Source organism: Mycobacterium sp. 050272, assembly GCF_039023525.1.
Lineage (GTDB): Bacteria > Actinomycetota > Actinomycetes > Mycobacteriales > Mycobacteriaceae > Mycobacterium.
This window is the reverse complement of record NZ_JBCHKV010000006.1, coordinates 1-54,530: the sequence shown is the minus strand read 5'-3', so window position 1 is coordinate 54,530 and position 54,530 is coordinate 1. Positions and strand designations below refer to the sequence as shown.

The following is a 54,530-nucleotide window of genomic DNA, read 5'->3' as shown; positions in this document are numbered from 1 at the left end:
CCGGGGAATCATGTTTTGCCACACAGTATCGATGACCCGCGAATAGCCGCGACTTGATGGTCTCGGTGGTTTGCCGCTAGACCCGGCGGGCGGAGGCGGGTGGAGTCTCCGGTACCGCGCAGACCGGTCGCGCCGGTGGTGCTCATCGGCGCGGCGACGAGATGTCAGACCCGTGAGAGAGGATGTTCGTATGGCACCCATAACTCACTCGGCGCCAGTTCGGAGGCTGGGGGCGGCGCGGGCCATCCTGTCGCTGCCGGCTCGGCCGACTCACCGGCGCGCCGCACAACTGCTCCGCAGCGACTGCAGAACCGGGACTGACGCCTCGTGGGAGCGGGCCTACACCCATCTCGGAACCCCGACGGCGCTCAACGAAGCCGCCTGGTGCCGAATGCTGCAAACGCGCCTTCCTCACAGGGTCCGCGCCCGAGAGACACATGATTGATCACGAGCCGAAGCGCGGCCAGGAATTCACCCACTTAAGCTTCCGGCGGCAGCTCCCCGACGGCACGCATGTCCTCGCGGTGATGAAGGTGACTGCGGTCCGGCGCGGAGAGGTGTTCTACACCTACGCCGATAGTCCGACCAACAAAGGCGATTGGCGGATGCCGATCGGCAATTGGATCAAGCGGTACGGAACTTCCGTGAACCCTTCCGAATAGGTTTTCGCAGCTGTCGGGGGCGAGGTTTTCGCCCGGGGTATGAGCTGCCGCCAGAGTCTGGTCCTCTTGAAGATCTCAGTCGTGCTGGTTGATGCTCACTACGTACGAAGAGGCCGAGATCAAACTATCGGGTCGGCCCTTGGATACCAGCGCCGCCGGTGCGGTCAGGTTGAAGCATGACCGGCATCGCAAGAGGGGTTTTCAACAATATGGCAAACATGACGGGCATCGGTGGAGCCCTGTTCGAGGCGCTGATCGAAGAGTGGCACAGCGAGCATGGCGAGTTCGATGATCTGACGATCGATAGCGCGGAGGATCTGCGCGAGTACATTGACCGCGCAGTCGGCCGATCAGAGCTGTTCGGGAACGTCGTATTTGCGGTTGCGACTCGGTTGGGCGACGGGAGTACTCGTGCCTTGTCGAAGTCCTTCGGGACTCGCGGTGATGCAGAACACGAGTTGGCGGTCCTGTTGGGCGACGACTATTACCGCGACCAACGCCCATTCGTCGCTACGAGCTGGGAACCGCGTTGGCTCCGGGTGGAGGCGACGACGTCACCCAGCGGCTTGCACGCGCCGGGCTGAAAGGCAGTTTGAGAGGTGGAAGCTAAAGCCATGAGTGGGAATGCGTCGGAGGTCGCCGCATCCGGTCAGGCGGATATACGCGCAGAAGGGCCTAGATACGTCGATGCGGACCTGGAGCGCGCCGTCGATTCCATCGGCGCCGGGCGGCTCCTGTTCGGCATCGCCGACGCACTCGCGAAGGCCATGAAGCACCCCGAATCTGCCGCTCGCGCTTATGGGATCCTGCTCGCCCGGTTGGAAGGTCAGACGTTGGATCAGATCGCGCGCCGCGAGGGAGTCTCGCGTGAACGTATCCGGCAGGTGGTTCGCGACATCCGTCGGATCGTTGTCGCACGACCGGGCCTGTTTGTCGGCTTCGACGCGCTGGAGCAAGCTGTCCGAAACGAAATCCGCGACGACGCAGAGCGTTTCCGCTCCTGGCTTGAGCGCAGGGGCTTCGAGTGAGAATGCCACAGCCGCCCGCCCAGATGAGCAGCGGCACCAGGCTGCACGTGATCGTGGACTGGTTTGGCTAAGCGCGCAACGGTGGTGAGTTTTCCGGAACGCGTACGGCACAGGGAGATTCGATACAGATGAGCGGAACGGTCAGTCTGACGACGACGGATCAGCAGATGAGGTTGACCGGGCGGTGGGTCGACTGCACCATCAGCCGTTGTCCTGAATCTGAACTGGGGGAGCTGGCGTCCGAAATCGGCCACCTGATTGACGTGCTGAGCTCGCTTGTCGAACGCCGGCAGTAGGCCGGGCGACACGTGCGAGTCGGGATGCCCTCAGTGCGATGGTTGAGGCCTCTGCGCTATCCCGGCGGGAAAGGGCGCATGGCGAGCGCGCTGGCGGAGGTCTTTCAGGGCCAGTTCGGTCTGCTCGATGTCGAGGTGTGGGTCGAGCCGTTCCGTCGATGTGTTGCTTGATGATGGACAGCGGCGCACCGCCGCAGGAGACGGCGAAGTAGGACGGCGACCACAGGTGGCCACGCATGCGGGCACGGACACATGCGGCCGGTGAATTCGCGCCGCACGGCGTAGGCGGTGCGACCTTTGAGACGCTGGGCCACAACGGATATCGCGAGGGTAGGCGGATAGGTGACCAGCAGATGGACGGCGAGGTCGGCGCACACCGCGCGCATGGTGTGCTCGGTGTCGGTGAGCATGGCGTCGGTGAACAGTTTGCGCCTGTATTTGGTCACGAAGACAAGGTGGGCGTGCAGCTGCGACACGCTGTGGCGGTTGTGGCGGTTGTGGCGGTAGGACGTTTGTGTCAGTGGTCACCTCTACGGTTGTGCTGTGGGTGAGTCCTACCGCATGGCACCGACACCGGCCGCAGTGCCGGTGCGCAAGCCCCGCGCGCGGAAACGCGCGAAGGACGCACCCACGCATGTGCGGTCGTGGCCGCTGCGCCCGACGGGCGCGCAGGGCCGCGAGATCGGTACCCGGTTTTTCACCGGGGTGCGGGTCTACAACGCGGTGCTGGGCGAGTTCATCGGCCGTAGCCGCGCAGTGAGGTCCGATCCGGCCTGGACGGCGGCACGCGAGTTGCCGCACCGCAGCCCCGCCGAGCGTCAGATACGGCGGACTGCCTTCCGCACCGTGGAGCAGGCACACGGTTTCACGCTCGATGCGGCGCAGTCGTTCGCGTCGTCGCTACGGAAGTCGTGGGTGCGCGAGTATCTGCCGGCGCAGGAGACCCAGAACCTGGGGGCGCGGGCGTTCGACGCGGTCCGCCAGTGGCACGTCGGCACGAAGGGCAAGCCACGCTTCAAACCCGTGAAACGCGGGTTGCATTCGTTGGCCGCCAAGGACGGCAACGGTGCGCTGCGGCCGAAGACCGATGAGGCCGGCGCGCTGGTCGGGTTGCAGTGGGGCGCCGGGTTCGTCGTTCCGATCGCACCTGCGGCCGTATCGGGGCGGCGCGGCCGTGAGCAGCAGGCCGAACTTGCCGAGATCGAGGCGTTGATCGCTGCGGGCAAGGTGCTCTCGACGCGGATCGTGCGCACGCTGATCAACGGCCGCGACACCTACCGCATGCAACTCGTCATGGACGGGCGGCCGACCCAGCGTCACCCGTTGGGTGAGGGGCGGGTGTCGTTCGACCTCGGCCCGAGCCAGATCGCCGTCGCCGTGCAACACCGCGACGGCAGCTGGTCGGGCTGGGTGGAGCCGTTGGCCGACGCGATCCGGTTGGACACGATGCGGTTGCGCCGCACCCAGCGCCATCTGGATCGCCAGCACCGTGCCGGATCACCGGACTGCTTCAACCGTGATGGCGTGCACACGACGGGCCGCTGCGTGTGGCGGCGTTCGGCCGCTGCACAGCGAACCACGGTCCGCGTGGGCGAGCTGCATCGCCGGCTGGCCGAACACCGCAAGACGCTTCATGGTGCGCTGGGCAACCGGCTGATGGGTCACGGCACCGACATCGCCTGTGAGCGCCTGGATTACGTGTCGTGGCAGAAGAACTTTCCGCGCAGTGTGCGCGACCGGGCACCCGGGTTGCTCGTAGAGATGGTGCGTCGCAAGGCTGAAAGCGCCGGCGGCCAGCCACTCTACGAGTACAACCCTCACACCACCGCCTTGTCGCAAACGTGTCTGTGCGGGACGAGAAAGAAGAAGCCGCTCTCACAACGGGTCCACCGCTGCGAATGCGGCACCAATGAAGATCGGGATCTGTTTTCGGCCTACCTGGGACTGCACGTCCACACTCAGGTCGATGGGGTCGTTCGGCTGGACTTGCCCGCGGCCCGCGAGGGCTGGGGGCGTCGTCAGGACGTCGACGAGTCGCCGAAGTCCAGCCGTAGTGCATCAGCACGTAAGCGGCGAGGCCGCAGACATCCGCTCTCGCGGAGGTCGGTGGCGCGCATCAACGCCAGGCGTAAAGCCAAAACGGTGATGCGACAGAGCCGCTCGGCGCGAACCTCCACTACCGACCAGCCCACGGCGATAGCCGCATGAACGCGCCTATCGAGACAGCCGGCCGGCACGAGGAATCCCCGCAGTTCACTGCGGGGAAGACGTCAAGATGCGGATCTTGCCTTCGCGGCGCTGATCGTGAACCGGTGCTCACGCTCGGGCATGGTGAACCCGCGCGTTGGCCCGATCGGCGGCAAGGATCAGAACGGACGATCTGGAGGTCCGCGACGATCAGAATCTGCTCGCCGCCGGCGCCTGTCGCTGGGTTCAGCATGGGCCGGCTTGCGGGGTCCGGACGCTGTCCCTCAACTGGGCTTGTCGAGCAAGCCTCCTGTGCGGAAGGGTGCGACGCGGGCGAGAAATTCCTCACGTCGGGCTGCGCCTTGCGGCGTTTCCTCGCGGAGTTCTTCGAGGTCGCCGCGGGAGAGGATGACGGTGTCGTGGCTGTCGCAGATGGCTTCGTAAAGGCCTGTGGCCTCGGTGTCGAGTACGTCGCGATCGTGGTCGGCGTGGAAGATGTCCCTGGAGGCGTCGTCCATGAGCGCGAGGATCGTTGCGGTGAGCCGGGTAGCTGAGCTGCCGTCCGTTCGGTAGATGGCACCGTCGGCGGACGGGACGGGGAAGGTGTTTCCCGCGCTGTCGCGGAAGAACGGCCTGCGGTCCTCGATGGCCAGCTCCTCGATGCGTCCCCGCGCCGGCATGCGGGTGCCCAGCGTGGCGTAGGTGGTGCCGTCGGCGGCGCTGATCGCCCACACCGTGGGATTGAGCGGATCGCGCCACCACTGGTATGGCTGCTGATCCATGGTGTGGGTGACCCAGTGATAGCCGATCTCGTTCGAGTACGCGGGTTCGACGGCGGTGAGGCGGTGGCACCATTCGTGCGCCAGGCGTGAGCAGTGGTCGCGGTCAATGGTGAGTAGTTCGTGGGTGATGGCTGGATGTACAACCTCGAAGCCGCGGGCGGTGTCGACGGCGCGGACCGCGAGGTCTTTATCGTCGACGCGGTGGCGGAGGGCGTGGCGGATGACATCGGGTGACACCGGCGCGGGCGGCCGTGGACTGAGGACAGCAGTCGCGGCGTGCTGCAGGCCGGGGCGGTTCGGGAGCTGGTCTTGGCCGGAGGGCCAAATGCCGAACGCGGCCGCCAGGGCGCGGTCGGTGGCGTCGGCGATCTCGGCGAGCGCGCGATCGGCTGGGGAGCCGTCGTGGGGGCGGCAGCGTTCGAAGTGGTCGGCGGTGAAGTCGGCCGCGCGGGGCCGGATCTGGGCGACTGGGGTACCGGGGCGCCAGCGGTTCATGGCGTCGATGTCGGTCAGTCCGTAGGACCACCATGGCAGGTCGACCTGCAGGAGGGCGGTGAGGTCGAGCCAGCCGATTTCCCATGGATACCAGTCGGTGCCGGCGTGGTCGGCGACGACGATCCGTGGCTGGCTGGGAGGGTGCAGGTTGGTGGCGCTTTTCGCCAGAGTGACTGCGGACAGGTGGGGGCGCAGCGACAGCAGATGGACGACCGCGACGTCGTCGATGCGCTGGAAGTCCTTGGCGTAGGCGACACCGACCCGGCCGCGGCGATCGCCGGGTTCCCAGGTGTGCAGGACATAGGTGAGGCCGCGGGTCTCGATGACCTCGCTCTCAATGAATTCGGCCGGAGGAATGTCATCGGCAAGTGGGCACAGGCGTGGAATGCGGTGACGCAGGGGCGGTTTGGTGTCCCAGACGTGGCGGTAGATCGCTGCGGGTGTCCAGAAGTTGCGGTTGCCGCGCTGCTGGGCAGGCTCGGGGAAACCGGAGTGATCGGTGAGGTAGCGGCGTACCGAGGCGGGTTGGATGTCGAGGAGCTCGGCGACGCGGTCGATGCCGAGTGCCGGCTGAAACCACGCGGAGCCCTGCTGCCACAAATTCATGAATCCATAGTAACCATAGAATCCATAGTTAGTGTAGACCGCGCGGCGGGCAGAACGCGGCGTCGTAGATCAAACACGTGTTCTATGGTTGTGACGTGACGGTGTCCAGCGTTCTGCAGATCGACCCCGCAGTGCGCCCGTACAGGGTGGCTGTGGCGTGCGCGCGGGTCTCGGCGGGGTGGCCGTCACCGGCCGACGACTACATGGACGGTCACATCGACTTGTCGCAGCATCTGATCCCGCGCCCGTCGTCGACATTCCTGATTCGTGTCTCGGGTTGGTCGATGCGCGATGCCGGGATCGCCGACGGCGACGAACTCATCGTGGACCGAGCCATCGAGGCCCGCGACGGCCAGATCGTGGTTGCCGTCGTCGACGACGAATTTGTGGTCAAGACGCTGCGCCTTCGGCCACCACCTCCGCGGCTGGTCGCCGCACACCCCGACTTCCCCGACATTCTGCTCCCGGGCCGCGATGTCCAGGTATGGGGCACGGTGACCTACGTCTTGCATCATGCGCCCTGACCCCACCTCACAAACGACGGTGCCGGCCGGATATGTCGTGGCGTTGGTCGACGTCCGGTGCATGTATGTCTCGTGTGAGCGGGTGTTCGATCCACGGCTGCGAGGCCGCCCGGTGGTGGTGCTGTCCAACAATGACGGATGCGTGGTTGCGAGGTCGCCGGAGGTGAAAAGCCTTGGCATACCAATGGGTAAACCGTGGTTTGAGGTTCGCGACGATGTTGCTCTGCTGGACGTGATCGCCAGGTCGTCGAACTACGAGCTCTACGGCGACATGTCGGCGCGGTTGATCGCGGTGCTGCGCGAGCTGGTCGCCGCGGTGCACCCATACTCGATTGACGAGGCGTTCGTCCTCTTACCGGCCGACCGGGCGTCACGCGATGCCGCCGTCATCCAGGACACGGTGCTGCGCTGGTTGGGCCTGCCGGTGACGATCGGTATCGGTCCCACCAAGACGTTGGCCAAGATTGGCTCTCACCACGCGAAGCAGGATCCCTCGGGGATCTGTGACGTCAGCGGGTTGGCGCCGGGTGATCGCAGCGAGCTGCTTGCTTGCACCGCCGCCGGCGACGTGTGGGGGATCGGTGCCCGACTGTCTGCTCGGCTGGCGGCTCTGGGGATCCGCACCGCCGCTGACGTGGCGGGTATGGATCCGGCGTGGGCCCGTCGGCTCTTCACCGTCACCGGTGAACGCACCGTGCGTGAACTGGCGGGTCTGCCGTGCATCGCGTTCTGTGATGATCCGGAAAGCCACCGCCAGCTCATCTACTCTCGGCTGTTCGGGACACCGATTGACGATCCGGCAACCATGCGGGACGCGTTGACCGACTACGCCGCGACCCTGGCCCGGCGGCTGCGACGCAAAGGGCTGCACGCCACCGTGCTCACCGTCAGCGCCTCCACCAGCGGCTACACGCGGGGCCCGGCGCATCACCCCTACGTCAGCGCCGGATTTCTCGCGCCGACCGACGCGACCGAACGTGTGATCGCAGCCGCTCACCGGCTGCTGCCCAAGCTGCGCCCCGGCGTGCGCTACGTGCGGGCCACTCTCATGCTGACCGGTCTCACCGCTGCCGGGGCGACACCCGGGCTACACGGCGACGACAAGGCACCCTCGGCATCGAACGTGGTCGACGCGATTCAGAACCGTTTCGGGCGCTCCTCGATCGGCTATGGCCGCTCAGGACTCAAACGACCGCCGCCGTGGACGATGCACCGGCGAATGCTGTCCCCCCGCTACACCACGTGTTGGGCCCAGCTGCCGACCGCCCGGTAACCGGTTTTCCTGGTCGGGCCGACACAGTGCGCCAAACATGCACGCCGCGAGTCTATTTGAGCGATACGCAAGGCCCGGGGCATTCGTTGACAGTGCGCCGGCGTTTACTGCTCGGGCTGCCGGCGCGCCTTGAGATCGGTTCGGGCGCCTTGGCCGGGTCGCTGCCAGTTGTCGATGGTGTCGAGCAGCCACCCCGGGTGGCTGTGTACCTCATGCTCGGGGAGGTCGCCGCCGGCGTCGTCGGTCAATACGCCGTCCGGGTCTGGAAGGCGGTTCTCGTGGTGATAGCGCAGCACCGTTCCGTAGGACAGTCCACGGCGGCGGGCGAATCCGCGAAGGGAGAGCAGCCTGAGCACGGTGCCAACTTTACAATACTTTTGACTATACAATTAGAACATTGTAAAGTCGGTCGTGTTGAAACCCCGAACGCCGTAGGAGCGCGAAATGGCCACAGTGAAGGCCCTGACCGACGAAGAGATCTACTACACGCTCGCCAAACTGATGACCGGTGACGACGACGTCGACGGGATCGCAATCGACGACATCGAAGCGGACGACACCGGCGTCGATGTGATCCTGACCGACGACGACGGCGAGCAGCGCCGAATCACCTTGAACATCGCAGCCCGCTAGTCCACGGTGGTCTTCAGTCGAGGCATGGCCAAAATCCCCTCGGCTGAAGACCACCGCCAAGCATCGCCGGAATGTCACACCCGCAGAGGAGCATCGAATCCATGAGCAACACACCGGATGCAGGCCCGGCACGTTATGGCTGGTGTGACACCCGCGACGCGCATGACGGACGGTACGACCACGCCAGGCAACCGACCTGCCGGAACTTCGTGTCAGACGCCGAGCACACCGCCCGACTGATGGCCGAGGCTCGCGAACACGATCGCCTCGTACGGCATCGCTACCCCAACGGAGAGACCAACGCGGCAGCGGCGTACATCGCCGAATACCGCCCGTACTGAGACCAGAGTGACCACGCAGTGACTAAGACCGAAGCGGCAGAGATCGTGGCAAATGAGGTGCTGGTGTTCGCCCGCAAACACGGACGCACACCGAACAAGGAACTAGTCGAGGCGCGCATCTCTGAACTGCGCGGCACCGCGGCCGGTTCGCTACTCGGCCATGCGGCCGAAATCGCCCACTGGCGTACGACTCTGCGCTTTGCGCAGAGGTGGTTCTGACGGTGAGCGCGCATCCCGAAGATCCCGGTCCCATGACGCTCGACGACGTGAGCGTCATCAGCAACACCCGCGTGCGGCGCCTGCTGAAATCCGCGCTCGGACAAGGCCTGGAGATCTACATGGCGCGCAACGTCGAACGCTGCTGGACCATCAGCAAGCAGCGTTACGGATCGGCATCTCTCACCGTATACGGGGAAGCCAACAACGCCGCCCACGTCAGCTACGACTGTGGCCACGGCCGCTGGCTGGAGGACGTCACGCAAGCGCGCGCGTTGGCCATCATGCAGGAAATGGCGCTGACATGACGACGTCGGCACTGGCTCGGCCGCGCGATGTAGTCGTTCGCGCGTACACCCCGGCCGGCATCGTCCAGCACAAGAGCTCAACACAGACCGAAGGGCAGAGGTTCCGATGGTGACAAGGAAGGCTGCGCTATGGGTTATCGGCACAACCGCCCCGCTGCTTGGCAGGCTGCGGCCAATCACCAGGCGCGACCGGGCACTGACCGACGAGCTCGACAGCCACCATCTGGGGTCAGGATCGGTACGGACCGACCGGGAATTGGCAGCCGTGCTTATCGGAGCCATGGAGCACGGTGGCCTGACGGTCAGCGATGTGCTCGACAACCTGCCGATGCACGACGAGTGGACCCGAACACAGCAGGCGGAGTTCCTGCGCATCGCGGTCTCTATTCATCGCCCCCAGGAACTCGCTCGTGTCGAAGCCGCGCTACGCGACTACCAGCACCGCGGCCAGCCACCCGGACAGCCCTGACGCCCCTAAGACCGCAAGCACTGTCAGACCTGCAGAGGATGATGCGACGATGACCGATACAGAAGATGGCGCTATCGGGCTGCGCCGGGAGCCCGGCTACCGCGAGCTGGACTGCGAGGAACAGCAACGCGCGGGCAACGCTGTCGATGAGCTGTGCTCAGAAGTGGTGCCCGACAACGTGTTACCGAGAGTAGTGGTGCCGTCGGCGCTGGACGACACGACGCGGCAGGTTGTGGAGCTGCGGCGCCGTCATGGTTACCAGGTTCCTGAGTTCTTCGAGCTGAACGGTTACGCCCGTAGCCGGGTCGAACACGGTGCCGACCCCGATGTGTTCGTGTCGGACTGGCGTGTGGTGAACAGTGACGGCGAGGCGCCACCGCGTCGGCTGTGGACGACCGGAGAGTACGTCGTCTTCGCCGGCACCGCGTTTGTCGGAGTCTTCCTACTGTGCGCCGCGATCGGAACTCTGCTCGCCGTCTTGGGCTACGGGGTCGGCATCAGCGATGCCGCACTCGGGAAGCTGATCACCGGTGTTCTCCTGGGAGCGCCGGTGCTATCGGCCGCAGGCAGCGCCGCCACAGTCGTGCGGCTATATCTCGATAACCGCGCAGTGAAGAACCCACAAGTAGGCGCTGAGCGCTACGAGCTGACGCTAGATCAGATCGATGCCATGCGACGGCACGCAGTGCCGGTCGAGCCGCAGTGGCCAGAGATCAGACTGGCCGCGGTCGCCGAGCACCTCGCGAAGAGGATCGAGGCGTCCACGGCATGGACTGACACTGTGCTCGACGAGCACCGCATCGTGTTCTCGCCCGAGCGGGAGGCCGAGCAGCTCAGGGCGCACGCGATGAGGATCGCATCTATGCGCGCCCGCCTGGGTGAGGCTCCCGCCGGCGACACCAGTGACCATGAGCAGGCCCGCGCCGCCCTCCGGCTGGAGCACGAGCTGCTCGAACGGATCGTCCAGTCGCTGCACGAACGTGTAGCTGCGCTGTGGTCGTACGCCGTGAACGTCGAAGAGCTATCGAGTCAGATTGCGGCGCTCAGAGCGATCGAGAACTCGATGGCCCTGGCCCCGGAACTCGATGCGCTGGCCAGACAAACCGGCGTCGATGAGCTGGCCACCCGTCAACTGCGCACGTTGTCGGCTGACGCCGAGACCATTTCAGTGAAGATCGCCGCCATCACGGCGACACTGACCAACGTGCTAGCCCCGGTGAGCGCCAACGAGTCTCGCGACTACATCGACACCGACGATCCCCCGGCCAGTTCGGAATAGGCAGGAGGCGCAGGGCCATGCCGATGTGTGACAAACCGATGGGTGGGCACCCCTCCGACCTGAAGTCGGCCGCGGTGATTTACCGCGGATACGGAAATGACAACGCCGCAGGCGGACGCCTTGTGATGATCGAGGTTAACGGTGAGACATGCCCGCTGCCACATCAGGTCAAGCATTCCCCATCTGGGATGTCTTGGGGCTACGACGGTTCTGGTCCGGCGGACCTGGCGAGGTCGCTGCTGATCGACGCGCTCGGTGACCACGCCCGCTGCCCGGTTTGTGACGGCACTGGACAGGTCGTCTACGACGTCGAGGCTGATGCGGATGTGCCTGTCCGCGTCGCGATCGCCCGCCGGTCTGGTGAGGACAGTGCACCAGGGCGGTTCTCGGAAGTGATGGGGTGTTGCGACTGCGAGGGTGGCTGTGCGGTCCTTCCGAGCCTCTACCAGCCGTTCAAACGGGACGTGATCGCGAAGCTACCCGAGGATGGGTGGGTACTCACCCGGTCCGAAGTCCTCGAATGGATCCGGCAGCATCCAATCGTCCATTAGCGGCATCGAGCGCTGTCCTGGGGCAGATCGCGTGCTCGGATCCTCGCCGCAAAGTACGGGCGTTTGTCGGAGATGTCGACTATAGTAGACATATGTCACGACGGGATGCTCCGATCGCCACCCGGCTTCGTGCGGGAGGCGCGGCACAGCACGAATACGCCGTCCCGGATGAGGTCGACGATCCGTTTACTGGATGGACCCAAGCGCGAGTTGGCTGCTACTGGAGCCGGCCGCTGCCAGACGGCCGAATTGCGCACATGAGCACCTGGCAGCGCGGAGGTGAAGACGGATATTCGTTGACCATCAACTACCACCCAGTCGAGTACCCCGATCTGCCGGCGGCGCTGGCAGCGTTCGAACGGCTAGAGAACGAGGCCAGGGCGTCCAACCCGAAGACGGAGACACCAACCATCGCAGACGTACGAGCGCGGGTGGAAGGGCGCTGTGAATACGCCGAACTGAAGGCCGACCTAGCGGCTGCCGACGTCGACATGGAGATCGCAACGGCACGGCGCCGCAAGCTATCTGAGCGCATGGACGCACTGTGGAGCGAGGAGGCCGCGGCCGCCGGCTACGTCGGGCGGCTGGAAGGGGAGTGGAGATGAACAGGCAACAGGCCAGCGCTGTGAAATCGGGTCAGCGCGTCAGCTGGAAATGCGGACGGCTACGCCGATTCGGTCGTGTTCTCGACCAATCGCGTCACCCCGAAGCCGCCGCCGCGAACTGCATTGCCGTGAGCCACAACAATCACGACGTCTCCTGGATAGAACCACGGAGGCTGAAGCTTGAAGACGAACCACGACCGCGAGAGGCAACGAAGGTTACCCTTCACGCCGTTAGAAGTTGAGAGCCTACTAAACCTGCGAGGTTCCGAAAATGATTGAGCGCCTGTTCTATACGGGGATTAAGAAGTCGGGCACGGCGGGCAGTGGCGCCGTGGAGGATGTGACACCGGCCGCCCTGACCGAACGCCTCTATGACCTTGGATGGCGCATAGCGACGATCAAGACCTGCGACGGTGTACTCGTTGGCGAAATCACTCGGCGTCTCGACGCGCCAAGGTGCCGCACCTGGTGGGCCGAGACATGACCACCGGCACGATGCAAAGGAGATCATGATGACCGCTATCTCGAAGGCCGGTTGGTGCCAGCGGTGCGGGCAGCCCTACACGACGCCGAGCCGACCCACCTGCGAATGCGCCGGCGACCCGCCAGTGCGCTACGACGGAAGTCCCCAGCCGAACTTCCACCCAGATAAGCGGGCGCATCTGGGTCGGGTTCGAGCGCTGCGCTACGTGCCGAGCGCAACCGAAATCGCACGGCTTACTCGCTGAACATCAAGCGGTGCAGGAGGACTCGATGAGAACGCCGGCGATACAGTTCGACCTCTTCGGCGAGATTGAAGCTGCTGAAGAGGCGCGAGCCGGTGCCGCGCGTGATGCGTCCTCGGCAGCCGGTCGCTTCCTCACCGAGACACCGTGGCCGGGCCTCATCGGCTGGTGGCTGCACTCGGATGCGATCGAGCGCAAACTTGATCGCGGGGAGGCGAAGGCGAGCTTCCGTCGCGGGCCGGCCGGCAAGCCAGGTTGGGCGTGGGCGATCTGGCATGACGGCCTGAGATTCGAAGCTGGTGACACCTGGCGGGGCTGGGATCAGCGGCCACGCTGGTGCATCCCATGGCTGGAGCTGCATCGAGTCCGCGACTCGTGCCCTGAGGCAACCGCACGATTGCACCAGCTCGCTGACGGACGCGGCCACCCCAACTCGATCGGGTGGCGCTGGTGGCTTGACCCATTTGTGCTTCACCCGGACGGCTGGCATTCGAGCTACCTTGAGTGCGAGCAGCAGGCGGACTGGTATGACGGCTGCTCGCGCCCTGAGACCGCATACAGCGACCGGCTCGAAGCGTGGCGGCTTGCGCTCGGTGTGGTCGAGTCGGCCACCCTTGTGGTCGAGCAGAAGAGTTGCTGATGGCCGCCGGGTACCGACTTGCGACGCTGTCGTACCCGTGGCGCAGAATCACGGGATATGACGCGGACGCCGACCGATTTCCCGACCCGAGCGCGGTACTACCGCAGCCGTGCCGCCGAGTACCGGGAAGGCGGGGACGCTGTACAAGCCCAGCAGTGCGAGGAGTTCGCGCGGCGTTGCGACGCGCTCGCGGCGCGGCGTTCCTGATCGGCTGCTGTAGCGTCGATCATGGGTTGTCGCAGGTGCGCCCCCAGATCCCCTCGAATGGAAGCGCCTGCGACACCCGCCACGGCTCCGCCGGTAGCCCGCGGCGAGGGCCCGAGTCGGGGCGAACGTCTCATCCAGACGCGGCACACAGAAGCTTGGCCGACCGAGCGTCCGATACTGGACGACGGTCGTAGACGCCAGCCGGTTCCCGGCCAGCTCCTCCTCTTGAGACGGCACTACCGGGAACCGACGATCGAACGTATGAACCTGTCCTTCTTACGCCGGAAGCGTCAACCACTATCCATACCGTCGCAGCCACGAGCACGTCGGAAGATCAGTGTGGCTCGGCAGCGAGACGGCGTCTACGCGTTGCCCGAGGCCGACTTCGCGCCCGAGACCTCGGGGACGTCCGACATCAGCATGCCGATCGCCGTCACAGAGCTGGGAGACGACATCGTGTGGCGACCTGAAGCCGACCTATGGCCGCACCTGCACCTTGAAGGCCTCATTGGGAGCGGCAAGACGATCACTGCCCAGAACATCGCGGTGGCGGCCGCTCGTGCGCGCTGGCGAGTTCACATCCTGCGGCAGTTCGACCGCGAATACGGAGAGTTCATCGGTTGGCCCGGCGTCGAGGTGGCGACCACCCCGACCGAACACAGTGCACTGCTGCAGCGAAGCGTCGACCTGATGTATCCCCTTCCGGCGGCGCCGCTTCTGGTGGTCATCGACACCGTGAAGGGGATCGTCGACGGGATCGGAGACAGCTGCCGGGGCCCGCTGCGAAGGATTGCCTTGGATGGCCGGGTCCACCAGGCCCACCTGGTCCTGGTTGCTGACCCCACCGCGCCGGACCCCGTGCCCGAGGTGACTGAGCTGCTGTGCCGGCTGACGGTGATACCGCCTCTGGCAGCCTCTCGCCGTCCGCGGGGCGACCTGATGCGGTGGCGACCGGGGCAGCCCTCTGCAGGGTAGCTGCAGCGGTAGCTGATGGGCGTCATGGTCCTGTTGAAAACAGGTCCGGCGGGTTCAACGATCGAGAACATGGACCTGGCTGCGAGCGCTGTCGACATCGTCGACCTGGACCAGCCGGCCGTGCAAGAAATCAACGAGTGCGCATGCGGCATGCGGCGGACGGTGTTGCGGTCGTGGGAGCTTTCGCCGGCTCCCGGGCGTGCCTTAGCGCGGCTGCGCGAAGCGCATCGCGAGGAATACGAGCACTACCTTGACCAGGAGCGTGCTTCGTCGCTGGCTGTGTTCGAGGAGAAGTGGAGTGCGCACCTGGCTGGCGACCACGGTGGTCGTCATGGCTGAGGCCGGGCAGGGGGAGCTGGACCTGTGGCCGCGCACGCATGATCTGCCGCCACGGTGGGACGGACTGCCAGTGCAGTGGGGGGCCTGGTCGAGCACGGGCGAGGTGTTCATGTGCCCACCGAGGCGAGGACAGGCTGAGTCGTGCGATCGCTGCGGGTCCACGGATGCCCGGACGATCGACGTTGGTCGTGTCTGGACGGATCCGGACACCGCCCCGCCGGCGATCGGCCGGGCGCGGTTGCGAAGGGGACGCCATCCAGTGGGCGTGCTATCGGCGTTCCGGTGTCCAGGCTGCGGGCACGACAGTGTCCTCGACTCGAATGGGCAGCTGTGGAACTTGGATGGCACGGATTACACCGATGACGGGTCTTGGAATGTAAATACCTGTGGCGCAGGTGATTCAGTTAAGGCGCGAGGGGGCCGCGGTCATGGCCGATGAGGCGATTCGGTTGCCGGCCGGGGTGTGGCTGGATTCCATGCGCATCGACTGCACCAACGACGATGGCCCCGAACCAGAACTGTTGGCCGAGTGGTCATGCGTCGACGGGTGGGTGGAAATCTCCGTCCCCGTGGACCTCGGCGCACTCGGGGAGACGGTGACGGTGCGGTTCCCCGGCTGGCTGATCCCAGGCATCACTCAACCACGTTCCGTTGTGGATGTGGGATACGAACTCATCGCACGGCAAGCAACGAGCGGCAGTCGCAGACCGGATAGTCCCACGCCGGCGGCCGAGGCCAGGCTCCATGCTCGGGATCGGACAACCGACCCGAAACACGAGTCAGGAAAGGCGGTTTGATGAGCATCCACGTGCATGCGCCGGACGGCGGGAGCATTCCCGGATCGCTTTGCGAACAAGACGGCGACCTCACGACGTTTCGCCGGGACGTCACCTGTCCCGACTGTGACGACATCCTCGACGCCGACTACACCATCGGCGACTGGCCAAAGCTGACCCACGGGTTCGCCGAGCAGCTCCGCGCACAGCAGCAGCTGTGGACGAGTGCGCGATCGCCACGACGTACCCCGGTGTTGCGTCGCGGCCACAGACCGGACGTAGGCAGGAGGCGGACCTGTGCATGATCGGACCTTCGATCGAGCAGGCGGAGGTCTTACTAGACCAATTCCTCATCTGACCCCACACCTGGGGCCGAACCCATTCAAAGAGAAGGTGACATTCATGACCGCACTTTTCGACGGCTTCAGGGTCGCGTAGTCCATCACGAGGTGGTTAGGAGAGTAGAGATGAACGCAACTGAAGACGGTACCGAGCCCCTGGGTGAGGCTCCACTAGAACTATCCCGCAAATGCAGCCCGGAACTGAAGGACTTTGTGCGCCAGGCGATACCGCTGAGAATTGATGGTAGACGGGGGCAGACAGTGTGGGTACCTGCGCAGCCCACGGTCTGCCCACAGTTGGTGATCGCACCAGCGGTGGGGTGCAGCAGGGACGGTGGCAATCTGCGATTCCGGGGCACGCTTGCCTTGACGCACACGCACACCGGCGCGCAGCTCGTTGAAAGCACCTATGTGAGCGGCCTAGAGAAACTGGCCGCTGCGCTCAAACACTTCGACTGGGATTTCGACACGCGGAACCACTTCGCCAAGCCGGAGAACGCAGACCTGGCCGACGCTGTCCGCGGAGCCATCCGAGACTGGCAAATGGATGAGGGCTACAGCGGCCCAGTGTCGCTGTGGGGCGACGATGAAGACAAGCGCGCCGCACGCGAGCGTGAACCCGCGACGACGCTGCTGCGGGAGCAATTGGACTGGTGGCCAGCGCAATACAAGTCGATCCGCGAACGCGAATTGATCGCCAAGAACCGTGAGGCTTGGCATGAGGCGATCTCGTGCAGCGTCAACGGCTGGGGAATGACGTATCTGCTGGCTGTGCTGCAGCGTGTCGGCCCAAAGGTCGCCGACATCGCGGCGCGCCGTCTCGTTGCAGAGTTCGACGCGGGCGATGGTCTGGGCGAATGGGTGTTTCAGTGGAGTCAGGAACTGGATTCCGGAAGGCCTCTGACGCTTCACGGCATTCCGGACGTCGATCCGCTGGCCCAGTTCGAGGCAAGCGCATGAATGTGCCGTATCGCCTGGAAGTCGAGGCGGACAAGCATGCTGCCGGCGCTGCGCAGAACTCAAGAGCAGTGAGGGGCATCTGAGATGGATCGCAGTTATCGTGTTCGACTGCTTGATGATTCGCTAGGAGGGAAGCAGTGAGTACCGCCACGTCCATCGAATGGACCGAATCCACGTGGAACCCGACAACTGGTTGTGACCGAATTTCACCTGGGTGCGATCGCTGCTACGCGATGACGATGGCCCGTCGACTCAAGGCGATGGGATCGGCGAAGTACCAGAATGACGGCGATCCACGCACGAGCGGTCCCGGATTCGCAGTGACAATGCATCAAGAGTCGGTGCTGGATCCGATCGTCAAGTGGCCACGCAAGAGTCAAATGGTGTTCTTGGACAGCATGTCTGACGTCTTCCACGCGCGCGTGGCCGCTGACTTCCAAGGGAAGATCTTCGCCACGATGGCACTCACTCCGCAGCACAGGTACCAAGTACTAACGAAACGACCGGGCCGGATGCGCGAGCTTCTCGCTCACGGGGGCCGAGTCCACAAGGCGATGATGCAGGCACTGTGGGATCTTCGTCGAAACGGTCCGAACATCCCGGCATGGAACATCGGTTGGCTGTTCGAGCGGACCGACGGGGAATGCCCGTGGCCCCTGCCCAACGTGTGGCTAGGAACCTCGATCGAATCAGATGACTACACCGGGCGCGCCGACGATTTGCGGGAGACCCCAGCAGCGGTCCGGTTCTTGTCGCTGGAGCCATTACTGGGCCCGTTGCCCAGCTTGAAATTGAATGGGATTGACTGGGTGATTACTGGTGGTGAATCCGGCGCGGGCGCCCGCCCGATGGATCCGCAATGGGCGCGCACGATTCGAGACCACTGCCTAGCCAACGGTGTTGCCTTCTTGCATAAGCAAAACGGCGAATGGACAAGCACCAGACGTTACGGTGTCGGGGTTCTCGACGGTCCCCGGATCTACGGCTCAGCAACACAAGATGCCCCCCATGGATTCGTATTACGCGAGATCCTCCAGCGGGTCGGCAAGAAGACGGCTGGCCGCGAACTGGACGGCCGAACATGGGACCAGTTCCCGACGTCGGTAGGCGGGGGCAAGCGCCCCTCGCGATCCGTATCCACCAACGCCGCAGGGAAGAGTGGGTGAGGCATGACCGGATTCTTGGATCGGCCGAAAGGCACATTAGAGGACGCCATCGCGGGGCGCGATTTCGATGCAGTCGCGGACTGGGCCCGATATCTCGATGAATGCAACCACATCCACATGGGCTCGCTGCTCAGCGTGTGCCGGGTCGTCGAAGAGATCGGCTATGTACTGTCGGGAACCCGGCACGAGGAGACCGAAAGCGTGTGGAATGTGGCGGCGCGGATCGCCCGCGAGCGCGGCGCCGGCGCCCTGGTCGACGAGGTGCAGGCTGGGTATGAGGCCGAAATACGCCAATGCGAAGCAGGTTTCGCACATGTTGCCGCCCCTGCGGGGAGGCCCCGACCGTGACGGACCTCGTCGGTATCGTCAGCGACCATCCCACCGCGGCGCTAGCCGGTGGCGCTGCCGGTCTGTTCGCCGCCGCGGTGCTGAGAATCATCCGCCGCGTACGGCGGCTACTGGTGAGCGCCGCGGTGCTCGCGCTGGCCGGTGGCGCCGGCGCCGGCGGGACGTCTGAGCTCGTGCACGCTGTCGCTGGTTGGCGATGACCAGGGTGGACGCGGATGGATGAGCTCAAGACGTCCTACCGTGTTGTCGGCGAGGACAAGGTCGACGAATTCGCGGCGCTGTGTTGCGCCCTGCGCGTACGACCTCACCAATTGGTCAGCCTGTTAGTCGCTGAAGGCATCGCGCGGTATCGCCAGGATCCGGCCACCGAGGAATTGGTGCGGTTGGTGTGCGACGGCCGGCGCCAACATCGTCGACACCAAGAGATCCATAGGCTGAACCTACTCTTTGAGTCCAGCTGAAGCGAAAGAGGAGCAAAGGGGAGTGGCCGTAACCGAGGTTGTGGTGTTGACCGGGGCTGGGATCAGCGCCGAGTCCGGACTCCCGACGTTCAGCGGCGCCGACGGTCTCTGGGAAGGTCATCGCCGCGAGGACGTGGCGACACCGGACGGCTTCGTCGCCGACCCGGTCACCGTGCAGCGGTTCTACAACCGACTGCGCCGCCGTCTGCACGAGGTGGAACCCAACGCCGCACACCACGCGCTGGCGCACCTGCAGCGCCACCTCGGCCCGCGCATGCACCTGGTCACGCAGAACATCGACGATCTGCATCAACGTGCCTGCACCGTCGAGCTGACGGCGATGCACGGCGAGCTACGCAAGATCCGCCACGTCGACACCGGCCAGGTGCTGGAGTGGACGTACGACGTCGTCGAGACCGATACGCAGTGGCGACCACACGTGGTCTGGTTCGGCGAGCGCACGATCGGCCTGGACATGATCGTGGAAAAGCTCGCTACCGCGAGTGTTTTCGCGGCGATCGGCACCTCAGGAACGGTGTATCCGGCCAGCCAGTTCGCAGCGATCGCGAAGGCCGCCGGCGCCGAGACCTACGAGATCAACCAGGTCGCCGCCGACGGCGGGCTGTTCGATCACCACTGGATTGGCCCGGCCACACGACGAGTTCCAGAGTTCGTCGACCACCTCATTCAGCGAGCCTGACTCAGCCGCCCGCAAACGGTGGCGTGAAGTGATCGACATCGAGGCCCGACAAAGGCGATAATCACACATGTGTTCGAAGAATGGCCAGTCGCGATGCACCCTCCAACGCGTCGAGTCGTGGATCCTCCGAAACCTGTCGTGGTGGATCTGAGCCTGCTCATCACTAACCCCGATGACACGTTCCGTCGCGATGAGGTCGCGATGCGCGTGAAGAACGAAGGCCTGGTCTTTCGCGGTCAGGTTCGCGGCCGCCTGCATGCCTGGGCGCAATCGGCTGCCGGCGGATGGCTGGCGCTGGTGAGCTGCGAGGTTCCCACCGGGAACGGCCGCGGGAAGCTCGCGATGTCCCAGTGGTGTTCGGCCAGAGCGGTGCGACCAACCGGCAACGCCGACGAAACAGGGGCGCAAGTCACTGAGTCGGCGAAGTAGTGTCATTCCATACGAGCAGCAGAGGGAGGGCGGCGATGAGCATGGGATCTGACGACGAAGCGCAGTGGGTTGTGCCGGTGACCCAGCTGGCCCAGCTGTCATCGCAGCGTGCCGTGCAGTTGGTCTCGCTGCCGCCGCAGCAGGCTCGGCAGTGGCCCGGTGGATCCGGGCCCGAGACTGCGGGGCAGACTCCGCCGGCCTGACTCGGGTCGAGTGGCTATCGTCGGCGTTGGTGCTTGTCGATCCACGCCAGGCCGCCGCGGTCGAGCAGCATGCGGGCTCGGGTGACGGCGACGTAGGCGACCATGGCGTCGCCCTTGACGGTGTCCTCGCGGCTGTCGTCGGTGGGATAGTCGTCGCCGACTTTCACGGCTTCCCATTCCCGGCCCTTGCTGGCATGAGCGGTGGACACCGTGACATCGGCGATCTTTTCGTCGACCAATGCGTCGATGGCGTCGACGACGGCATCGGTTCCGTGTTCGTCGATCAGATCGACGAACGGCTTGAGATCGCGTCCCTCGGACTCTTCCTCGACATAGGTCTGTAGGTCGGCCCAGCTCGTGAACACGAATAACTCAGGGTGACTGGTGCGGCCGGACTCCTTGAGTTCGGCCGCGGCGAAGGCCAGGCGCCGGATCGTGTCACCTTTCCCAACGAGGGCGACCTTCAGCCCCTGGCCGAGCAGGTCCATGACCTCGGACATAGCTCCGGCGTTGGTGCGGCACAGCATGGCTCTGGGGGCTTCAAGGTCGGTGAGGCGCGACCGTAGCGCCGGGTTGCCGGTCAGTCGCAGCTCGGCGCCGATCCAGGCGAGCCACTTGTTGGCTTCATCAGCAATCGCGGGCCCGAACCGCCACGACTGCGACAGGAAGAGGCGGTGGTCGGCGTCCCACTGGCCGAGCGCATCGACGGCGCCGCGCCAGCCATAGAGGGACTGGTTGCTGTCGCCGACCGCTATCTGTTGCGCGTCCTGCCGCTGAACAAGTGCAGCGACAAGGGGATTGGAGTCTTGGGCTTCGTCGAGTAGCACGACATCGGTGTCGAGTCGTGGGCGGGTGAGAGCCCACATCTTCAGGTAGTGGTCGTGGTTAAACCGCAGACGCCCGTCGGGATTGCGCAGATCCGACCACGCCTTGCGTGCGTAGGGCAGGACGGAGCGGGCGAGGGCCTGGTGGTTGTCGTCGAAGACGCCGTTCTGGTGCGGTACATGGTGGTGGCCGATTTCGTCGTCGGCGGAGTAGCAGAATCGCTGGACGGTGTCGGTGGCGATGCGGGCCATCTGCGCCGGGGTAATCCGTAGGGTTACGGAGAGTTCCAGCCACGACGTGCCCAGTATTTGTGCTGCATCCCTGCTGGTTTGGCGGCCGCCCTTGAGGCGGTGTGCATATCGTTTCCCGACGACAGCGAAGGCCAATCCATGGGAGGTCTTGCAGTTGACATGCTTGGGAAAGCTTTTCTCGGCTTCCTTTTTGATGGCCTGGTTGTAGGCGATGTAGAGCATGGGGCTGTTGATCTCGGAGGCGACCATCCGCAGGGTCGAGGTCTTGCCCGTGCCGGCGCCGGCCTGGATGACCAGGTGACTGTGCGTCTTGGCGGCCTCGATGATCGCCTGCTGCTCGGGAGTCGGCTTCATCGTCGCGGACCTCTTTCTACTCCAGGTGGATGTATAGCCCAGGGCACTGACGTGTCCGGGTGGTGCGGACGGACGTGGGTCTTCACCGCCGCCGCAACGTCTACTATAGACGACATTCTGAGTGTCGGGTATAGTAGACGCATGCCTGATCATGGTGCTCCTGCCGCCGCTGGCGTCGCAGGCATGACCCCACGACGTGGGGCCGGCTTGTCACTCCCACGAGCGGGGCCGACTGGATCATCATCTCGACGACAACAGACACCAAGATCTACATGCTCCGGATCGAACCGGCACCGGCGACCCGCATGTAATCCGTCGTGCCCGAAGGCGCTATGGGCATCGTTGACAACAACGCGTCAGGCGCTAACAAAAGCCGCGAACCTAGTGCGTCACAGGCGTCTGCCCATCCGGCCGACCTACCATCGAAACCCGGGAGGGCCACCATGACGGAACAACAGCTCAGCTTCGAAGACCTGGACGCCGAAGCGTTCGACGCAGTATCCGCAGTCGCCGACGACACCCGAGGTTGGCGTGGACCCGCAGCTTGCGCCGTCGTCGGCATCACCTATCGGCAACTCGACTACTGGGCGCGCAGCGAGTTGGCCCAGCCATCTATCGCCACCGCGGCTGGATCCGGAAAAACAGCCACCCGTGAGCGCCAACCCGGCGCCGTCGACGACGAACTCGCCAAACCACGCAACCAGGTCGCCTGCAGCGTGTCGAACAACCGCCGCCGGTACACCTTCGCCCGCCGTCATCAGCAACCCGCTGGAGCCGTCCGTCCGTCGTCTCCGACTTCCCGGTTAGGGTGCCGATCATGGCTCCGCAAACACTAATATCGGCGGCGGCCGACCTCCCACCGATGCGCGACTGGGTGGCCAGCACCGGTTTTGCCGGCATCTGCGCAATCCTGGCCGCCCTGCTGATCCTGCTCACGGTGATGATCGCCGCACGTCGTGCCGACGAACGGTCCAACCACGAGACAGAACAACACCGACGCGCGGCAGCCATCGCTCAATGCTGGCAACGTCTGACTTGGGTGATCACCACCGCCGACACCGAGCCCGCCGCCACCGACCCCGCCACCGCCAACATGGGGCTAGGTCCGGAACTGGCTCAAGAACTACTCAAGGGCATTAGCCGCGACGCCAAAGAACTCGGCGACGAAACCCTGGAGAAAGCCGCCGCCGTGTACCTCAGCCAGCTCGGCCTGGTCCTCACCCAACAAGCACAACGCCTCACCGAAAGCGCAACAGCGACAAGACAATTGACTAACACGACACCAGGCGCGCATGCTGCCACCCCAGCCGACTCGCCCGACAAAGAAGAATCCGAAACCGCCGGCGGCCAAGGACGGCGCAGGCGGTGACCCGACTCCAAGAGCACATCGCTGAACTGCCGATCGAGGACTGGGCAGCGATCACAAAGCGCGTCGCCGCCGACGCCGTCGCAGCCGCCCAGCAGGCCGGAATCCAACCACCCGACGAGTTGGTAGCCGTCGCGGGAACACCGGTCGACAAACTCATCGAACGTCGCCGCACACTAGGCCCCGGAGCCGTGCGGCTCACCGTGCGCCAGAAAATCGCTGAGGCAGACCGGCTCCGCACACTGGCTCAACAACAGGCCCACAACGCGAACCTTGAAAAGGCCGACGCCCAAGCCGCCGCGTCAACAGCCCTTGCCGCCGCAGACCAATATCAGCAGACGGCCGAAGCCGCACGCCGCCTCGCACGCGAGACCGAAGTCACCGCCACGCAACGGATCCGCGAGACCGAAGACACCGCTGCACAACGGATCCGCGAGACCGAAGCCGCTGCCGCGCAACGGGAGTCTGAATGGGCAACCCAACGCCGCGAACTAGAAGCCACAACAGCACAGCTGCGCGCCGAGCTGGCCCAGGCTCGGACCGACGCCGCCGCCGAGGTCGCCGCTGCCCAGGAACAGGCCGCCGCCGCCGACACCCGCGCCCAACAGCGCGCCACCGAACGCATCGCCGAACGCGCAGCAGCAGAAGCAGCCATCGAAGAGCTGCGCGCCGAGCTGGCCCAGGCCCGGACCGACGCCGCCGCCGAGGTCGCCGCTGCCCAGGAACAGGCCGCCGCCGCCGACACCCGCGCCCAACAGCGCGCCACCGAACGCGCCGACGAGCGCGCCGCCGCGCAAGCCGAACTCGAACAGGCCCGCAACGAGATAGCCCGCATACGGGCTGACGCCGCCGCCGAGGTCGCCGCCGCACAGTCCCGTGCCGACAGTATGATCGCCGAGGCGCGGCAAGCGGCAGACGCCGAGATTGCGCAGACTCGCGCCGATGCCGAGCGTTACGTCGCCGACGCAACCCGCTACGTCGAGGAGGCTCGGCAGTACTTCGCCACCACCCAGAACCCAGATCCGGGCACTCCGTGACTTATAACACCGAAAATCCGGAGACCGTAACGGTCAAGACCTGGATAGCGCGTCGAACCGGCGGCGTGTTCGACGGCACTGTCTGGGTACCTGAAGGCGGCACCGTCGGAGGACGCGAAGGGCTAACACTGAGGCCGTACGGCGCCCCGGTAACCCGTCCTGGGCTGAAATCTCACCGTCCGTCTAGCGTTGCGTCGTGTGCGTCCGCGCGAACGGCCCATCTCAGCGAAAAACAATGTGCTGCTTGTCGACAAGGGCTGATCAGTCATGTCATGTGGCAGCTGAATGTCCTCTTGGCACAGTTGGTTTGGCGGTCGTCGCATCCTCCCGTATGGGCGCGGTCGCGCGCAGCACAATGATCAATCGGAGAAAGGGATTGGAATGCCACGTTTGATGAGTGTGGCCTTGACCGCCGATCAGGTGCGCCGTCGAGTGAAGACCCAGACACGACGTGTCAACTGGTGGATGGACAAGCGCGGCAACCGCATCCTGTACCCGGGCGACTTGCTCACGCTATGCAAGAAGGTGCGTGGGCGTCGACACGGGGAGCCCCTGGAGGTGATCGAGACTGTCGAAACACTCGACGTGCGACGGGAACCGCTGGAAGCGATCACCGCCGCAGACGTGATTGCCGAGGGCTTCCCCGACTGGACGACCGGCCGGTTCATCGACTTCTACTGCGCCACCCACCGTGGCGTGACCACAGGCCAGCACATCACGCGGATCGAATGGGGCTATCCGCGGGTATGCAGAGTGTGCGGATGCACCGACTACGACGCTTGCGAGACGATCTGCGGTCCGTGCGCCTGGCGTGTTAGCTTCGCCGACAACACCGGAATCTGCACCGGCTGCCCGGCCTGACGAGGCCCGCAGCGACCGATTCACCATGAATCGCTGGCCGAGGCGTTGGGAAAGTGGGGAATGCGCGGTGTGCCCCGAACGGATCAACGGCGAGCGGGGCGGGCGGCCAGCGGCGTGACCGCGGCCGTGAGATCGCCGCTGAAACCGCCAACATAGGCCACCTTGGCCGGGTCCATTGCCAGATCCTGAACGAGGCTGGGATCGGTGACAACAGCAACACCGACTCCGATGTTGGGCTGGTCCACCGTCATCGGCGGGCTGTCAGCCGGGAACGCGACGATCAGCTCGCGAGCGAGATAGACCAGCCGGCCGCCGTCCCGGCGCAACCAGCCCTGCGGCACCTGCGTCGGGTCGACGTCCTCAGGCAAGCTCATCCGCCACGGCACCTCCAGGCTCGCGTACCAGTAGCGGAACTCCCCGGTGTTATCCATAGCGATCGCCAACCGTGCCAACGCGGGCAGTTGGTCGGCCAACTCCGGAGGGCCGGAATGCATGGTGTGCAGCGCAAGCATGGGCACATCAAGGAACGTAGCAAGATTCCCCGCAGTCTTCACCGGGGCTGCCAGCAGCAGCTCACCGGCCCGGCAGGGGCTGGTCCTCTGGAAGACGACCACGCGGCCTTCTACGTTCAAATCATGATCACGCTCATCGCCGCCGGGCACTACCACCAGCACAGTCTGCTCGACACGTTCGCCCACTCAGCGATGTGGCGATTCGGGTCCATCGTCGTCTCCGATGCCGCGCGGTCTGCGCCATTCCTTATCCCGATCGGACTCGGCCTGCTCGCAGTGGCGTTGGTCAGAGGCCTGCGTCGGCATCGGCGCGGTTAGAACCCAAGGAGAACATCATGTCCGCACACCAGGCGGCAGTGATCGTCGACTACCAGAACGTGCACCTACGAGGTCATGAGCGATTCTGTGGTGAACGCCCGCTGCACGAGTGCCTGATTTCCCCGGGAGCGTTCGCACGACGACTGCTCGACGTGCGCGCAGCCGCCGGGCGCGGCAGGGCAGAACTCGCTGAGGTGCAGGTGTTCCGCGGGCTGCCGGAGCCTGAATACGACCTCGCCGGCTACCAGCGCAACCTCGCCCAACAACGCGAATGGGAGACCGACCCCCTTGTCACGGTGACTCACCGCCCGCTGCGTTATCGCGTGGTGCAGCAGCGCTACAGCACCGGCCCTGGCCCAGCGCTGCAATCGGACGTGGAAGCGCGCGAAAAAGGCATCGACGTTCTCTGCGCGCTCGCGGTTATCTCCGCCGCTGACAGTGATGCGATCGATCTGGTCATCATCGCCAGCCATGACAGCGACCTCGATCCAGCCGTGGCGGCCGTCCAGCGTGCACACCGCGCAGAAATAGAGGCATTCCAATGGGTCGGCGGCAGGGCACCGGACCATGGTCGCCTGCACGGCGACGGGCGCCTGTGGTGCACACGACTCGGTGAACGCGATTTCGCAGCGTGCGGTGATAACCGCGATTACAGTGCGCCACAACAGATTCGGCGGGCAGGCTGACACCGCGCCTGAATGTGGGCTTCATGGCCGCCGCGGTGCGCGGCGGTAATAGTCGGCGATGTCGCGGCCGTCCCGGGTGTGGGGGCGGACCCAGACCTCGCCGGGCCGATGCGGGGCGTGATCGGGTGGTCGCCACGCCGATGCGCCGTGGTCCCAGATATGTTCTGCCACAATGCTGCCGGAGAGAACGGGCTGTAACCAGGCGTTGACGACATCGGCGGCGGTGGCGGCGTCGCGAAGGGGTACTGGCAAGCTGGTCGAGGCTGCGGTGCGGGCGTAACCGGCGTCCCAGCCTGGGGGAATCTCGATACGGTCCGGCGGGGGCTGGTCACGCGTTGCGGCGCGGGCCGCAAGCGCAGAGCGCAGCGCGGCGGCGCTGACATCGACGGACTGTGCGTAGAGGGCCAGATCGACGAGATCTCGGTAGCGGTTGGCGGAGCGGTTCTTGTCGTCGCGGTACATCACGCCCACGACCTTGTCGGCGATCTGGCTGGCCAGGGGGAACAACGGGACTGACGGCAGGGGAGGCAGTCCTCGCATGCCGGGTACCGCGGGCTGCATCTGCTGGTGTTCGATATCGCTGACGAGAATGGTGTCGGCGGCGACGTCGAGGCCGAAGGTGGCGGCGCGATCGGTTGAAATGGTGGCGGTGATCCGGAGCTTCGTGCCGCGCACCGCGCCGGTGAACGGCTTTCCCGTGTCGACGGTGTAGATGAAGGGGTCGGCGTCGTGGGCGCCGGTGGCGGTCGACAATGCTTGCTGGACGGCCTGGGGTTCGCCGAGGTCGGGAGTGAGTGTGGTCAGGTCGAGATCGCGGGTAGCGCGGGCTCCGGGCATCCTGATGAGCATTCCGGTGCCGCCGGCAACAACCCACGGGATGCTGTCGGTGTCGGTGAACAGTCGGGCGATGAATCTCTGGATTACGAACTGTCGGATGAGTTCCTGCGACGAGTGTGTGTGGTCGGTGCGCGACTCCTGGGTGGCGCGGGTCCGCAGTGCGACCCAGAAGGCGCGTTCGGAGCGGTAGTCGGCCGACCAGCTCATCGTCGGCCGGCGAACAGCAGTTCGTTGGCTTCGGCGAGGGACTCGGGCGCGCCGACGACGGACAGTGCGTGCAGGATGGTGTCTCGGCCGTTGTTGTCCGTGAGCGGGTCGAGGGCGGCGGTGATGGCGGCCATGTCGGCAGCAGCGCTGAGCAGTGCGTCGGTGAGGATGTCGCCGAGGTGGCCGGCGTCGATGCCGTCGCTGTAGAGGTCGGCGACGGTTTGGGCGATGGTGGTCACGGGCAGGCCGGCCACAATCTGGAACGACGTGTGTTCGGTGACGCGGAAGCGGACGAGGGGGTTGTTGCTGCGTCGTGGGGCAACCACGGTGAAGTCCAGGTAGTCGGGGTGCAGGCTGCCCAGGCCGTGGACGTAATGTGCTGCGGCCAGATGGGAGACGATGGCGTCGGTGCCGCCGGTGTGCAGCCGACGAATTCGCTCGCCGGCGAACGACTCCGGATCCAACGCCAGCCACAGTGCCCTGAGGGTGTCGAGGGTGATGTCCTCGGGTGCGCCGGCGAAGCGGTAGACGCCGCGAGTATCGGCGTGATGGATGCGTCCGGCCGCTGTCAGCTGGGTGAGCCGTTTGCGGGTGAGGCCCAGACGAGTCGCCTGGGCGGCAGTGAACATGCCCCACTGGCCGGCCGCTTCGATCGCGAGGTCGGCTTCGCAGGCAGCACTACTCCCCATGACTCCCGATGATACCCACACAGGGGATTAAACGGAATGCTCAATAATAGTCGGCGGGTCCGACAGGTCGGCGTGGGCGTGGAAAATCTGCGAGGGATTGCCCGCACCCGTCCGGGGGATGTTCGGGCAGCTCGTCGTCGCTATCGAGGCCCGTTGGCGCGCGGGTCTGGCACCCAGGTGCCGGGCACCAGCTCGGTGTAACCGGATGGTCCCAGCTGCCCGGCGGGCACCTGGACGATCTTGCGCAGATCGATCGGCGACTGCGGTGGACCCGGATCAGGGGTGACGACCAAAGAGCTCGGGCTGGGAATCCAGGTGCCGGAGCCCGGCACGAGCTCGTCATAGCCGTAGGGGCCCAGCTGTCCGGGCGCCAGATGGACGACGCGACTGAGGTCGATCGGGCTCTTGCTTGGCGCCCGGTCCACCCCGACGGGGAAGTTGCGGGGATTGGGCACCCACACTCCGGAGTTCGGTGCCAGCTCCATGTAGCCGTGGGGGCCTAGGGCGCCGGGTTCGAGAGTCACGATGTCGTCAGTGCCCAGCCAGTACTTGCGCGGATCGTCGGTCTGTGGGCGTTGTGGCAGGTCGGTGAAATCCACTGCTTGGATGGTGGGGTCGGTGGAGTCGCCGCCGAGTTCGGTGGTGTGGGTCTGGAGTTGTTGTGCGGCGCTTTGGTACTGGCTGGCGGTGTCTTCGACGATTTGAGTGGCTTCGGTGATGCGTTGCTGGCCTGCTTGCAGTAGGGCGGCTTGGCCCTGGGCGGTGGTCGGGGTGAAGGTGCTTTTGTCTTGTTGCCAGGCGGTCTCGACTGCGGTGAGGTTGTCGCGCGCGTTTTGTCCGATGGTGTTGGCGGCGGCGATGGTGGTGGTGGCGTTGTGATGGGTGCTGCGTAGTTGGTCGCGCTGGCCGTCGAGGGTGGTGCTGGTGGTGGCGGCCTGGGTGCTGGCGTCACCGTCCCAGCTGGTCGGGTGTTGGCCGGCGAGGTTGGGTTCACCGAGGGCGGCGGGTTCGGGGTCCGGCGGGGTGGAGCCGCCCAGCAGTTGGCGCGCTTGCTGCAAGAGGGCGTCAACGGGGTCCATGTCTCAAAGTATCGCCCATGCTGGTTGCTTTGAGAGCAGCAGAGGGAATCGGGAGGGTGACCAACCGCCCGGCGCAGGTCTACGCCGGCGTGCCGGGCGGCCGTGTACGGACGCGTTCGAAGGCCTGCTGGTAGGTCTGAGGGCTCAGTTTGAGGGCGGCGGCGATGGCCTGGACGTTGGCATCGGACAGGGTGACTTCGCCGCGCTCGATGGCGCCGATGGTGGTGGTGCTCAGGCCGGTCGCGTTGGCGAGCTGGGGTTGTGTTAGCCCGCGTAAGACGCGCAGATCGCCGGGATATCGCTGGTTGGCGGGGATGTTGACGAACGTGTCGAGGGGGGCGTTGAGAGCCTTGGCGGCGCGGACGAGGACGTCGATCTGTGGGGTGACTCGGCCGGTCTCCCAGTTGTCGATGGTGGCGCGGCCGGTTCGAGCGAGGCGGGCCAGGTCTTTGCGGCTCATGCCGGCGGCTTCGCGGGCCTGGGAGAATGCGGAGGGGTCGAATCCGCGCAGGACGCGGCGGCTCACGGGGCGGCCTTGGGGGAGGTTATTGATGTGTGCTCACAGGGGGTGGCCGTCATAGATTGGCAGTGTGACCGATGGCGCCCCATACAGGCACATGTTAGCGTAGTACATTATCGGTATAGATTAGCAAGCAAAGAGGGGAGTGGACTCATGTCCGGTGTCGCGACGGCCGTTGCTGAGCAATCCGTAGTGAGCGGTGGCAGGCCTGTTGAAAACCCCTATAGGCTGAAAGATCATTACCGCATGAGTTCAGAGCGCATTTCCGTTGATCCCGCATCGCTTCGCACCGCCGCCGACGGCAACGCCGCAGCGGCGTCGCAACTCGATGACTACAGCCGCGCATGCAAACAGTGGATCGCCGACGTCGAGCAGGAATTCCTGCGCTGCCACGGGCCGGTCGCTGCGCCGGTGGGCACCGCGATGCGGGCGTTCTTCGACGGCGTCGGCGAGCAGGCAACCGGTGCCAGCGGTGAACACTCCGCAATGGGGGACAACCTCGCCAGCGCAGCCGGCCGGTACGAGGATGCCGACCATGCAGGGGCGACTGCGGTGAACGCCGCGGCAGGTGGTGCGCTGTAAGTGGCTGGTGTACGCGTCGACCCTGCCGAAGTTGGACCGCGGCTTGCCGCGGCCCTGTCGGCAGCGGCCGCGGCACTGAGCGCTCCGGCGGCCATCCCGCCGCCGCTACCGCCGGGCTCTGACCCGGTGTCCGTCGCGGCGACCAACCGGGTTGCCGTCAACGCCGCCAAGCTCAGCTCTCAGCTGGCGGCCGGCATCCCTCGGTTGTCCGAGGGCGGCCAAGCGGTGACCGCAGCCTTGACCGGTTACGTCGTCACCGACGCCGAGGGCGCCGCGAATGTGGGCGGTCAAGGAACTCCGGCAGCAGCGGCTGCCGTGACCCCGTCCGACATCCCCGCTCCGCCGGCGGTGACGGTCCCGGACCTGCCTTTCGACATGCCGGCAGCTCTGGCCACTGTCCCGGCTGAACCTGACATGGTCGACCTGGCTTTGCGGTCCGGCGCCGGTGAGAGCGGCCTCGAACCGCACGCCACGGGCTGGGACACCGCCGCGACCAATCTCAGCCAGGCAGCACAGTCGTTGCAGCAGCTCGCCGGAGGGCTTCCCGCGTCGTGGCAAGGCCAGGATGCCGAGGCATTGTCGGTAAAGCTGCAGGATTTCGGGCGCTGGATGGAGAATTCGGCGACGGCTGCTGGTGCACAAGCTAATTCAGCACGTCAGGTCGCTAGTCACTGGAGCACGGCTGTCGCCGACCATCCCCGCGCCGAGGACTACGAGCAGACACGCCAGCTGTTCCTGGCGGCAGCGGCCAGGGCCAATGCGGGGGATCCTCGCGGCGCGTCGGAAGCCGCTCAGCATGAGGGTGAGATGACCCAGATGAAGGAGGTGTCGGCAAAGACGATGACCACCTTCGGGCAAGGTGCTGGGGGGACCAACGAGGAAGTGAACCACCCGGGGGATTCTCCGCGCATCGGTGGTGACGGTGATCCTCACCTGCCGCACCAGGGCGCCAAAGAACTTGGGACAGTTGATGACCCGCTGGCTCAGGCTGCAGATCCGACGGGGCAGGGCGATCCAGCTAACCAGACCGGGCAGCTGGCCGGTCAGATGATGCAGACGTTGATGTCGATTCCCACGCAAGTGGCCAGTGCGATCGGTCAGTCCCTCGGCCAGGTCGGTCAGCAAATCCAGCAAGCCGGACAGCAGGCGACGCAGGCTGCCAGCCAGGCCGCGAGCCAGCTTGGCAACGCAATGGGTGGTTCACCGTCAAGCGGTGCCGGTGGTGGATCACCGCGAAATCCTTTGAGCAAGCTCGGTTCTGGAGGCGACCCACTTGGTGGTCTCGGCGGTGGAGGTGGCGCTGGCGGCGGCCGCACCATGCCCGCTGGTCTACCGGAGCAGGCCGCGCCGCCGGCTCCCGCGCCGCCGCCCGCTAGCACCACCGCGGTGCCGACCACCGCGGTTCCGCGCGGTGGCGGCACGCCAATGGGTGGCGGAATGATGCCGATGGGCATGATGCCCCACGGCAACAAGGGAGCCGACGGCAAAGAGATCGACCGAAACCCCGAGTGGTTCCCCGACGAACCCTTGGTCAAAGACAGCGTCGAAGTGAGCGAACCGATCGCGGGCCAGCGCAAGCGCTCCCGGCCGACAGAAACGTAGGGGGACGACGGGTGGCATATCATCCTGCGGTAGAGGAATGGCTGGCCAAGAGCCAGCGCCTGGGCGACGCGATCGGTGCGGTCCAAGACGCGGCATTCAACAATCTGCGGGTGCGGCGGGCAGCACCGGACGATCCGGATGTCATGCCTGAAGTCGATGGATGGGGCACGGTCACCGACGTCTATCTCGGCGAAGGCGTCACCCAGCGGTACAGCGCGTCGCAGCTGGGCGACGTCATCATGGCTGGCCTCCGCGAATGCTATGCGGTGCTCAACGACCGCCGCAGAGAGGCCGCCCGCGAGGCAGCACCCGAACTGGACACGGAGTTGTGGTTCGGCTCGGCCGACACCCCCACAGCTGCTGCTGACGGCTCCGACGATCACAACGGTTCGGCCGAGAGGTCGCACGCATGACCGCTGCGGTCATCACACCGGCGGAGCTGGTCAGTGAATGCCTCACCGGTGCCGCACGCCGGCTCCTGGGAGGGGTGCACTCATTGACCTCCTCACGAGTGATCGTCGTGCGCATCGACCCGAACTGGATCCGCGTGAAATTTTCCGCCGAACCAGGGCGGCTGCCAGTCCCCTGGGAGCCGGACGACGAGCCGGGCTGGCTGCGCGCGCCGCGAGGCAGCGAGCCCGGACTGCGTGATTCCTCCGCAGATCCGGTTCTGGTCGTGGTCGGTGTCGGAGAACACGAGGTCATCGCCGTCAACGCATTGGCCATCGACGAGATCGGTGTGCTGTGCCACGGTCGCGCTGAGTTGATCGACAGTTGGCTACTGCAGGCGCAAATTCAAGGCGCCGAAGGGGACGAGAAGACACTGGCGGGCGTGCGGCTCAGCGAGAGCCCGGACGCGACGGTCGTCATCGCTGATCCGCTCATCGACGGAGCACAGCCAGGCTGGGTCGACGTACTCGCCGCCGGAACTTCCTGGCCCGTGCGTCCGCTGCGGATACCTGCAGAGTCGGCAATGACGTCCCCTGGCACTTCTGAACAACTTGACGCCGCCGAGCAGGCGGACCACGCCGACAATCTTGGGCAGGGGCCAGCAGGCGTACCGATGACGCCGGCGGTCGGGGCCACCGACGACGGAGAACCGACCGCAACCACTGACTTTGATTCAACGCCAACCGAACCCAGACAAGACCCGACTGCTCAGACCGCCGAACCGGCAGCAGAGGACTCCACCGGCACGGCCGATGATGCTCCCAACGGTGGACTGATGACGGTGTTCGGCCGTTTCGAGGTCACTGACTCCGACGGGGTAGCGCTGCAACCTATGCAGCAGCAGATCATCGGGGCGATCGCGCTGCTTCAGCCGATCACCACAACGCACCTATGTGAACTGCTCTACGGGCCGGAACGCCAGAAACAGAAGAGCTTTCACGTGGCAATGAGCAAAATCCGGCGCCGCGGGCTGCAACCCATGGCAACAGAAGACGGTTACCGCATCGACCTCGACAGCGACTGGGCGCGCTTCGTCGCTCTGGTGGGATCCGATCCAGTGACCTCACCCACCGAAAATCTCGCGCGCGCCGCCGAACTCGTCACCGGGCCACTGTTCGGCGCCGAACCGCCACCATGGGTCGTCACTGAGGCGCTGCCAACGATGACACCCCTGGTCGCGAACGTGTGCCGCGAGCTTGCCGCCCGGCACGTCGAGCAACCCGACAGAGCCCTGGCCTATGCGCGCCGCGGCCTCACTGTCGCACCCGGGCACCAAGAACTCGGCGAGATTGTGTCGATGCTCGCTAACGGTACGTGGCATCAGGATTCAGACAGGGACGTGAGCGCGTGACAACCGAGAAGGCCATACCCGACATCGAAGACTTCTATCCGCAGGAATTCTCTGTCTACAACCCGTCAGGATCGGTTGGAGTGAGCTGCAACGGACGGGGCCAGGTCAGCGCACTGATGCTCGACGATGACGCCTTGGACCTCGGTGATGTCGACCTGGGTCGGGAGATCGTTGCCCTGGGACAGCTTGCCCGCGCGAAATACCGTATGGAACTGCGACTGTGGTCGCTGGCGACGGTGGCCGCTGAGGGGCGCGATCCCGACCGGATGGACCGTTTCTACCGCCGCGTGCAGAAACTGCCGACGCCCGAGGAGTACCGGGAGATGGAAGCCGCCGAATTCACCAGGAGGTACGCCATATGAGTGCGGCAACAGAGAACTTCGAAGCCGGTGTGGCTGCTCTGGGGCTCCTGGACGGCGGTCACGCTGACCACCAACAGGCGATGCGGTACTTCACCGCTGCCTCCGATCTCGACCCGGCGATGTGCGACGCTTGGCTGGGCCGAATGCTGTGCGGCGACAACGCGTCCGGCACGATGTACCGCGCGTGGCGCGCTCGCCAGCAGATGCACGCGCAAGTCAGCCGGATGGGAATCACGGCGGCACAGCTGTGGCCGCGATTCGACATCGGCATGGGCATCGTCGCGCTGGAGCAGCCGATCTATGACCAGTCGGCGCTCGCCGCGGCGCTGGCGAGCTCCTTGGCCACGGGCAACCCTCCCGACTATGCCGAGGCGATCGACGCCTTGGCGGAGGCCACACCGACCTCAGTGACGGCGTGGGTGAAAGCCGCAATCTATTACCGGGCTCAACGGTGGCCGGACGTGATCGATACGCTGAGCGAGCACCTTGCATTGTTCGACAGAGACGCGGTGCTCAAGGTCGCAGTTGAACTAGCGCTCGGTATTGCCCACGCATATCTCGGTCAGTTCGATAAGGCCGCCGGCTATCTGAGGACCGTTTCCGAGCAGACGACGTTGTCCGAGGCGGTGCCAGTGGCGCAGTGGTTTTCGGCGCTGATCGCGCGGGAGCGCGGAGACGAAGACAGCGCCAAAGACCTCATGCGAAAGGTCAACGCCGCCGCGCCGTCGCCGGAGGTGAGCGCTGCCCTCGACGACAAGGGCATCCGTCTTCAGCTCACCACCGTCGAGGCGATCGCAGAACGTACTGATCCCTGGGATCCGGCCACCGGTCCCAGTTCCGCCGATCTCGCCGAGGCGCGCGCAGCCACCGAACGCGCCGAGAAGCTCGCTGAGGCGACCGCCGAGCTCGACGCCCAAGTGGGCATGTACGACCTGAAAGAACAAGTCCGCACCTTCCGGTCGCGGATCCGGATGGCCGAGAAGCGACGCAAACTTGGTCTCAAGACCCCGGCTGCGGCCAACCACATGATCTTCATCGGACCGCCCGGCACTGGTAAAACCACAGTGGCCAACGTCATCGCGAAGACCTTGTGCGGTCTCGGAATCGTCAAGACCAGCAAGGTTGTCACGGTGTCGGCTAAGCAGCTCATCGGTCAGCACCTTGGCGATTCGGAAGCCAAGACGGAGGCATACGTTCGTCAGGCGATGGACGGGGTGCTGTTCATCGACGAGTTCTACTCGCTGGTGAGCGCCGAAAATAAGGGCTCCAACGCGGATGCCTTCGGCAAAGCTGTCATCGACACGCTCCTCACCCACATCGAAAACGAGCGGCACCGGCTCGTCGTGATCATCGCCGGCTACGAGAACGAGATCGACCAGGTGTTGGCAACCAACGAGGGCATGGCGACACGATTCGCGCATCGCTTCCGGTTCACCACCTATACCCCAGACGAACTCGTCGAGATCGCGCAAGCGCTGGCCACAGGTCGAGATGACACGCTCGCTGCTGACACGATCGAACTTCTGCGTACGGTCTGTGAGAAGCTCAGCTCGCTGTCGACGACCGCGCAGAATCGCGACCCGGTCGAGCTACTCGATGGTGTGCTCGCTGCGCTGCGTGACAGCGGCGCGGACACGGAGCGCCGTAACGCTCTGATTCGCTACGCCCGTGACCAACTGGCGGCCATGACCACAACGACGCGCAGCGCGATCGATATCGTTGGAAACGGCCGGTTCGTCCGAAAGGCGCTGGAAAACGCCGCCGACGCCCGCGACGTTCGCAACGACGAGGCGCTGTCCGGCGACGACGACGTTGACGAAGAACTGCTCATGACCATCGCGCGTGCTGACATGGTGCGGGCGCTGCAGAAGATCCTCGACGCTGAATCCAGCACCAGCGGAATCGATCTCACCTCCGTGTTGGCCGAGGTGGACTGATGCCCTTCATCCCCACGTCCAAACTTCAAGTCAGCGGATACAAGTTCCTGGTGGCCCGGCTCAACCATGCGCTGACACGGTACGACACAACTATGCGTCACGACCCGGCGCGGTCCACAGCGATGGCGCAGCTCAGCGGATTCGCGCTGGTCGCCTTGATCTGCCTCGCGGCGGTCGCGCTGGCCTACTTCAAACCCCAAGGGCTACGGGATAACTCACGCATCGTTCAGGCGCGCGACTCCTCCCAGCTGTACGTCACCATCGACAACAAGCTCTACCCGGTCCTCAACTTGGTGTCAGCCCAGCTGATCATCGGTAACCCCGACAAGGCCGCGCAGGTCAAACCCCAAGAGGTCCAGGACATGCCGCGAGGACCGCTGGTAGGCATCGCCGGAGCCCCCGAACAGGTGTTTCAGCCATCGCAGACCGACTCGGTGTGGAGCGCCTGCGATGTCATCGACCGGCCCGGCACCGCGCAGCCCGAGACGCACACAGCGGTCATCGCCGGCGACCAGCAACAGATCCTTGAGGTGGATCCATCGGGGGCCCGCATTGTGCAGGGCCCCGACCAGGCCACGTGGCTGCTCAACAACGGCGTACGACGCAAGATCAACATCGACGACACCGCGCTGGTCCTCGGCCTGGGGCTGCAACGATTCCCCAGCATCGACATCATCAGCGAGGATCTGTTCAACGCCATACCGGCGAGCCGTCCCATCACCTCGCCGGTCGTTCCCGACGCAGGTGCCCCGCCGCCATATCCCGTCGCGCCGGGCGCGGTGATCGGCTCGGTCCTTCGCGTCCCGCAAGCAAATTCAGTGAGTTGGTACGTCGTCCTCCCCGATGGGGTCCAGCAGATCCCCGAAGTGATGGCCTCGGTTCTACGGAACACCAATGCATTCGGCGCCAACGTCGCCCCGACGGTAGCGCAGGACGTTGTCGCGCGGCTGCCCGCGGCATCCCCGGGCCTGGACACCTCGATGTTCCCCGAGAAAGCACTGCATTCGGTGGCGAGCCTGACCGATCCGGTGACCTGCTGGCAGTGGAAGAAGAAGGCGGGCGAACAGCAAGCCACCCCGGCTCTGGCGTTCCTGCCCGCGCTTCCCCTCACTGAACAGCAGCGCACCCTGTGGCGCCACGACCTGGTGTCGCGACCCACCGTTTCGATGTATGCGGCACCCGGATCCGGATTCTATGTTCGGACAACAGGTTCGGACCCACGCTCCCCGGCGACGGAAACGCAATGGTGGGTGTCTGATCGCGGCGTCCGCTACGGCTTCATGAACCAGGGAGACACCGGAGGTACCTCGCCGGCGTCGGCGTTGGGCCTGTCCTCGCCGCTGCCGGCGCCCTGGGCGATCCTGTCGATCCTGGCGGCCGGGCCCGGTCTATCCAAAGAAGCAGCACTTGTAGCGCAGGACACGGTGCCACCCTCGCCGCTGGCGGTGGTTCTCAACGGAGGGAAGAGCGGGAATTGAGCACAGAACCATGGATTCCGCCGCGCCGCCGTGTAGAAGTACCGGACGGCAAAGAGGTCAGTGTCGAAACAGAGGTTCCGCCACCCCCGGAGATCAAAGAGGTTGTCCCCCCGAGTAAGTGGCAGAAGCTACTGCCAATTCTCATGGTGGTCGCCATCATTGGCATGATCGGCATCTTCCTGGCCTCTGGAGTCAGGAAGATCACCAGCCCGTACATGTTGATGTTTCCGCTTATGTTCGCCGCGTCAGCTCTGGGCATGATGGGTGGGTACGGCAACAGCGGTGGACCGAAAACCGCTGAGATCAACGCGCTTCGGCGCAAGTACCTGGAGATGCTGTCGAACCTGCGAACGAAGGTCTACAGGCGCGCCGTCGCACAGTATGACTATCTGGCGCACTTTGCCCCTCCGCCTAGCGCCCTGGCGGCGATGGTCGGTGGACCGCGTACCTGGGAACGTTCGCGTCCTGCCAAGGATCCGACCTACTTCTTGTCCGTACGAGCCGGCGTGGCACGTCAGCGGCTCGGCGGCGGCATGAAGATGGTCGATGCGCCGCCCGAAAACGTGACCGAGCCGGTATGCCGGGTGTTCGGTGAGCGGTTCTTTCGCGCTCATCGCGCCGTCGAAGGAATGCCGACCATCATCGACCTCAAAACACACCGCAGCGTGCAGTTCTTCGGGACCGGCGACGTACTTGGCGTTATTCGGTCGATGCTTCTGCAGCTGGCGGTATTTCATCCACCGAATCTGGTGTTGGTGGCAGTCATCACCGAGCATCCCGAGACATGGGACTGGATCAAATGGCTTCCGCACAACCAGAACCCGCACCGGCGCGACGCGATGGGCACCGAGCGGATGGTCTACACCCCCGCCGACGGACCCGCCTCGCTGGAGAAAATCCTCGCCGGCCGAGGCGACTTCTCCGCCGATGAAGCGTTCACGGGTAATAAGCCGTGGCTCATCGTCGTCGCAGACCGGGTCGAGCGGGGTATTGGCGAAGGCATGGAAGCCGTTACCGTGCTGCGTCGCGGTGGTGAGGACGAGGACGGGCTCGAAGTCATGGGAGCCCGCGTGGAGGTCGCCCCGGACGGGCGGGCCCGCAAACGGAAGATGACCGCTGATGATCCGCTGACCAACTGGCTCAGCGCTGTCGACAACGTGGGGGTCGCGCAGGCACGTCAGATTGCGCGGCAGATGGCACGCTGGCGTGCATCGACCGATAAGTCGGCCGTCGTGGGACCGTCCAGTGATGGCAGCAAGGCCGTTCACTCATGGGCCAGCCTGCACGGGGTCAACGACCTGGGCGTGATGGGCAACAGGTTGTGGCGCCGTCACCCCGAAGGCGACCGGGGCCGGATGCGCACGCCGATCGGCTGGGACAAGGCTGGGGCGCCGGTCGAGGTGGACATTAAGGAGGAAGCCGAGCAGGGCATGGGCTCGCACGGCCTGATCCTCGGATACACCGGCTCCGGAAAGTCCACGCTGCTGGTCAACCTGCTTCTGGGGCTGGTCGCTCTTCACACCCCCGAGGAGCTGAACCTGGTCCTCATCGACTACAAGGGTGAGTCCACTTTCGACGGATTCGAGAAGCTCAAGCACACCGTCGAGATCATCTCCAACTTGAGTTCGCAGGACATGATCGATCGCCTCAGTGCCGTGCTGCGCGGTGAGGTGGAACGTCGGCAGAGACTGCGCAGCGAGATGGGGATGGCGACGACCGGCAAGAAGTTCCGGGACGCGCGAACCTACCTCAAGGCTCGCGAGCGGGGCGCGCAGATCCCGCCGTTCCCGACACTGTTGATCGTCACCGACGAGTTCACCGCGCTGCTCAAAGACCACCCGGAGTTCCGCGACGATTACGAGCACCTAGCCCGCCAGGGCCGCGCAGACCGCATCTGCCTAATGTTGGCGACCCAGTCGCTGACCGGCGTGTCGGTAGGACAGCTGTTGTCCAACTGCGGATGGAAGATCGCGATGAAGACGGCCAGCGGGCAGGACTCGCAGGCCGCGATCGAAGATAAGGCGGCCTATTACCTCACCGAACCCGGTGAGGGCTACCTGAAGGTCGGCGGTGCTGAGCCGCGCTACTTCCGCGCCGCCAACCCCACCGAACTGTACTTCCCGCCCGACGAGCTGACTGTGGGGCGTGGGGATCGGAGCGCCGTGGGCGGTATCACCGGTGTCGCGCCATTCACCGTGACCGCCGTGCCCATCCCAGGCCAGGACGACACCGACGATGAGGTCGAGGCGGCGCCGGTAGAACGCACGGCCGAAGAGATGGACAACGCGCCCGAGGTTGGGAGCGTAATTCTCAACCAACTTGCCGGCCACGGCACCGACTGCCTCAAGTTGTGGCTGCCGCCGCTGCTGCAGCCACGGCCGGTGGGCCGTCTGGTCGCCGACAGCGGACTGCACGCCGGCGACAAGGCGGTGCTGACCTTGCCGATCGGGCTGCTCGACGTGCCGTACAAGCACGCCCAGCAGGTGTTCACCGTGGACCTGGCGGAGAACAATTTGGCGATGCTGGGCCGCACCAGATCCGGCAAATCGGTGGCGATGCAGACCCTGGCGATCGCCGCGGCCAAACTCAACAGCCCGCGGCGGCTGCAGATCTACGGTCTGGACTTCAGCTCCGACAGCAAGCTGCTGGCTCTGGAAGGGCTGCCGCACGTCGGTGGTGTTGCGCTGCGCCGCGACAACGACGCGGTATCGCGCGTTCTCGCCGAGGTCACGGAGGTGATCGAGAAGCGATCAGAGCTGTTTCGCAAGCTCCGGATCACGGGTATGGCCAGCTACCGCGACAAGGTCGCGGAAGGAACAGTGCCCGATGACGGCTTCGGCGACGTGCTGTTGCTCGTGGACGGGTTCGATGCGTTCAAGGAAGATCACGACGATCTTGTGCCGGCACTCGCCGAAATCACCAACAGCGGTCTGGCGGTCGGTGTGCACGTCGTGGTCGCCGTGCAAGTGTTCTCGACGCTGGGACGCAGCCTCAACCAAAGCTTCAGCACACGCATCGACTTCAAACTGAACTCGCCCGAATTGTCGGGGGTCAACAACAAGAAGCTCGCCGAGTCGATCCCGGCCGATGTGCCGGGTCGCGCACTCGATCTGGCCAGCCACCTGCACCTGATGATCGGTGCACCCCGGCTGGACGAGGTCCAAGCCGTCGATGACGCCGGGCTGGAGGCGGCGATCGCTGAAATCAGCGCGACGTGGCAGGGCGAGGGCGCCCGGCAGGTGCGGGTTCTTCCCGAGAGGGTCGAGGCGTCGCAGCTGCACGTGCCCGCCGACTGGACGGGCTCGAAGTGGACGGTGCCGATCGGTCTCTACGAAAAGGATCTGTCACCGGTGCTGTTTGACTTCATGTCCGGCCGCCACCTGAACATCTTCGGCGCCCCCAAGTGCGGAAAGACCCATCTGATCGCCGCGATGATGAAGTCGCTGACGTCGCGTTTCACCCCCGATGAGGTCAGGTTCTTCGTCGTGGATCTCAAGGGATCCGAACTTCTCGATGCCATCGACGAGGATTACCTGCTGCGCTGGGATGCCGTCGAAGAGGTTGCCAACCCGCAGTACAAGGCAGGTGAGTATGCGGCGCCGCCGAAGATCCAGAAGACGGTGGCACGGTCAAGCCTGGTGACCAGCCCGACCGACCTTGCGCCGGTGATGATGGGCGTGGCCGGGTCGCTGGAGAACCGGCGCCTCAAAGGCACCGAAACCATTCAGGAGCGGCGGGCACGGTCCTGGTGGAGCGGCCCGGAGATCTTCTTGTTCGTCGACGACTACTCGTCGGTGGCCAACGCCGCGCCCGCGGGGTTCGCGCCGCTGGCCGAGCACTGGGGCAACGCACCCATGATGGGCATCCACTCGGTGGTGGCCTGTCCGATGGTGACCGCCAACCGGATGCTCGGCTCCGGGAACTCGCTGCCCAAGCTCAACAACGAGGCCGGCGGATCGAACCTGATCATGGATGGCATTCGCAGCGAGGGGCCGGTACTGACGGTGCGGCTGGATCGCAAGCCGAAAGGTCGCGGCATCCTGCTGAGTTCAGAGGGGCAGGAGGTGATCCAGACGCCAGTGGTGCCCGAACTGGAGAAGGCTTTGCCGGGCATCGGCTCGTTCTGAGGATGGCGAATGTCGAACTGGAGGGTATAACGGTCCTATTGCAGGTCATTGACCTACGTGTAAGGCTCTCATTCATGGGTGTGTTCCGAGGGAAGGAGTTTTCGACATGTTGCAGGTGAATTCCGAAGCACTGCTGGCTGGAGGGGTTGGCGTCACGGGTGTCACCGCTCAGCAGGGCGCCACGACGGCCGCCGCGATGCCGGTGGTATCGGGGCTGGTGCCGTCCGGTATCGACACGGTGTCGATGCTGGCCTCCGGTGCGTTCAGCGCACAGGGAGTGGATTTCAGCGCCACCTCGGCGGAGGGCACAGCGATGCTGGGCTTGGCCGCCGAAGGCATGACGTCGGTCGCGGCCGCCTATGAGGCTGTCGACGCTGCCGGCGCTGTCACGGTGCTCTAACCGAGAGGTTTTCCCGACGGGGGATTAGCGGTGGAATGGCATGGGATGCCGCCCGAATTCAATACCGGGCGGCTGATTGCAGGGGCGGGCGTCGAGCCCTGGATGCAAGCGGAGGTCGGCTGGCAGGCGGTCGCAGCCGACTTCACCGCCGCCATGGCCACGCTGCGCGCTGAGATCGCCATGGTGACAGCGGCCTGGCAAGGGGCGGCGGCCTCCAAGGCCCAGGCCGCATTCGAGCCCTATCTTGCCTGGATGGCGTCGATCATCGCGATGGCCGAACAGCGGGCCGCGGCCGCGGCCGCCCAAGGAGGCAGCTACGGAACCGCTGTGGTCGAGACTCCCACACTCGGTGAGATCGCCGCCAATCACATCACCCATACGGTGCTGGAAGCGACGAACTTCCTGGGTGTGAACACCATTCCGATCGGGATGAACGAATTCGAATACCTGGTGGTGCTGTGGAACCGTGCCGCCGGGGCGATGGATGGGTATTCGGCGGCCACCGGGGTGAACACCACGTTCCCGCCGTTCACCATCGCACCCAGCATCATGGCGGCACCGGGCATGCCCGAAGCCGGTCTGGCGCAGATTCTGGCGCAGACAGCAGCCCAGCTGCCTGCCAGCATGGGCCGCGACGCGTTGCTGGCAGAACTGCAGGTCGCAGCGACAGAGGGTGCCGCCCGGGGGCAGGCGCAACAGATGGGTCAGCTGGTGGCGACGGCGGGCAACTTGGCCGGCCAGCAGGCCAGCACGCAGGCCGCGCAAGACGGGGCGGGTCAGACGACTCAAAGCACCCAGATGGCGACGCAGATGGCAACCCAGATGGCGTCTCAGGTGCCCCAGCAGTTGTCACAGGTCGGTCAGGCTCCGCAACAGCTGATGCAGACGGCATCCCAACCGCTGCAGCAGATCACGTCGATATTCCAGAATATGGGAGGCGGGGATCTGGCCAATCAGAACATCTCCCCGGCAGACCTTGTCTCGCATTTCGGCTCCACCGATCAGCTCGGCGCCTACGGTACTAGCCCGGTGGGCTCCGCGGGCGGCGGATACGGCGGCGCGGGCCTGCTGTCGGCGGCCAATTCCGGTGGCACGTCAACTCTTCGCTCACCGGCCGGGTGGGCGCAGCCCGCGCCGGCGCCCACGGCGGCTGAAGAGGTTGTGCGCACGACGGCAACGCCCACCGGCGGCTCCAGTGCCGTTGGCAGCGGAACGGGGATGATGGGGCCCATGGCGGGAGCCCATGGCCGCGGGGAGAGTTCCTCGGTCGCCCTCGACGAACCGGTGGCCGAGGAGAAGCCGGTGGTGGCGGCATTGGGCTTCGAAGTGTTCGACGAACGGTAATGGCCAGTCGACCTGGTCAAACGAGCGAAAGGGGGGTGCCTGGCGGTCCTCTTGCGTATGCCGCGGAGATCGTTTTGGCTGGTATGAGAGACGGGATCCACTGTAAGCCTCCGCGTCGTCACTGTCTCTGGGCGCGGGCCTACCTCTAGAGGGGGTTTGATCACCGAGACAGTGCACTGCGGATCAACGGCTGATCTGCAATATCGACAATCGCATCACACGGCACAAACACAAGGAGTGAAATTCCATGGCCCTTCAGGCTTTGAACACCGACACCGCAGCCCAGAAGGCCGTGGCCGACTCGATCGGGTCGACCGCGCAGGCCGAGCAGGCAACCCTCACCTCATTCCTCAGCGAAGTCCAGGCGCTGCAGGGCCGGCTCGTCGGTGAAACGGGCACCGCCACCCAGGCAAAGGCCCAGCACCTCCACGAGGTCGGTATCCAGCTGGTCAACCAGCTCAACAGCATCTCCGAGCGGGTCGGGCAGTCGGCCGGCGGCTACGTCAACGTCGACTCCGACGGCGCCGGAACTGTCCAGTCCAGCGCATCGCTGCCCTTCTGACCATCACCCCATCAACCTCTCAAGACAAGGAGCTAAATAGCTATGGGACAGCAAGTTTGGGATTTCGCCTCGATTCACGGGGCTGTCGGTGTCCTGCGTGGGCACGCCAACACCATCCAGGGGCAGAACGAGGCGCTCGAAGGCGACCTCGCCCAGGGTGCCTCCGTCTGGCAGGGCGAGGCGTCGGACATGTGGACGCTGGAGCAGCGCACGCTCAACCAGCACGGTCAGGACTTCAAGCTGGCCGTCGACTCCTACCTGACAGCGGTGGAGGAGTCGACCAACAACACCGCACACCAGGAGCAGATCAACGCGTCGTCCTTTGGTGGCTGACGCTGACACACCACCAGATAAATATAGCGGCACGGGTATAAACAGCCCGTGCCGCTATATTTTTACCTGGGGTTTTGTGCCCGTGTAATTCGGCACAGAAGGGTGTTACGGTAAAGCTATGAGCAACGAACAAGACCCGTATTACGGAGCCTTTTCGCGGGGCCCCGCCGCCGGCGGACCGCCGCAAGGGCCCCCCGTCAACCCGCCGCAGAACCCACCGCAACAGCGTCCAGGATCAGCCGCTGAATCACCGGAAGAGATGACCACGATCGTCGACCGCAGCGACTGGCAAGGTACCCACAACCAGGCGCCGCCCCACCCCGACGAGCAGGGCCGTCCCTATCTGCAGCGACCGCAGCCACCCACACCGCCAACCTGGTCCGCAACCCGAGGCCGGCCAGCGGAGCCTGAACAGGTCCGTCCCTATTCGCCGCCCCCTGCGGCGTCGGTTCCGGCCACGCGCGTGCCCGCTCGCCGAGACGTTCGCGACGACTCGGAATACGTCGCGCTCGACAAGACCGATGTGCGGCGGATGTCGGTCCCGGCCGAACACGGATGGCGTGCCGCGCTAAATAAGATCCTTCCGGGTATAACAATCGGACCTGGCAAAGACGAACGATACGAAATCAGCCTTAAAGAGCGCGTGATTCGCCCTGTTCGCACAACATTCACTGTCGCTGTTCTCAACCTGAAAGGCGGCGTCGGCAAGACGACCGCCACCAAGGCGCTCGGCTCGATAATGTGCGATGTGCGCGGCGACAAGGTGATCGCGGTCGACTTGGACAACGACTCAGGAAACCTCACCGAGCGCCACGGCCGCGAGACCCACCTGAGCATCATCGAACTCGTCTCCGACCCATCGGTCAGCCGCTATCACGACGTGCGGGCCCACACCTCCTCCGACAAGGTGTCAAAACTGGAGGTGCTCGCCCAGCCCGACTTCGCCCGTGCAGAGCGCACCGTCGAACGAGAGGACTTCGAGGCGGCGATGGCGTTGCTGCAGGAGTACTACTCGGTAGTGCTGCTGGACTGTGGCACCGCCCTGAAGTCCGACCTGATGAAGGCGGTCCTCAACGAATCTCGTGCCGTGGTGGTCGTCACCAACGCCTCCATCGATGCCCTCCAAGAGACCGATCACACACTGGACTGGTTGCGCCACAACGGATATCTCAAACTGCTGGAGAACCTGGTGCTGATCATCAACCACACAGAGGCCGGCAAGCCCAACGTGGTGGTGGACAAAGTAGTGGAGCAGTTCACGCGCAAGATTCCGCAGGAACGGATCTTCGTCACCCCGTTCGATCGGCACGTGCACGAGGGCCGCGAGATCAACCTGAAGCTGCTGTCGAAGAAGAGTCGGCGTCGATACCTCGAAATCGCTGCAGCGGTCTCAGACCTTTTCCCCAAAACCGCCAGCTAGCGCACCCAGCGTTCCTCACGGGCAATCCGGCCCTCAAACGGATCAGGAGGCATGATGGCGCCGACGACCAACGGGACGGCTCTCTCGCGTGTCGCGGTGTGGTACGGCGATTCCGAGCAGGAGGCTCGCCAGCAGGATCTTGTGCTGCCGACCCAATCACCCATCAGCGACTACATCGGCGAAGTCGTCGATCAGCTCAGCGACGGTGACCCCATCACCGCCCCGGCCGGCAGCCAGTGGACATTGGCACGCACCGGCGGACCGCTCAAGCCCGACCAGTCCCTTCACGACGCTCGCGTCACCGACGGCGCGGTTCTCGAACTGCGGGCGGTCAAATCCACCGAGCGGTACCGCAAGGTCACCGAAGACGTCATCGCCGCCGCAGCGACCGCGGCGGCGGCCGCGGGCCGGCCATTCAATGTGCACGCCGCCCGCCAGGCCGGGCTCGCCGGCCTGGCATTCGGGGGCATCGCGGTCTGCGCTGCGCAGTGGCTGCTGTGGATTCGCAGCTCCTACTCATGGTGGTGGGTGCTGGTCGGCGGTATCGGCGCCGTGGTGGCCTTCACCGGAATGTGGTCGGCGTCGCGCCGATACGAGAGCAGCGACGCCGCCACCGCCTGGACCGTAGTCTGGGTAGCGGCCACAGCTGTTGTGGGACAAGTGATTCCCATCTCCGAGCGCACTGCGTCGCCAGGGATCCCGCACGTCATGGTGTCAGCAGTGGGTGTTGCGGTCGGTGCCGTCTGCGCGCTGCTGCTGACCCGGCGCCACCTGGCCATCACCACGGCGCTGAGCACGTTGATGGCCATCGTGGCCGTGATCTGTGCTGTGGCCGAGTACACGAATCTGCGTCCCTCGGCGATCGGCGCCGGCGTCCTCATCGCCGGCCTGATCGGCCTACAGAACGCGAGCGGTATCGCAGCGGGGCTGGCCCGGATCACCCTGCCCAGAGTGCCGGCCGACGGCGAAACGATCGAAGTCGGTGGCGAGATCGGAGAGCGGGAGCTTGCGACGGTGCGACTAAGGTCGCAGCGGGCCGTGGAGATGACCACCGGGCTCGTCGTTGCCTCGGCCGTGACAACGGCCGCAGCCGCGGTGTTCACGATGGATCCGCACTCCTACCACTACAAAATAGAACTGGTCATCGTGTCGTGCGTCGCGATCATTCTGATCATCTGGGGTCGCACGATGTCGAACGCCTTGCAGGCCTATTCAATGCTCGCTGGCGCCGCATTAGTCATCGTGGGATCCGCGGCGCGGCTCCTGCTGGCCTGGCATGACGGCTGGAAACCTGCGGTAGTCCTGGCCGTGGTGGTGGGATCCATAGTCGTACTGGTGACAATCGCGGTGGTAGTGACCCCACGAGGCGTCAATCCGAGAGTTGCCCGGTTGATCGAGATCTTCGGCTGGATAGCGTTGGTCACCGTGTATCCGCTGGCCGCGTGGGTCACCGGGATCTTCGCGGTCCTACGCGATCTGAGGATCGGGTGAGCGCGGTGCGGCCCCTCGTTTACCGACTGTTCATGGTGTGCGTCATCAGCGTGTTGATGGCGGTGTTCTCCGGCGCAGGACTTGCCCACGCGCTGACCCCACCGACGATCGACGCCGCGGCGGTGCCGCCCGACACTGTCGGGCCGGAGCAGCCTATGCAGCTGTTGGCGGAGTGCCAAGTACCCGGCGTGCTGCCTGGATCGAATTTCGCCGACCCGCCCCCAGGTTGGCGGTTACTCAATCTCGATGCGACAAGGCCGTTCGCCACAGGCGCCGGGCAGACGGTGGCCGTCATCGACACCGGAGTGACTCCCAATCCGCGGCTGCGCAACCTGCGTCCCGGAGGGGACTACGTCACTGATGGTGACGGGCTCACCGACTGCGATGCACACGGGACGTTGGTCGCCGGAATCATTGGCGCAGCACCGAATCCGGGTGACGCGTTCGTCGGCGTCGCACCTGATGCGGCACTCATCAGCATCCGGCAGTCATCGGCCCATTACCGGCTGCAGAACCCAGACCAGTCCGACGATCCCAACCTCACAGAGACAGCGATCGACCTCCGCGCGATGGCGCGCGCCGTGGTCCATGCCGTCAACCTGGGCGCCACGGTGATCAACATTTCGATGGTGTCATGCATGAAAGCAGTGCGCCATGCCGACGATCGCGAGCTCGGCGCCGCGCTGCACTGGGCGGTGGCTGAACGCAACGTCGTTGTCGTGGTCGCTGCGGGTAACACCGGTGGCGACTGCCGACAGAACCCGCCGCCGCCCGGCACCGACCCGGCGAGCTGGGCCAATGTGGTGACGATCGCGTCACCTGCCTGGTGGGCCGACGACGTGCTGGCCGTAGGGTCGGTCCAAAACGACGGCACGCCGTCCACCACGACTCTGCAGGGGCCCTGGGTGGACTTGGCTGCCCCGGGTGAAAACATTGTCAGCACAGGCAATTTCCCCGACGGGCACCTCGTCAACGGTCTACCCGGCCAAGACCAGATCCTGGTGCCGATGTTCGGTGACTCCTACTCCGCTGCCTACGTCAGCGGGGTCGCGGCGCTCGTACGGCAAAAATATCCTGACTTGAACGCCTACCAGGTGATGCACCGGCTCAAAGCCACTGCCCACGCGGGGCCGACCACACCGGATCCCTCGGTCGGCTGGGGCGTCGTCGACCCGCTCGCCGCATTGACCTGGAATGTCGCCGATCCCGCGCCGACGCTGCCGGTGAACAACATCATCCATCCGGCCCCGCCGCCACCCCCGCCGGATTACACACCACGCCGTACCGCTACCTACCTTGTGCTCGGCATCGCCGGCGCCATCCTGCTGGCGATCGGCGCCTGGGCGGCCCTGCGTCGAAAGAGCCATCCATGAGCAGCAACATGTCCTCAAATAGCGCACAGGGTTTCACTAAACCGCCGATGCTCGGCGTGCGGGTCACAGTGACGCGCACAGTGCTGACCATCCTTGCCGGGATGGCCTGGGTCATGGCCACCGGTGGTCGGCTGCACCCCGCTGCAGTAGCAGCCGTGCCCATCGTCTTGATACTCATCGTCTTCATCACGATCTATCACGTCGCTCTCACTCATTGGATGTCCACCTGGTGGGCATGGCTGCGTCACCGACGGTCAGTCGCGGCCGAGCCCCCGCCGCCGGCCCGCAACGTCTTCATCAACGGCGTGCCTATCGGTGTTGTAGCCGAAAACGAGCAGTTGGTCACCCTTGTCGAATTGCACGGTGACCCGCTGTCACCGTCGGTCGTCACCGACACCGAAGAACGGACAGCCAACGTGCTCGACGTCGGCGAGATCGCCGGTCTGGTTGGCCGAGTCCTCGACGTCGGGGTGAACACCGCGGACATCATTAGCGACGGCTTCCGCGCCGCCGGCGGATTCGCCGATCTGTACCAGCAGATAACTGGCCCCACTGTGGCGCCCGCCGAACGGCGCAGCTGGATCGTGGTGCGGACCGACCTGCACGACAACCTCGCGGCTATCGACCGGCGGGGAGGTGACGCCGAGGCGGCTTTCCGCGTCGCCGCCGTGACGTGCCTGCGGATCGCGGACACTCTCGCAAGTTCCGGCCTAGACGCCCGCCCCGCCAGCGCTGAAGCGATCGATGCTGTCAACGCGCTGCTGCATGTCGATGCGCCGATCGCTGACCACTGGTCGCACCTGGAGGGCCGCAGTGGCTTCACCGGGGTCTACTACGCAGACCCTGCACATATTGGTGACGATGCCGCGCAGTGGTGGACCTGGACGCTGTCGCAGTCGGTCACCACGCTGGTGCGGCTGACACCGGGAGCCAATGACACCACGAATATCGCCGCGTTGGTGCGATACCGCACGGATGCGCGACCGCCGGCGCCTCCGGTGTCGCGACTCGGGCCGCTCTACGGCGTCCAAAAAGCGATGTGGCAGCAGTTCCGGATCGGTTATCTACCCGTCACGGCGCCGTTGCCGGCGGCGGCGCTGGGCCCGGCTGCCCCCATGCTGCCCTTCGGGCCCGCCGGCCCACTGATCGGGTCGATCGGCGATCCCCGCGACCACACTTCGGTCCACCTCTCGTTGTCCGGGCCGATCACCGTGTTGTGCCAAAGCTCAGTGCTACTACGGCAAGCCGCTTTGCGGGCAAGCGTCACCGGCCGACCGCTGCTGGTCATCACCGACGAACGCGACAAGTGGCAGCCCATCGTGTCGTTGGCAGTGTCGGGCGAAATCCTCGATGACTATCCGGGTGGCTGGACCGCTGACGACGAAGACGATCTGAGTGATGACGACCCCGCGATCGCGTTGCAACACGGTTCCGGCGCACTAGGTTTGGCAGGGTTGGACCCCGATACCGTCCTGGTCATCGACACCGACAAGGACTGGCCCGAGCACCTACCGCAGGTCACCGTCCTTACCGACGACGAGGCATGCGATGCCGATATCGAACTAGTCGACACCGACGATCAGTTCGGCTTCACGCTCAAGATCAGGACCGGGCTCAGCGCGCGCGTACGCTCCGTGCCCGCCCACGAAGAACGGCGGATCTTGGGAGTCAGTCCTCAACCGACCACTGCTAGGGGCCCAGTGCGGCAAGCCGACCGTCCAAAAGCCCCCATCCGGCCCCGCCCGCCCGCGACCCGGCCGCGACCCACACCAGCGCGGCCTGCCCAGCAGCCAAGCGGTCGGGACGCCCCCCAGGGCACAAAGCCGCAGACAGCGGACCATACAACCCGTACCCGTATCGACCTCGCCGACGATCTCGCGAGACAACCGGGGACCGCCCCAGACCCAGGAATCGGGCCCGTCCTGCCGGCACCCCTGGGAACGGCGGCACCTGCCGAACCGCCTGCTGCTCAGCCCAGCAGTCCGGTCACCCCGCCAGTACGTGAGCCCGGCCCTCCACCGCCATCGCCGCCACCACAACCGATCCGGCCCCCGGCCGCCGCACCGTGGACCGTACCGCCGCCCCGCGGCGCCAGCGCACCGCGCATTCCGCCGCCGAGCCCCCTACCGCCACGGCGCACACGGAACGGGCAACAGGAACCTGAAACCCAACCCCCCAATGACAATCAGGTCACACCCGCCGAGTCAGCGCCACCGACGTCACCCCCGGCCGGTCAGCAGCGTGATTGGGCGCAGGCATTCGGGAGAGGCCCTCGGCAACGGCCCCAGCCGTCCGCACCTGACGGGGCATCGTCGCCGCTGCCTGAAAGCAACGGCGACTCCAACGGGCGCCATCGCGCACCTGATGGCACCGACGAGACAAGCAGCGGGCCAGGAGGTGCGGCACCGCCACCCCGTAGCGCCGAACGTCGCGAGGAGTCCTAATGGCCAAGAAAGTCACCATCGAACTGGTCGATGACATCAGCGGCGAATCCGGCGCCACCACTACGCAATTCGGGCTAGATGGGATCGAGTACGAGATCGACCTCGTGAACGACAAAGCCTTGCGCGAGCAATTTGCGCCGTGGATAGCCAAGAGCCGCAGGATCAATGGCCACGGCCAGAACGGGTCACTACCCACCAACGGGCGGCACCGTCACGACATGCATCTGATCCGAGTCTGGGCCAAACAGAACAACATCACGGTGCCAGCACGCGGCAGAATGCCGGCGGCGATCATCGAGGCCTACGACAAGGCCCAATCCGCGAAGTAGCGCAACACGGCCATGTAGCAGCCGGCCAGCTATAGCCCGACAGAATCGGGATCGTGCCGTGTCGCCACACCGTCTGCTGCACGTGATCCCGCCGCCCGCCGCCACTTGTTAGCACGATCCAACGGACGCGCCGTGCCGGACCGGGAGCGTCTCGTCGCGCACAGCCGCTACTTCATGCGGCCACTGAAAAAGGCGTGAGCCACGGCGGTTTCGGGTGAACCGAAGCGCTCACTGAACAATGCATTTGTCGAATGCAAACGTGCCGACCGGCCGCACGGGACACCACCAGTTACGGGTGGTCTTGAAAACAGCTCCAGCGCCCATGACGGTTGAAGTCATGGTGATGACCCAAGTTGACGACGCCGCTCCCCCGAGGGCGGTCAACACGATGAGCAGCGCAACCTCCCCGAAGGAGAGTGCCGGTCCATACCGGCGCACCTCCGGGATCATCGGCCACCCAGGTAACGACGACACCGCTGCCAGTGAACGTGAACAACGAGCGCCGTGGGTCGCGCTGGCGTGTTACCTCGTCGCAGTCGTATCCCTGTTGGTGTCGCTGAACACTTCCTGGCGATTCTTCGAACACGTACTCCACATCCCTACCGCCAACGGTGAACGGTGGGTGATGTTCGCAGTCGCCGAGCTGGCACTCGTGGTGTGCGGCGCAGGCATGGCCGTGAACGTCCAGCGCACCGGCCACCCCGGAGCATTCCGGGCACCCGTGTGGGCTATGTGTGCAGCCATGGCATACATGGCGTGGGCCATGTCAACCACCGACGAAGCCGTCGGACGAATCCTGCTCGGCCCAGTACTCGGCACCGTCATGCTCCACCTCGGGCTTGGCCTGGAACTGCGTGCCCGCCATCACCGCACCAGCACCGCCGCCCGTATCGGCCGTGAACTACGGGAACGCTGCTTGTCGCTGTTGGGCCTTGGCGACGATGATCGCGATGCCGCGCAGCGCTCCCGCGACCGCAGGGCATACCAAGCCGCAGCACTGTCACGGCCACGGCGTTGGCCGTGGTCGCGCGCAGCCCGCCTGGAGCGCGCGCTGCTGGCTGCCGGCGTCGCCGACGACCCGGTGATGCGCGAGCGGATGCTGGCACGGTTAGCTGTCCTCAACCACGCCGGCGAATTGGCCACCCACACCCAACCGTCGCCATGGACACAATCCTCTGCTCCGCTGGAAGCGGGATCCGATACGACCAGAGAAATCACCCTCCGCAAGAGCAGGCTGGCCGCGGCACCAAGGCATGGTCGGGGCGAAACTGCTCGCATTGAAAGTCTCAGCGTTGACGATGTCGCCGGAACTGCAATCAATGCGTCGGAATCATCAAACCTCCAGGGCATCAACGAGGTTCACCCGCGAGATGGTGGCGTGGAACTGGCTTCGGGTGGAAACGGGTGGAGGGAAGTGGCCGAGGCGCTGGTCCGCGAAGGAAAGACACTCAAGCCAGTAGACAAGACCGCCGAAGTTCTTGAGCTGTGGGACCGCGGAATGCTACCGACACAGATCGCTGAGCAGACTCGCGTGCACCGCGACACCGTCAACAACATCACAAAGGAAGCGGCAGCGCTCTTGTCGACTGCCGACCGGATGCGGGCCTGAGGGAATTCCGCAAGCATGACCCATCCGCCATCTGAGCCGGCGCGCATCGTCATCCCACAGACCTTGCGCTCCGGAGCTGAACGCTGCCTGGCCGCGATCGCCACCCTGCATCAACCCATCACGTCGATTAGCGATCTGAGCGGCCCTTCGTGCGGACAGTGCGCCGAACGCTGGCCCTGCTCCACAGCCCTCCTGCTGGGCCCCTGGCCCATCCAGGACAACACCGGCCCGGTCGGGCAGCAAGTCGTTATCCCGGAGGGGAAGATGGCCGCAGAAATCCGGACGACAGCGATCGGCGCATTGCACCAGCCCATCCTGGAGGCGGGGGCACTCGCCGCGCTGTCTGGGCCTTCATGCCGCCAATGTTCCCGGTGGCCGTGCGCGACAGCACAACTCATCGGAGCATGGCCCAGCCTGCAGCCCAGTGACGACACCGCTGCAGTCGCTGCAGTCAAAGACGGTCACGACGTCGCCACGGGCGTGCGCCCCGCATCCGCCCGCTCTCATACGAGACGGGAAGTACGCCCGAATGACGTTGGGGGAGAGGATCATGAATAGCACCGCAGCCCTAGCAGCACCGGCGATAGCCGGCGATCGGTTCGGCATCGGCCCGGGGCGGCATCGCCGGCACGCGGTGGACATGTCGATCGCCGCCAAGGCAGAATCCGGCACGGCCGAAGGCCGCCATCCCGTGATCTTCGGTGTGTGCGGAGAACGCGTCACACTGGCCCGAAAGTGGGGCGCATACGGCGACCAGAACGGCATGCTCGCAGAACGGCGGTGCGAACAATGCAGCTGGATCGTGGCCCTACACCTGGGCACGACAGAGCGTGAAATCGTCCGCTATTCGCCAGATGAACTGCAGCGCAACCTCATCGCGAGCAGTGGCCACAATCCAGACCTGTTGCCAGCACTGTTGCGTGCCGTCCTGGCCAACCACAGGGACGAGTTGAACTACGAGCGCCCCGAACCCGGTGTTGTCTCCGAGCTGCTCGCACATCTGTGTCGGCACCGACCCGTCGTGATCGTCTGCGGGGAGTGCTGGGATAGCAGCCCGCAAGTGCACGGGCCCGACATCTCCGTGTGCCCAGACGCGACGGTGTCATGCATGGCCTGCACGTTCCTGGCCGGAGCATGGGCAGGGGAATTCGAAGACAGCGTAGGCGCGCCGGAGTGTCAACGGTTTCTCAAAATTGACCCGCTGCGGTTCCCGGAAAGTTGACCCGCTTGCGTCGTTGAGGCGCGGCGCAGGTCGGCCGGACCGACGGC

Annotated in this window: 63 protein-coding genes and 2 pseudogenes; 56 read left to right on the top strand and 9 right to left on the bottom strand. The window is 65.2% G+C overall.

Annotated features, from left to right (window positions below):
- The first annotated feature begins 437 nt into the window (after positions 1-437).
- The 4 genes from AAHS21_RS14125 (at position 438) to AAHS21_RS14110 (ending at position 1,986) form a co-directional block, all read left to right on the top strand.
- Positions 438-662 (top strand): hypothetical protein, encoded by a 225-nt coding sequence (locus AAHS21_RS14125; RefSeq protein ID WP_342928285.1) that lies wholly within the window; start codon positions 438-440, stop codon positions 660-662.
- Positions 663-838: 176 nt separating this feature from the next.
- Entirely contained in the window at positions 839-1,246 is a 408-nt protein-coding gene (locus AAHS21_RS14120) for a hypothetical protein (RefSeq protein ID WP_342928284.1), read from the top strand.
- 30 nt (positions 1,247-1,276) lie between these two features.
- Positions 1,277-1,690, top strand: coding sequence for a sigma factor-like helix-turn-helix DNA-binding protein (locus tag AAHS21_RS14115; protein ID WP_342928283.1), 414 nt, complete (start codon positions 1,277-1,279; stop codon positions 1,688-1,690).
- 128 nt (positions 1,691-1,818) lie between these two features.
- Positions 1,819-1,986: a hypothetical protein gene (locus AAHS21_RS14110; protein ID WP_342928282.1), complete on the top strand. Its 168-nt coding sequence runs from the start codon at positions 1,819-1,821 to the stop codon at positions 1,984-1,986.
- 154 nt (positions 1,987-2,140) lie between these two features.
- Here the strand turns inward: AAHS21_RS14110 and tnpA are convergent.
- Positions 2,141-2,507, bottom strand: a pseudogene (gene tnpA, locus AAHS21_RS14105) (IS200/IS605 family transposase); the annotation flags it as partial.
- A gap of 22 nt (positions 2,508-2,529) precedes the next feature.
- On the opposite strand from tnpA, the gene AAHS21_RS14100 reads away from it, so the two are divergent.
- The gene (locus AAHS21_RS14100; protein ID WP_342928281.1) at positions 2,530-4,194 is read left to right on the top strand and encodes a transposase; all 1,665 of its coding nucleotides are present in this window, start codon (positions 2,530-2,532) and stop codon (positions 4,192-4,194) included.
- A gap of 263 nt (positions 4,195-4,457) precedes the next feature.
- Here the strand turns inward: AAHS21_RS14100 and AAHS21_RS14095 are convergent, their stop codons facing one another.
- A complete protein-coding gene (locus AAHS21_RS14095) occupies positions 4,458-6,056 on the bottom strand; it encodes a hypothetical protein (RefSeq protein ID WP_342928280.1) in 1,599 nt (532 codons plus the stop codon).
- Between the two features lie 95 nt (positions 6,057-6,151).
- On the opposite strand from AAHS21_RS14095, the gene umuD reads away from it, so the two are divergent.
- Both umuD and AAHS21_RS14085 read left to right on the top strand, forming a co-directional pair.
- Positions 6,152-6,580, top strand: coding sequence for a translesion error-prone DNA polymerase V autoproteolytic subunit (umuD, locus tag AAHS21_RS14090; RefSeq protein ID WP_342928279.1), 429 nt, complete (start codon positions 6,152-6,154; stop codon positions 6,578-6,580).
- Positions 6,570-7,853 (top strand): Y-family DNA polymerase, encoded by a 1,284-nt coding sequence (locus tag AAHS21_RS14085; protein ID WP_342928278.1) that lies wholly within the window; start codon positions 6,570-6,572, stop codon positions 7,851-7,853. Before umuD ends, AAHS21_RS14085 begins: the two co-directional genes overlap by 11 nt.
- A gap of 104 nt (positions 7,854-7,957) precedes the next feature.
- Here the strand turns inward: AAHS21_RS14085 and AAHS21_RS14080 are convergent, their stop codons facing one another.
- Positions 7,958-8,209 (bottom strand): hypothetical protein, encoded by a 252-nt coding sequence (locus tag AAHS21_RS14080; RefSeq protein ID WP_029367997.1) that lies wholly within the window; start codon positions 8,207-8,209, stop codon positions 7,958-7,960.
- 88 nt (positions 8,210-8,297) lie between these two features.
- On the opposite strand from AAHS21_RS14080, the gene AAHS21_RS14075 reads away from it, so the two are divergent.
- The 24 genes from AAHS21_RS14075 to AAHS21_RS13960 all read left to right on the top strand — a co-directional run bounded on the left by AAHS21_RS14075 (position 8,298) and on the right by AAHS21_RS13960 (position 20,525).
- Positions 8,298-8,486: a hypothetical protein gene (locus tag AAHS21_RS14075; RefSeq protein WP_029368000.1), complete on the top strand. Its 189-nt coding sequence runs from the start codon at positions 8,298-8,300 to the stop codon at positions 8,484-8,486.
- Between the two features lie 101 nt (positions 8,487-8,587).
- Entirely contained in the window at positions 8,588-8,827 is a 240-nt protein-coding gene (locus tag AAHS21_RS14070) for a hypothetical protein (protein WP_029368001.1), read from the top strand.
- 18 nt (positions 8,828-8,845) lie between these two features.
- The gene (locus AAHS21_RS14065) at positions 8,846-9,046 is read left to right on the top strand and encodes a hypothetical protein (RefSeq protein ID WP_342928277.1); all 201 of its coding nucleotides are present in this window, start codon (positions 8,846-8,848) and stop codon (positions 9,044-9,046) included.
- Between the two features lie 2 nt (positions 9,047-9,048).
- The gene (locus tag AAHS21_RS14060) at positions 9,049-9,351 is read left to right on the top strand and encodes a hypothetical protein (RefSeq protein ID WP_342928276.1); all 303 of its coding nucleotides are present in this window, start codon (positions 9,049-9,051) and stop codon (positions 9,349-9,351) included.
- Positions 9,352-9,460: 109 nt separating this feature from the next.
- Positions 9,461-9,820 (top strand): hypothetical protein, encoded by a 360-nt coding sequence (locus AAHS21_RS14055; RefSeq protein ID WP_342928275.1) that lies wholly within the window; start codon positions 9,461-9,463, stop codon positions 9,818-9,820.
- A gap of 49 nt (positions 9,821-9,869) precedes the next feature.
- Positions 9,870-11,099, top strand: coding sequence for a hypothetical protein (locus AAHS21_RS14050; protein ID WP_342928274.1), 1,230 nt, complete (start codon positions 9,870-9,872; stop codon positions 11,097-11,099).
- Between the two features lie 23 nt (positions 11,100-11,122).
- Entirely contained in the window at positions 11,123-11,650 is a 528-nt protein-coding gene (locus tag AAHS21_RS14045; RefSeq protein ID WP_342928273.1) for a DUF6166 domain-containing protein, read from the top strand.
- A gap of 92 nt (positions 11,651-11,742) precedes the next feature.
- Entirely contained in the window at positions 11,743-12,255 is a 513-nt protein-coding gene (locus AAHS21_RS14040) for a hypothetical protein (RefSeq protein ID WP_342928272.1), read from the top strand.
- 271 nt (positions 12,256-12,526) lie between these two features.
- Positions 12,527-12,739, top strand: a complete 213-nt coding sequence (locus AAHS21_RS14035) for a hypothetical protein (RefSeq protein WP_342928271.1) — start codon at positions 12,527-12,529, stop codon at positions 12,737-12,739.
- A 28-nt stretch (positions 12,740-12,767) separates the two neighbouring features.
- Positions 12,768-12,983, top strand: a complete 216-nt coding sequence (locus AAHS21_RS14030; RefSeq protein ID WP_342928270.1) for a hypothetical protein — start codon at positions 12,768-12,770, stop codon at positions 12,981-12,983.
- A 25-nt stretch (positions 12,984-13,008) separates the two neighbouring features.
- Positions 13,009-13,620, top strand: a complete 612-nt coding sequence (locus AAHS21_RS14025; protein WP_342928269.1) for a hypothetical protein — start codon at positions 13,009-13,011, stop codon at positions 13,618-13,620.
- A 57-nt stretch (positions 13,621-13,677) separates the two neighbouring features.
- Positions 13,678-13,827, top strand: a complete 150-nt coding sequence (locus AAHS21_RS14020; protein ID WP_342928268.1) for a hypothetical protein — start codon at positions 13,678-13,680, stop codon at positions 13,825-13,827.
- Positions 13,828-14,166: 339 nt separating this feature from the next.
- Entirely contained in the window at positions 14,167-14,802 is a 636-nt protein-coding gene (locus AAHS21_RS14015) for a hypothetical protein (RefSeq protein ID WP_342928267.1), read from the top strand.
- 69 nt (positions 14,803-14,871) lie between these two features.
- Positions 14,872-15,141, top strand: a complete 270-nt coding sequence (locus tag AAHS21_RS14010) for a hypothetical protein (RefSeq protein WP_342928266.1) — start codon at positions 14,872-14,874, stop codon at positions 15,139-15,141.
- A gap of 428 nt (positions 15,142-15,569) precedes the next feature.
- The gene (locus AAHS21_RS14005) at positions 15,570-15,938 is read left to right on the top strand and encodes a hypothetical protein (RefSeq protein ID WP_342928265.1); all 369 of its coding nucleotides are present in this window, start codon (positions 15,570-15,572) and stop codon (positions 15,936-15,938) included.
- Entirely contained in the window at positions 15,938-16,222 is a 285-nt protein-coding gene (locus AAHS21_RS14000; RefSeq protein WP_342928264.1) for a hypothetical protein, read from the top strand. The genes AAHS21_RS14005 and AAHS21_RS14000 overlap by 1 nt, the downstream gene beginning before the upstream one ends.
- 162 nt (positions 16,223-16,384) lie before the next feature.
- On the top strand, positions 16,385-17,218 hold the full coding sequence (locus AAHS21_RS13995) for a hypothetical protein (protein ID WP_342928263.1): 834 nt from the start codon (positions 16,385-16,387) through the stop codon (positions 17,216-17,218).
- A gap of 137 nt (positions 17,219-17,355) precedes the next feature.
- Positions 17,356-18,384 (top strand): phage Gp37/Gp68 family protein, encoded by a 1,029-nt coding sequence (locus AAHS21_RS13990; protein ID WP_342928262.1) that lies wholly within the window; start codon positions 17,356-17,358, stop codon positions 18,382-18,384.
- A 3-nt stretch (positions 18,385-18,387) separates the two neighbouring features.
- Positions 18,388-18,732, top strand: a complete 345-nt coding sequence (locus tag AAHS21_RS13985) for a hypothetical protein (RefSeq protein WP_342928261.1) — start codon at positions 18,388-18,390, stop codon at positions 18,730-18,732.
- Positions 18,729-18,932 (top strand): hypothetical protein, encoded by a 204-nt coding sequence (locus tag AAHS21_RS13980; protein ID WP_342928260.1) that lies wholly within the window; start codon positions 18,729-18,731, stop codon positions 18,930-18,932. Before AAHS21_RS13985 ends, AAHS21_RS13980 begins: the two co-directional genes overlap by 4 nt.
- Positions 18,933-18,947: 15 nt before the next feature.
- On the top strand, positions 18,948-19,193 hold the full coding sequence (locus AAHS21_RS13975; RefSeq protein ID WP_342928259.1) for a hypothetical protein: 246 nt from the start codon (positions 18,948-18,950) through the stop codon (positions 19,191-19,193).
- A gap of 22 nt (positions 19,194-19,215) precedes the next feature.
- Positions 19,216-19,893, top strand: a complete 678-nt coding sequence (locus AAHS21_RS13970; protein ID WP_342928258.1) for a Sir2 family NAD-dependent protein deacetylase — start codon at positions 19,216-19,218, stop codon at positions 19,891-19,893.
- 141 nt (positions 19,894-20,034) lie between these two features.
- A complete protein-coding gene (locus AAHS21_RS13965) occupies positions 20,035-20,322 on the top strand; it encodes a hypothetical protein (RefSeq protein WP_342928257.1) in 288 nt (95 codons plus the stop codon).
- Between the two features lie 35 nt (positions 20,323-20,357).
- Positions 20,358-20,525, top strand: coding sequence for a hypothetical protein (locus AAHS21_RS13960; protein ID WP_321180471.1), 168 nt, complete (start codon positions 20,358-20,360; stop codon positions 20,523-20,525).
- A 14-nt stretch (positions 20,526-20,539) separates the two neighbouring features.
- Here the strand turns inward: AAHS21_RS13960 and AAHS21_RS13955 are convergent, their stop codons facing one another.
- A complete protein-coding gene (locus tag AAHS21_RS13955) occupies positions 20,540-21,955 on the bottom strand; it encodes a UvrD-helicase domain-containing protein (RefSeq protein WP_342928256.1) in 1,416 nt (471 codons plus the stop codon).
- A gap of 443 nt (positions 21,956-22,398) precedes the next feature.
- Between AAHS21_RS13955 and AAHS21_RS13950 the strand changes: the two are divergent.
- The 4 genes and pseudogenes from AAHS21_RS13950 to AAHS21_RS13935 form a co-directional block, all read left to right on the top strand.
- Positions 22,399-22,593 (top strand): annotated as a pseudogene (locus AAHS21_RS13950) (MerR family transcriptional regulator); the annotation flags it as partial.
- Positions 22,594-22,772: 179 nt separating this feature from the next.
- Positions 22,773-23,324, top strand: a complete 552-nt coding sequence (locus tag AAHS21_RS13945; RefSeq protein WP_342928255.1) for a hypothetical protein — start codon at positions 22,773-22,775, stop codon at positions 23,322-23,324.
- The gene (locus AAHS21_RS13940) at positions 23,321-24,358 is read left to right on the top strand and encodes a hypothetical protein (RefSeq protein WP_342928254.1); all 1,038 of its coding nucleotides are present in this window, start codon (positions 23,321-23,323) and stop codon (positions 24,356-24,358) included. Before AAHS21_RS13945 ends, AAHS21_RS13940 begins: the two co-directional genes overlap by 4 nt.
- Before the next feature lie 393 nt (positions 24,359-24,751).
- Positions 24,752-25,219: a hypothetical protein gene (locus AAHS21_RS13935; RefSeq protein ID WP_342928253.1), complete on the top strand. Its 468-nt coding sequence runs from the start codon at positions 24,752-24,754 to the stop codon at positions 25,217-25,219.
- Between the two features lie 83 nt (positions 25,220-25,302).
- On the opposite strand, the gene AAHS21_RS13930 is transcribed toward AAHS21_RS13935, so the two are convergent.
- Positions 25,303-25,731, bottom strand: coding sequence for a hypothetical protein (locus AAHS21_RS13930; RefSeq protein WP_342928512.1), 429 nt, complete (start codon positions 25,729-25,731; stop codon positions 25,303-25,305).
- A gap of 123 nt (positions 25,732-25,854) precedes the next feature.
- Between AAHS21_RS13930 and AAHS21_RS13925 the strand changes: the two genes are divergently transcribed.
- Both AAHS21_RS13925 and AAHS21_RS13920 read left to right on the top strand, forming a co-directional pair.
- Positions 25,855-26,049, top strand: a complete 195-nt coding sequence (locus tag AAHS21_RS13925; RefSeq protein ID WP_029368047.1) for a hypothetical protein — start codon at positions 25,855-25,857, stop codon at positions 26,047-26,049.
- A gap of 38 nt (positions 26,050-26,087) precedes the next feature.
- Positions 26,088-26,735 carry an NYN domain-containing protein gene (locus AAHS21_RS13920; RefSeq protein ID WP_342928252.1) on the top strand — a complete coding sequence of 216 codons (648 nt, stop codon included), beginning with the start codon at positions 26,088-26,090 and terminating at the stop codon, positions 26,733-26,735.
- 21 nt (positions 26,736-26,756) lie between these two features.
- Here AAHS21_RS13920 and AAHS21_RS13915 read toward each other — a convergent pair whose 3' ends face one another.
- From AAHS21_RS13915 to AAHS21_RS13900, 4 genes are all read right to left on the bottom strand, one after another.
- The gene (locus AAHS21_RS13915) at positions 26,757-27,779 is read right to left on the bottom strand and encodes a nucleotidyl transferase AbiEii/AbiGii toxin family protein (RefSeq protein ID WP_342928251.1); all 1,023 of its coding nucleotides are present in this window, start codon (positions 27,777-27,779) and stop codon (positions 26,757-26,759) included.
- Positions 27,776-28,468, bottom strand: coding sequence for a type IV toxin-antitoxin system AbiEi family antitoxin domain-containing protein (locus tag AAHS21_RS13910; protein WP_342928250.1), 693 nt, complete (start codon positions 28,466-28,468; stop codon positions 27,776-27,778). The genes AAHS21_RS13915 and AAHS21_RS13910 overlap by 4 nt, the downstream gene beginning before the upstream one ends.
- A 140-nt stretch (positions 28,469-28,608) precedes the next feature.
- Complete coding sequence (locus AAHS21_RS13905) at positions 28,609-29,547, bottom strand: hypothetical protein (protein ID WP_342928249.1); 939 nt, start codon at positions 29,545-29,547, stop codon at positions 28,609-28,611.
- Between the two features lie 79 nt (positions 29,548-29,626).
- A complete protein-coding gene (locus AAHS21_RS13900) occupies positions 29,627-30,073 on the bottom strand; it encodes a helix-turn-helix transcriptional regulator (RefSeq protein ID WP_342928248.1) in 447 nt (148 codons plus the stop codon).
- Between the two features lie 240 nt (positions 30,074-30,313).
- Between AAHS21_RS13900 and AAHS21_RS13895 the strand changes: the two genes are divergently transcribed.
- The 19 genes from AAHS21_RS13895 to AAHS21_RS13805 all read left to right on the top strand — a co-directional run bounded on the left by AAHS21_RS13895 (position 30,314) and on the right by AAHS21_RS13805 (position 54,483).
- Entirely contained in the window at positions 30,314-30,649 is a 336-nt protein-coding gene (locus tag AAHS21_RS13895) for a type VII secretion target (protein ID WP_029368057.1), read from the top strand.
- Positions 30,650-32,251, top strand: coding sequence for a PPE domain-containing protein (locus AAHS21_RS13890; protein WP_342928247.1), 1,602 nt, complete (start codon positions 30,650-30,652; stop codon positions 32,249-32,251).
- 11 nt (positions 32,252-32,262) lie between these two features.
- Positions 32,263-32,664: a hypothetical protein gene (locus AAHS21_RS13885; RefSeq protein ID WP_029368060.1), complete on the top strand. Its 402-nt coding sequence runs from the start codon at positions 32,263-32,265 to the stop codon at positions 32,662-32,664.
- Positions 32,661-34,052 (top strand): hypothetical protein, encoded by a 1,392-nt coding sequence (locus tag AAHS21_RS13880; RefSeq protein WP_342928246.1) that lies wholly within the window; start codon positions 32,661-32,663, stop codon positions 34,050-34,052. The genes AAHS21_RS13885 and AAHS21_RS13880 overlap by 4 nt, the downstream gene beginning before the upstream one ends.
- Positions 34,049-34,414, top strand: coding sequence for a YbaB/EbfC family DNA-binding protein (locus tag AAHS21_RS13875; protein WP_342928245.1), 366 nt, complete (start codon positions 34,049-34,051; stop codon positions 34,412-34,414). The genes AAHS21_RS13880 and AAHS21_RS13875 overlap by 4 nt, the downstream gene beginning before the upstream one ends.
- The gene (gene eccA, locus AAHS21_RS13870) at positions 34,411-36,351 is read left to right on the top strand and encodes a type VII secretion AAA-ATPase EccA (protein ID WP_342928244.1); all 1,941 of its coding nucleotides are present in this window, start codon (positions 34,411-34,413) and stop codon (positions 36,349-36,351) included. Before AAHS21_RS13875 ends, eccA begins: the two co-directional genes overlap by 4 nt.
- Positions 36,351-37,829 carry a type VII secretion protein EccB gene (gene eccB, locus AAHS21_RS13865; protein WP_029368064.1) on the top strand — a complete coding sequence of 493 codons (1,479 nt, stop codon included), beginning with the start codon at positions 36,351-36,353 and terminating at the stop codon, positions 37,827-37,829. The genes eccA and eccB overlap by 1 nt, the downstream gene beginning before the upstream one ends.
- Positions 37,826-41,956: a type VII secretion protein EccCa gene (eccCa, locus tag AAHS21_RS13860; protein ID WP_342928243.1), complete on the top strand. Its 4,131-nt coding sequence runs from the start codon at positions 37,826-37,828 to the stop codon at positions 41,954-41,956. The genes eccB and eccCa overlap by 4 nt, the downstream gene beginning before the upstream one ends.
- 106 nt (positions 41,957-42,062) lie before the next feature.
- Positions 42,063-42,356 carry a PE domain-containing protein gene (locus tag AAHS21_RS13855; protein ID WP_029368067.1) on the top strand — a complete coding sequence of 98 codons (294 nt, stop codon included), beginning with the start codon at positions 42,063-42,065 and terminating at the stop codon, positions 42,354-42,356.
- A 30-nt stretch (positions 42,357-42,386) separates the two neighbouring features.
- Positions 42,387-43,700, top strand: coding sequence for a PPE domain-containing protein (locus tag AAHS21_RS13850; protein WP_342928242.1), 1,314 nt, complete (start codon positions 42,387-42,389; stop codon positions 43,698-43,700).
- 247 nt (positions 43,701-43,947) lie between these two features.
- Positions 43,948-44,262, top strand: coding sequence for a WXG100 family type VII secretion target (locus tag AAHS21_RS13845; RefSeq protein WP_029368070.1), 315 nt, complete (start codon positions 43,948-43,950; stop codon positions 44,260-44,262).
- 42 nt (positions 44,263-44,304) lie between these two features.
- Entirely contained in the window at positions 44,305-44,595 is a 291-nt protein-coding gene (locus tag AAHS21_RS13840; protein WP_029368072.1) for a hypothetical protein, read from the top strand.
- 118 nt (positions 44,596-44,713) lie between these two features.
- Entirely contained in the window at positions 44,714-46,015 is a 1,302-nt protein-coding gene (locus AAHS21_RS13835; RefSeq protein ID WP_342928241.1) for a MinD/ParA family protein, read from the top strand.
- 54 nt (positions 46,016-46,069) lie between these two features.
- The gene (eccD, locus tag AAHS21_RS13830; RefSeq protein ID WP_342928240.1) at positions 46,070-47,506 is read left to right on the top strand and encodes a type VII secretion integral membrane protein EccD; all 1,437 of its coding nucleotides are present in this window, start codon (positions 46,070-46,072) and stop codon (positions 47,504-47,506) included.
- Positions 47,503-48,879 carry a type VII secretion-associated serine protease mycosin gene (gene mycP, locus AAHS21_RS13825; RefSeq protein WP_342928239.1) on the top strand — a complete coding sequence of 459 codons (1,377 nt, stop codon included), beginning with the start codon at positions 47,503-47,505 and terminating at the stop codon, positions 48,877-48,879. Before eccD ends, mycP begins: the two co-directional genes overlap by 4 nt.
- Entirely contained in the window at positions 48,876-51,323 is a 2,448-nt protein-coding gene (eccE, locus tag AAHS21_RS13820; protein ID WP_342928238.1) for a type VII secretion protein EccE, read from the top strand. The genes mycP and eccE overlap by 4 nt, the downstream gene beginning before the upstream one ends.
- A complete protein-coding gene (locus AAHS21_RS13815) occupies positions 51,323-51,652 on the top strand; it encodes an Lsr2 family protein (RefSeq protein ID WP_342928237.1) in 330 nt (109 codons plus the stop codon). The genes eccE and AAHS21_RS13815 overlap by 1 nt, the downstream gene beginning before the upstream one ends.
- Positions 51,653-51,995: 343 nt before the next feature.
- A complete protein-coding gene (locus AAHS21_RS13810) occupies positions 51,996-53,261 on the top strand; it encodes a hypothetical protein (RefSeq protein ID WP_342928236.1) in 1,266 nt (421 codons plus the stop codon).
- Positions 53,262-53,811: 550 nt separating this feature from the next.
- Positions 53,812-54,483: a hypothetical protein gene (locus tag AAHS21_RS13805; RefSeq protein WP_342928235.1), complete on the top strand. Its 672-nt coding sequence runs from the start codon at positions 53,812-53,814 to the stop codon at positions 54,481-54,483.
- The last annotated feature ends 47 nt before the right edge of the window (positions 54,484-54,530 follow it).

Excerpts from the sequence above, each read along its gene's own strand:
- AAHS21_RS14125 (WP_342928285.1), top strand. The coding sequence starts at position 438 with ATGATTGATCACGAGCCGAAGCGCGGCCAGGAATTCACCCACTTAAGC.
- AAHS21_RS14120 (WP_342928284.1), top strand. The coding sequence starts at position 839 with ATGACCGGCATCGCAAGAGGGGTTTTCAACAATATGGCAAACATGACG.
- AAHS21_RS14115 (WP_342928283.1), top strand. The coding sequence starts at position 1,277 with ATGAGTGGGAATGCGTCGGAGGTCGCCGCATCCGGTCAGGCGGATATA.
- AAHS21_RS14110 (WP_342928282.1), top strand. The coding sequence starts at position 1,819 with ATGAGCGGAACGGTCAGTCTGACGACGACGGATCAGCAGATGAGGTTG.
- AAHS21_RS14095 (WP_342928280.1), bottom strand. The coding sequence starts at position 6,056 with ATGAATTTGTGGCAGCAGGGCTCCGCGTGGTTTCAGCCGGCACTCGGC.
- AAHS21_RS14085 (WP_342928278.1), top strand. The coding sequence starts at position 6,570 with ATGCGCCCTGACCCCACCTCACAAACGACGGTGCCGGCCGGATATGTC.
- AAHS21_RS14075 (WP_029368000.1), top strand. The coding sequence starts at position 8,298 with ATGGCCACAGTGAAGGCCCTGACCGACGAAGAGATCTACTACACGCTC.
- AAHS21_RS14070 (WP_029368001.1), top strand. The coding sequence starts at position 8,588 with ATGAGCAACACACCGGATGCAGGCCCGGCACGTTATGGCTGGTGTGAC.
- AAHS21_RS14050 (WP_342928274.1), top strand. The coding sequence starts at position 9,870 with ATGACCGATACAGAAGATGGCGCTATCGGGCTGCGCCGGGAGCCCGGC.
- AAHS21_RS14045 (WP_342928273.1), top strand. The coding sequence starts at position 11,123 with ATGTGTGACAAACCGATGGGTGGGCACCCCTCCGACCTGAAGTCGGCC.
- AAHS21_RS14040 (WP_342928272.1), top strand. The coding sequence starts at position 11,743 with ATGTCACGACGGGATGCTCCGATCGCCACCCGGCTTCGTGCGGGAGGC.
- AAHS21_RS14035 (WP_342928271.1), top strand. The coding sequence starts at position 12,527 with ATGATTGAGCGCCTGTTCTATACGGGGATTAAGAAGTCGGGCACGGCG.
- AAHS21_RS14030 (WP_342928270.1), top strand. The coding sequence starts at position 12,768 with ATGACCGCTATCTCGAAGGCCGGTTGGTGCCAGCGGTGCGGGCAGCCC.
- AAHS21_RS14025 (WP_342928269.1), top strand. The coding sequence starts at position 13,009 with ATGAGAACGCCGGCGATACAGTTCGACCTCTTCGGCGAGATTGAAGCT.
- AAHS21_RS14020 (WP_342928268.1), top strand. The coding sequence starts at position 13,678 with ATGACGCGGACGCCGACCGATTTCCCGACCCGAGCGCGGTACTACCGC.
- AAHS21_RS14010 (WP_342928266.1), top strand. The coding sequence starts at position 14,872 with ATGGACCTGGCTGCGAGCGCTGTCGACATCGTCGACCTGGACCAGCCG.
- AAHS21_RS14005 (WP_342928265.1), top strand. The coding sequence starts at position 15,570 with ATGGCCGATGAGGCGATTCGGTTGCCGGCCGGGGTGTGGCTGGATTCC.
- AAHS21_RS14000 (WP_342928264.1), top strand. The coding sequence starts at position 15,938 with ATGAGCATCCACGTGCATGCGCCGGACGGCGGGAGCATTCCCGGATCG.
- AAHS21_RS13995 (WP_342928263.1), top strand. The coding sequence starts at position 16,385 with ATGAACGCAACTGAAGACGGTACCGAGCCCCTGGGTGAGGCTCCACTA.
- AAHS21_RS13985 (WP_342928261.1), top strand. The coding sequence starts at position 18,388 with ATGACCGGATTCTTGGATCGGCCGAAAGGCACATTAGAGGACGCCATC.
- AAHS21_RS13975 (WP_342928259.1), top strand. The coding sequence starts at position 18,948 with ATGGATGAGCTCAAGACGTCCTACCGTGTTGTCGGCGAGGACAAGGTC.
- AAHS21_RS13960 (WP_321180471.1), top strand. The coding sequence starts at position 20,358 with ATGAGCATGGGATCTGACGACGAAGCGCAGTGGGTTGTGCCGGTGACC.
- AAHS21_RS13955 (WP_342928256.1), bottom strand. The coding sequence starts at position 21,955 with ATGAAGCCGACTCCCGAGCAGCAGGCGATCATCGAGGCCGCCAAGACG.
- AAHS21_RS13945 (WP_342928255.1), top strand. The coding sequence starts at position 22,773 with ATGGCTCCGCAAACACTAATATCGGCGGCGGCCGACCTCCCACCGATG.
- AAHS21_RS13935 (WP_342928253.1), top strand. The coding sequence starts at position 24,752 with ATGAGTGTGGCCTTGACCGCCGATCAGGTGCGCCGTCGAGTGAAGACC.
- AAHS21_RS13930 (WP_342928512.1), bottom strand. The coding sequence starts at position 25,731 with ATGCTTGCGCTGCACACCATGCATTCCGGCCCTCCGGAGTTGGCCGAC.
- AAHS21_RS13925 (WP_029368047.1), top strand. The coding sequence starts at position 25,855 with ATGATCACGCTCATCGCCGCCGGGCACTACCACCAGCACAGTCTGCTC.
- AAHS21_RS13915 (WP_342928251.1), bottom strand. The coding sequence starts at position 27,779 with ATGAGCTGGTCGGCCGACTACCGCTCCGAACGCGCCTTCTGGGTCGCA.
- AAHS21_RS13910 (WP_342928250.1), bottom strand. The coding sequence starts at position 28,468 with ATGGGGAGTAGTGCTGCCTGCGAAGCCGACCTCGCGATCGAAGCGGCC.
- AAHS21_RS13905 (WP_342928249.1), bottom strand. The coding sequence starts at position 29,547 with ATGGACCCCGTTGACGCCCTCTTGCAGCAAGCGCGCCAACTGCTGGGC.
- AAHS21_RS13895 (WP_029368057.1), top strand. The coding sequence starts at position 30,314 with ATGAGTTCAGAGCGCATTTCCGTTGATCCCGCATCGCTTCGCACCGCC.
- AAHS21_RS13880 (WP_342928246.1), top strand. The coding sequence starts at position 32,661 with ATGACCGCTGCGGTCATCACACCGGCGGAGCTGGTCAGTGAATGCCTC.
- eccA (WP_342928244.1), top strand. The coding sequence starts at position 34,411 with ATGAGTGCGGCAACAGAGAACTTCGAAGCCGGTGTGGCTGCTCTGGGG.
- eccB (WP_029368064.1), top strand. The coding sequence starts at position 36,351 with ATGCCCTTCATCCCCACGTCCAAACTTCAAGTCAGCGGATACAAGTTC.
- AAHS21_RS13855 (WP_029368067.1), top strand. The coding sequence starts at position 42,063 with ATGTTGCAGGTGAATTCCGAAGCACTGCTGGCTGGAGGGGTTGGCGTC.
- AAHS21_RS13845 (WP_029368070.1), top strand. The coding sequence starts at position 43,948 with ATGGCCCTTCAGGCTTTGAACACCGACACCGCAGCCCAGAAGGCCGTG.
- AAHS21_RS13840 (WP_029368072.1), top strand. The coding sequence starts at position 44,305 with ATGGGACAGCAAGTTTGGGATTTCGCCTCGATTCACGGGGCTGTCGGT.
- AAHS21_RS13835 (WP_342928241.1), top strand. The coding sequence starts at position 44,714 with ATGAGCAACGAACAAGACCCGTATTACGGAGCCTTTTCGCGGGGCCCC.
- eccD (WP_342928240.1), top strand. The coding sequence starts at position 46,070 with ATGGCGCCGACGACCAACGGGACGGCTCTCTCGCGTGTCGCGGTGTGG.
- eccE (WP_342928238.1), top strand. The coding sequence starts at position 48,876 with ATGAGCAGCAACATGTCCTCAAATAGCGCACAGGGTTTCACTAAACCG.
- AAHS21_RS13815 (WP_342928237.1), top strand. The coding sequence starts at position 51,323 with ATGGCCAAGAAAGTCACCATCGAACTGGTCGATGACATCAGCGGCGAA.
- AAHS21_RS13810 (WP_342928236.1), top strand. The coding sequence starts at position 51,996 with ATGACCCAAGTTGACGACGCCGCTCCCCCGAGGGCGGTCAACACGATG.
- AAHS21_RS13805 (WP_342928235.1), top strand. The coding sequence starts at position 53,812 with ATGAATAGCACCGCAGCCCTAGCAGCACCGGCGATAGCCGGCGATCGG.